A 57,391-nucleotide genomic window follows, 5' to 3' on the forward strand; every position below is an offset into this window, starting at 1 on the left:
GGTGGAAAAAATAGCCTAAATAGGCTGATTCGATGTGTTTGCGGGAAAAAAATCGGCCCAGATCCGCGAAATTTTAATCAGCGAGTCAGCTTGGGAAGAAATGACCTGCTTATTCGCACCTTCCCAAAAAGTACTCTGACCTTTTACATCTCGCCTTACAAGATTCTTATAGTGAGTATGACTCACTCATAAAGGATCTTAAGGAATGTGGTCGGTTACGGAATCTCACTGTACATGCAGATTGGAATAATACGGACCTTGAAGGATATACTTACTTGGGTGTTAAAATTACCAAAGAAGGAATTAACCAAGAATATATTCAGTTTAGCATTGATTCCCTGAACAATATCCTTACTTTGATACATCATACGCGCTTCAAACTAAGTGATTATTGGGAAGCTAGAAATATAATGCACTCCAAAAGATTACAGAAATAAACCAATATATGATGTTAATAAGAGTCTGAGGGGATAGTAATGTCTGGAATGTTAGCTAGCACAGCCGCCGCTGTTGGGATCATTGACAAAGCTGTAGGAATTGCCAAAAAGCTTGCCGATGACGGTGGTGAGCTTGATAAGGCGACTCTCAAACTTGAGCTTGCAAGCCTCATGACTGAACTTGCTAGCGCTAAAATGGAAGTGGTCACTACTCAAATGCTTCTGTTCGATGCTGAACAGAAGAACAAGAAACTTGAAGAGCAGCTTAAAGATAAACACTCTTACACTTTCAATGATGGTCTTTATTGGAAAGAAGGTGATGAAACTGCTTTTTGTCCAAAATGTTATGAAGTAGACAAGGTTCAGACACATATGGTCTATGCTCGTGCGGTTGGCCAATATTCTGCAAGTTGGTATTGTAACAATTGCCGCACTAGTATCTATCCAAACTCTGCTTGAATATTATCTCTCGTTCTCTTCAGTATCGAACGTTTTCGAAAAAGGGCAGGATTGCGAGTGAACCACCAACGTAAACAAATAAATGCTGTTTTGGTAAGTGCAAAACCTCTTCCCGCCCTTTAACTCTTGTTCGTCGGGATTGCTCTAAATCCGAAAAAGTCAAACTTACAAAAAATTGGGGCGGTTTATCCCTTGGAAAGGAAGGGGCAATGAAGCCCCTTCAGTCTACATTAACCAGCGTGACGGTAGGATTCACGCACACCATCACGATAACCATCAGCAAACGCTGCCTGAGGACTTTTGTGGCGAACGGTTCCCGCCTGGCTATCAGGTAAGGCGGCTAAGTCTACCCAAACTTGTCCTGTGCGAGCCAAGCCTGCACGGTAGCCCTGATCGTAAGCGCAGCCGCAACATTTATGGCGACCTTCACCACCTTGATCGTGAGGTAAGCTGATGAAAAGAGTGTTGTAGCGGTGTGATTGTTTACAAATAGTCATGCATTGCTCCTTATGAGCGTCATTTTAAGGTTTACATGATCCTCTTTGCCTGGCACAATCAAGCCGTGAAAAATGAAGGTAAGGCTAAGATTCATACGAGTTTGGCGACTCGTATTGGTCATGCTTTGTAAGCCGGGTTCATGCAAATGAATCCGGTTTTTTTATGCCTAAAATTCAGGCACGGCACTACATGTGGGGGTAGTCAATCAATAGCGGCCCCACATAGTCGATATTCTAGTGATGATTCTTTTCTGCACAAGGGTTGATTCTGACGTTAAATTGAGGTTGCGAAAGGGTAAAAATGCAAAACCCTGCACAGCATAAGGCTTGGAAGACATGTCAATGATTAAGAAAAAAAAATCAAAATTTGATCGAGTGCTGATTTCTTCAACGGGAGGTCAGAATTGCGCAACATGATGTCGCGCAATCTTTATAAGAATAATTAATGTTGCTAGGGGTTTTGATAGTAGCGTGCAACATATATGTGTGCGTGAGGATGGAACTAATGATGTACCCATAACAGTTGGTGATCTGTTAGACCGTCAGCCTAGGCCCTCGGTGAAAAGCGCTTTTCTTCACCAAATATCGCTACGTGCTCGTGACCGACATCTGCCACGATTTTATTGCCGTTACCGGAACACCGGGAACAGGCACCGCAAACGTATTATTCTCAACAACTACAGCACCACAAGTGATGCTGTAGTCTGGGATTTATACATCAATTAAGAAGTTCCGTTGATACGTTGCCAATATCGAAGAACTCTTTAAAGACCCTGACAACAAGATCAAAATCTTTTGTCAGTTGTCGCTCAGGCCAGTAATCCCCATAAATCTGTATTTTTTTCTCCATACCAGATTTCGATTTATCCCAATAGGAACGAACCGTTAAATCAGATTCCGAGCACTCTAGTAACGTCAAGAGATAGAAGCCATCATCTGTAGATACTTCTAAATTCATCGGCCCAATATCAGGTTCGGGGACAATGCGGAGTCTTACACCACCTGTATCCCCCCTCAATTTCATCAGGAATTCTTCTACATCATTCCACTTGGGGCCACGAACCCGTGAAAAAGAGTTTCTGGCGTACAGATAGAAATCGACTTCAAACTCATCTTTCATAAGTTTCTTTCCTGGTGAGTTTTTTCATCCCTTTTTCCCAATACAAAGTATCTCCGCTTTTCTCTTCAAAAATAGTAAGCGATTTCAAGCCAGATTTTTCAGCCATACTTTTTATATCGCTGAGACAGTAACCGCAAACTGGCTTACCAGATACTTTCATTTCCATGCTACGACCCGTTGTCATACCCTGCTCGTAGGCTTGTTGGATAGTACCAACTTCAGCATGAGCGGTAGCATCAGGCAACACAACTGGTCGATGTGTAAGTATCCCGGTAATAGCGCTATAAAAAAGGCTGCATTACGCAGCCTTTTTTGGGGAACCCATTCAGTTCTTCGGGAAAATCCAGACGTGTTTTGCTGGCAGTGATAAATGACAATGCTGCGGGTCGCGAACGTCGTGGCCATAGGCGCGGATCACAAAGTCATCGCCTGCCGTGCGGAACAAGTATTCCCAGCGGTCACCCAGATACATGCTGGTGAGCAGCGGCAGTTCAAGCTGATTTTCACCCGGGCCGTCCACCACCTCGACGCGCTCGACGCGGATCACCGCGGTGGCCTCCTGACCGTTTTGCACGCCTTCACCGGCCTGCCCCCACAATACCCAGTCTTTTCCCTCAATGCGTGCTTTGCCATCGCGCACCTCTGTCACTTTGCCGTGCAGGCGGTTATTGCTGCCCATAAATTCTGCCGTAAACAGGGTCTTTGGCGAACCGTACATCTCCTGCGGTGTGCCTTGCTGCTCAATCTTGCCGTTGTTGAGCAGCAGAATGCGGTCGGAAATGGACATCGCTTCATTCTGGTCGTGCGTCACCATCAGTGCGGATAAGCCCAGCTTGATAATTAACTCCCGCAGGAACACGCGGGCCTCTTCACGCAGCTTGGCGTCGAGGTTAGAGAGTGGTTCATCCAGCAGGATCACCGGTGGGTTGTAAACCAGGGCCCGGCCAATTGCCACGCGCTGCTGTTGTCCACCGGAAAGCTGGTGTGGGTGACGTTTACCAAGATGACCTAACCCAAGTTGATCCAGCACATCCTGTACCCGCTGGTTGATCTCTTTGGTTGCGACTTTACGCAGTTTTAACGGATAGGCCACGTTCTCAAAAACGGTTTTGTGCGGCCACAGCGCGTAGGACTGAAATACCAGCCCCAGATTACGCTCTTCCGCCGGAATTTCGCTGCGCGGCGTGCCGTCGTAAACTTTGTTTTTGCCAATCACAATTGATCCCTGAGTCGGCTTTTCCAGCCCTGCCACCGCGCGCAGCAGGGTGGTTTTCCCGCTGCCCGATGGCCCCAGCAGAGAGACCACTTCACCGCGCTTCAGGTTCATGGAAACGCCTTTCAGCACCGGGTTGTCGCCGTAGGTTAAGTGCAGGTTGTCGACCGCTAATTCAATCATGTAATTTGACTCCGAAACGAAGGGCAATGCCCAGACCTACCACGACCAGCAGGATATTAATAAAGGAGAGCGCTGCCACGATATCAATGGCACCAGCTGCCCACAGTGAAACCAGCATTGAACCAATGGTTTCCGTACCGGGAGAAAGCAGGTACACGCCCGTTGAGTATTCGCGTTCAAAGATCAGGAACATCAGTAGCCAGGAACCGATAAGACCGTAGCGGGACAGCGGAATGGTCACGTGGCGCGTAATTTGCCCGCGCGTTGCTCCTGTACTGCGGGCGGCCTCTTCAAGCTCTGGCCCTACCTGTAACAGCGTGGAGGAGATAAGCCTCAGTCCGTATGCCATCCACACCACGGTGTAGGCCAGCCAGACGCTGAAAATGGTGCTGCGTAATGAGCGCAGCCAGACGATCAGGTTTTCGCGCATCCAGTCAGACCAGACGAACCCGGAAAGCCAGCCTGATTTCAGCGAGTTATCCAGCCACATCGGCAGGAACAGGAAGACCCACAGGAAAGCCAGACCCGCGAGCAGGCCTGGAACCGCGCGCGGCACCAGTACGCTGTAATCAAGAAAGCGCGTGGTATTGTCCGGTTTGCGGTGCATTGCGATGCCAACAAACAGGTAGCACGCCACGGCCAGCGCGCCGCCAATCACGCCGATAGACATTGAGTTGACGATGGCGCGTAACAGGTTCGGTTGTGCCCAGATGGTGCGGAAGGTATCGAGTGAAAGCTCATCCCACAGCGAAACACCCACCCCCCAGTTAGAGATAAACGCGCGCAACACCACGCCAAGCAGGGGGACGCCGATAGTCACGGTCAGCCAGGCGGCCACCACTGCGCCGGCCACCCAGCGCCATTTACCCAGCGGTAAGGCACGCGCCTGCGACGCTTTCCCTTTCATGGTCACGAAGCGGTTGGCGGTACGCATCAGACGACGCTGCAGCATAACCAGTGGAATAGTGATACAAATCAGCACCACGGCAACCGCTGCCATCAGGTGATAGGACGGGGTACCGAGCTTGTTGGTGAGCTGGTACAAATAGGTTGCCAGCACCATGTTGCCTTCCGGATCGCCGAGCACCAGCATCAGGCCGAAGACTTCCAGCCCAAGGAAGAACAACAGCACGATGGCATACAGAATCGACGGGCGCACCATCGGTAAGCTGACGGACATCATCACCTGTAAAGGTGATGCCCCCGCAGTGCGTGCGGCCTCTTCGACATCGGAACCTACGCTGCGCAGCGCGGAAGAGATATAGAGATAGGCGTGTGGAACATGCGTCAGGCCCGCAATGACCACGATGCTCGACATGTCGTAGATATTCCACGGGACAAAGCCAATCAGCGCTTGCGCCCACAGGGATAAGAAACCCACCGGACCTGCCGCCACCACATAGCCAAACCCCAGCACCATCGGTGAAACAAAAATCGGCACCAGGATCAGCGGCTCAATCAGACGACGGCCAGGTAAATCGGTACGTACCATCAGAAAGGCCAGCACGCCGCCCAATGGGATGGCGATGACGACCAGGCCAAAGGCGAGAATAAAACCACTTTTCAGTGCCTTATAAAAATCAGGGTCGGTGAAAATAAAGCCAAATGACTCAAGGCTCCACTCTTTTGCCGGAGAAAAGAACGGGGCGGATAAAAAGCTCTGTATCACGATAAACGACAAAGGCACGTAGATAACCAGTGCGGTTATCAACACGACAATACCGCGCGGCAGGCTTTGCCATTTTCTGTGTAATGTATTCATGGGGATATCCCTGGTGTTGCAGCCCAGAAAAATGAACTCAGGTCGTTGAACAGGAGCGCGGCGACATGCGCCGCGCTCAGATGCTTATTTGGCGGCGGCTGCACGCCACTGTTTGATGTAATCCAGACGTTTTTTCGGCTGCAGATATTCCAGCAGGCTTTCATCAACCGGGATCGGTTTCAGCGCAGTGCCCAGAATTTTGGTCAGACCGTCGATATCATTTTTACCTTCGATATCGTTACGAATGGACGGGATATCCGCCTGGTTTGCCAGAATGCTTTGCCCTTTTTCTGACAGGACATAATCCAGCCACAGCTTAGCGGCATTGCTGTTCTGCGCCTGCTGGCTGATGAAGGAAACGCGCGACAGAACCAGGGTGTAATCTTTCGGGTAGGCGATCCCAAGTGACGGATCGTTCTTCGCCCGGGCTTCAGCGTAGGAGCCCAGAATGTTAAAGCCAATCAGGTTTTCGCCCGATGAGACCCTCTCCATCATGGTACCGGTGGAGGACTGCACCGCTAAGCCGCCTTTGGCGACGTCAGCCAGCGTTTTGAAGTAGTTGGGATCGGCCTTGTGATCCTGCACGGAGAGCATGAAACCCAGACCCGACTTTTCGATGTCGTAGGTGGTGACTTTGCTCTTAAATTTGTCCGTCTGGCTGGCAATCAGTTTCGCCAGGGCTGCATGGGAATCCGGTACGTCACCCGCCGGGATCAACCGTTTGTTGTAGATGAATACGACCGGCTCGTAGGTGGTGCCATAAGCTTTATCATGCCAGACCGCCCATTTTGGCAACTGGCTTTGTTCCGGAGATTTGTACTCCATCGCGTAGTCGGTTGCGAGCTTCAGCCCGGTATCCATTGATGAGCTCCAGACCACATCGCCGCTACCGCCACCGGAGGCCTGTTCGCTGATAAAACGGTTGTACAGCTCGGTGCTGTTCATGTCGTTGTATTCAACTTTAATGCCGGGGTAAGTCTTTTCGAAGCCCTCGATCAGCGGCCCGGCGGCTTTGGTATCGGTGGTGGAATAGATAACCACCTTGCCCTCTTTGGTCGCGGCATCCACGACTTTTTGATACTCAGCAGGGTAGCCCTGCGGCAAAGCAGACATTGCGGAGGTTGAAATCAGTACAGTAGCGGTAAGCAGAGAAATTCGGAAAGTGTTCGACATTATAATTAACCTTTTAGTTACATTTGAGGAACTAATGGTCAACATAGCTTATGGGTTAGGGCAAACAATAGGGTGATGAGGGTTCCGGTTCTGAAGTGTGATTGTCGGCGTTGTTTCGGCAATTAACACCATTAAATCCGCGAACATTCGCCAGCGAACGGTTTCGGTTTATGCCTTATCGGGGGCTTTACGATACAGCCTTCTGGGGTGACCAATGTTGCCATACAGCATCTCGATGCTGATAAACCCGCTTTCCACACAATATTCCAGATAGCGACGCCCCGTGGTTTTACTGATCCCAACGCTCTCCACCACCTCTTCCACCGACATCGTGCTTTCGGGGTTATCGGCGAAAAATCGCTTAATACGTTCCAGCGTGTTGGGTTCAATTCCCTTGGTGGAGGGGGCAAGGGAAGACTCTGCGGCGGGCAGATTAAACAGGCGATCCAGCGCATGCTGGTCGACAACCTTAACCTGTTGCACGGTGTGGATGAAGCGCATAAACCGCTCCAGAGAGGCGTGCAGGCGCTGGAAAAAGACGGGTTTAATCAGATAGTCAAACGCGCCGCTGCGCATGGCATGGCTACAGGTTTGCATGTCGCTGGCGGCGGTGATGAAAATGACTGAGCATTCAAAACTTTTCAGCAGCGGATGGTCGATTAACTCCACGCCCTTACCGTCCGGGAGATAGTTATCCAGCAGGATAAGCCGCGGCTGATGTTGGCGGATCAGGCTATGCGCCTGTTCAATCGACGTGGCTATGCCGACCACGCGCAGGTGAAAATTCTGCTCGATATACTCACGATGCAGTTCTGCAAGGTGCGGTTCATCCTCAACAATCACAACATCTAGTGGTCGGGTCGTGGTCATACGTTAGCCCTGCCGAACGGGTTGAGAGTAGGGAATAAACACAGAGAAAACGGTGCCCTGCGGGGTGTTATCGGTGATTTCTATACTGCCGCCCGCCTTATCGACATATCCTGCCACCAGAAACAGACCGATACCATGCTCTGCGCCCACTAATTCGTTACTGCTTTCCGGTTTACTGCTGAATCCCTGCCTGAAGATATGGGGCTTCATGGCGTCATCCACTCCACAACCCCGATCGGCCACCTCTATCAGCAACTCCTGGTTCCTGTCGGAAATATAGAGTTCGACGGGGGCGGGAACCGGGGCTTTCAGGGTCGCATCCACGGCGTTATCCAGCAGGTTGCCAATCACGGACACCAGTTCCGTTTCGGTGAGGGTACCGGGCATTCGGGTGAGATGGCAGGCGGGGTCAAACAGCAGCTCAATGCCTTTTTCCCGTGCGCTGACGTATTTTCCCAGCAGCAGCCCGCACAACGTCGGGGAGGCGAAATGGGCAGAGACGAAGTCCAGCACTCTTTGTGCCCCTTCCGATTGTACCTGGATGTAACGGATCGCTTCGTCATAATGTTTCATCTGCAACAACCCGACGAGTGTTGCCGTCCAGTTCAGCTGTTCATGGCGCATGATGCGCAGGTTATCCGCATAGCGTTTGATCTGGCTTAGCTGACTACTGAGGGTGTTAATGTCGTTTTTGTCGCGAAAGCTATAGACCCAACCACTTTCGACACCCGGCTCCACCTCAATCGCCACGCGGTTGACGATCACCTCACGCTGGTTAAATACCGCAACCTGGTCGTGGCTGCCGCGGCTTACTGAGGCATAGCGTTGAGATAAAAAGCCCGGTGGCGTTTGCAGAACATCCTCCAGCGGTTTGCCAATAAGCTCTTCCTCGCTTTGATGAATGTCCAGCAGCTCTCTGGCAGCACGGTTAATTAACATCAGCTGCTTTTCATTGTTGACCGCAAATACCCCTTCATACATAGCCTCAAGCAACGCTTTTTGCTGCAACACCAGCTGGGCGATATCTTTCGGCTCAAGCCGGAACATCTGCTTTTTAAGATTACGGGTGAACAGCCAGGAGAAAATAAACAGTAACAATAAAAGACCAATACCATATAACCCGGACTGCCAGAGAATATGGGCATTAATATTGGCAATATACGAGGTCAGATAACCGACCGAGACAATTCCAATCACCTGATGTTGGGCATTAAAAATAGGGGCCTTGCTGCGTAATGAAACCCCAATGCCTCCCTGGCGCACGGATATAATCGTTTTTCCCTTTAATACCTCGGCATTATCCCCACCAATCATGGGTAAATTCAGGCGTTCCGGCGATTCTGAGTGATACAGATGCTGCTCCTGGGTATCGCCAATGACAATATAACTGGCATCACTTTCAGCACGCAGCGGCTGAATTAAACGGGCAATACCGGGTATATCTCTGGCTGTGACTTTTTCAGCAAGACCTGGCATTAACGCTATTTCACTGGCCTGCACGCGGGCGCGCTGACCCAGATCGTGGTGCAACTGCCGGTCAATAAAATGAAACAGGATGGTTCCCAGCAAAGCCAATAGCAGGCAGGAAAAGCACACCAGCGCTAAAAAGAGCTTCACCTGAAAAGAGAATCTGCGTTTCATTACAACCTGCAAAAGCCATAGAAAAGGACAACGTTTATGGAGCCTAACATGCAGCCATGTCAGGCGTAATCGGGCAAAAGCAGAGTTGTGAGCTGGCTTTTCGTTTTCGGTGTTATAGCCATCGGGATCCCGTAAGGCTATGCTTCATTCAGCACGATAATAACGACAGAGGCAATGTTATGGATAAAGATTTACTGGAAGCAGGATACCGGGCCTATACCGGGGAGAAAATCGACGTCTATTTTAATACCGGGATCTGCAAACATTCAGGAAACTGCGTACGCGGCAGCGCGGCGTTGTTCAACCTGAAGCGTAAACCGTGGATTGTGCCTGATGAAGTGGATGTGGCAACCGTCATCCGCGTGATTGATACCTGCCCGAGTGGTGCGCTGAAGTACCGTCAAAAATAAGCGAGGAACCATGAATATTCTGGAAGGCCATAACAAGTTTTATGTGAACGATGCAGAAGGAAATCAGGTCGCGGAGATTGTCTTCGTACCGACCGGTGAGCACCTGAGTATCATCGAACATACCGATGTTGACCCGAGCCTGAAGGGGCAGGGAGTCGGTAAGCAACTGGTGGCGAAAGTGGTGGAAAAAATGCGCGGTGAGAACCGTAAAATCATCCCGCTGTGCCCGTTTGCTAAGCATGAGTTTGATAACACCCGGGAATATGACGATATTCGTGCGTAAAGCACGCGCCCGGCATGACGCCGGGCACAATGACGATTAACCCACAAACATCACCGACACGCACAATACGCCAACGATCAGCGTCAGCAGGTTGCCGATGGAGCGATACTGTCTCAGGGACGGGATCAGGTATGTCGACAACGTCGGCATGATAAACAGGATCAAGGCGATAAGCGGGCCGCTGATGGCGTAAATCATTGAGATGGCATTCGGGTTGATGCAACACACCGTAAAGGTGATCACCGATACGCCAAGAATCGACACGGCGCGGTTAAAGGCGCGGCTCTTCTTCACACCCACCTGATGTAGCGACGATTTCACTATCTCCGTTGCCCCTTCAATCACCCCAAAATAGGTGCCGAGGAATGATTTTGACATCGCAATAATCGCCACAATCACCCCGGAAATGCCCAGCCAGGCTGGAGAAGAGGGCATCATAGACAGCGCCGACAGGATCGTCACGCCTTCCTCTTTTGCTGCCACGATGTATGACGGCGGAATAGACAGCAGGCAGCTAAATACAAAGAACAGCACGCTCAGACAGATGATCAGGTATGCCACCTTCATGATTTTCTTGCATTTGCTGATGGCATCTTCGCCGTACTTCTCGCGACGGTCGACGACGAACGTCGAGATAATCGGGGTATGGCTAAAAGCGAAAACCATCACCGGGATCGAAATCCATACCTGATGCAGCGTATGTTGGTTGAACGCCATCTGGCTGGTGAGCAGCGAGGGTTGCCAGCTTCCCGTCAGGTACAGCGAAACAAACAGGAAATAGGCGATCAGCGGAAATACCAGGAACCCCATCACTTTTATCGTGATATGTCGTCCCATCAGGAAGATCAGGTTCAGAACCAGCACCACGCCAAAGCTGACCAGCACCCGCACGGGGGTATCCACCGTCATCCGTTTTGCCAGTTGCTCGGTTAGCGAGTTGGTTATTGCCACGGCGTAAATCAACACCACCACAAAGAAGGCGATGAAATAGAGTGTCGTGATCAGATTGCCGATTTTCTTGCCGTAGTAATGGGAAACGGCTCCGGTGATCCCTTCATTCCCTTTTGTTTTCGACGACAGGATAAATTGTGCCAGCGCTCTGTGTGGCCAGTAGGTTAATGGGTAGGCCACAAGGGCAGTGATAAGCAGGACAATCGCGCCTGCGGAGCCAAGCTGAATGGGCAAGAACAGCGTTCCCGCGCCCACGGCTGTACCATAGAGGGCGAAACTCCAGAGAGTCTCTTCTTTTGACCAAATTTTAGACATTAGAGCAACGCATCAACCAGAAAACCAACACAAAGGAGTGCAATTTACCATAATTATGAGCTGAGAGCGCAGTTGCTTCGAAGGTGTCTGGCCGGAGCGGGCGTCCGGCCAGAGAGGGATTAGCCTGCGAGGGCGCGTCGTTGCTGGCGACGCTTGAGAAATTTCTCGCGCAGGGTGTCGTAGGCCCAGTTATAGAACATGGTGTACGGCAGGAAGAACAGGAAGAAACCTATTTCCAGTGTGAATGCCTGAAGCAACGTGACGCCCAGAACGGCGGCAACAATGGACACACCGATCACAATAAACCCGCACTCAAACCCCAGCGCATGCAATGCGCGAACTTTTGCCGTACGTTTTACCCGCTGTACTGGCCAGAAACGGTCAAAACCGAAGTTATAGATAATGTTCCAGAGCATCGCCGTGGTTGCCAGAATAATGGTCAACCCTCCCATTTCGACAACGGAACGTTGCATTAACCACGCTGCCGTTGGGGCAAGGATCGCCGTGGCAATGCCTTCGAAACAGACGGCATGAAAGATCCGCTCTGGCAATTTACGTTGGAGTGCATCCTGATGCTGCATAGTGACCTCATTAATTCGCCAGTATGGGCGGTGTTGAGGTCTATTTTTATCGTTAAAGATGATATATAAAAGATAGTATCCATCGATAAAATAGATACATCATGCGCTATTCTCCCGAAGCCCTCATTGCGTTTGTCGAAACGGTTTCTGCTGGCTCTTTTTCCGCCGCCGCGCGCCGCCTGCGAAAAAGCCAGTCCACTATCAGTACCTCAATTGCGAACCTGGAAGCTGACCTGGGGTTTGAGCTGTTTGACCGCTCGGCGCGCCAGCCAGTCTTAACCGCTCAGGGTGAACAGGTGCTGGGCTATGTACAGTCGATCCTTGCCGCCAGTGCGCGGCTTGATGAGCTGGCGGTGTCGCTCACGGCACAAACGGAGGCTCGCCTGACGTTTGTGCTTTCCGATACGCTCAACCCGGACGTGCTGGAAGATCTCATGAACCAGTTCGATCGACGTTTTCCACATACGGAATTCGAATGCCTGATTGGCGAGGAAGAGGATGTTATCGATCTGCTGCAGAAGGAGAGGGCGCAGATTGGGCTGACGGAAGCACGAGACAGCTACCCTCCCGGGATTGGGGTCACACGGCTTGCAATGCAGACCCGGATGGCCATTTATGTCTCTGCCACTCATCCCCTGGCAGAACAACACGAAACTCAGGCCGGTGAGCTGCACGGCTGGCGTGAACTGCGACTGAATACCTACCTGGAGCGCGAACCCTCACTGGCGAGAGGACCTGTCTGGTCAGCACCGAATTACCTGTTACTCCTGGGTATGGCGGTGCAAGGATTTGGCTGGTGCGCGTTGCCGTGTGCGCTGGTGGATGAATTTGCCGCCGCGAAATCACTGGTGCAACTGAATGTTCCCGGCTGGCCGAGAACCATTGCCATCGATCTGCTGTGGAACAAGCGATCCCCGCCAGGCGTCGCCGGAAGCTGGTTGCGCCAGTATTTGCAGGATGCACGCTAATCCTGTGACTAAACTCACTTTTTATAAACAATTGCGTCAACTATCGATAACAATACTCTACTATCGTCATGTCATTTAACACAGAGGTCGTGATGAAAGATGTCGTTATAGTGGGTGCGCTGCGTACAGCTATCGGCTGTTTTCAGGGGTCGCTTGCGCGCCACTCGGCTGTTGATCTGGGTAGCGTGGTGGTTAAAGCGCTGGTGGAACGCAGTGGGATCGCAGCACATGAAATTGATGAGGTGATCCTGGGCCAGGTTCTGACTGCCGGAGCCGGGCAAAACCCTGCCCGACAGGCGGCGCTGAAAGGCGGCCTGCCCAATACCGTATCCGCGATTACCATCAACGACGTCTGTGGCTCTGGTTTAAAAGCGCTGCATCTTGCCACGCAGGCCATTCAGTGTGGCGAGGCAGATGTCGTGATTGCGGGCGGGCAGGAGAACATGAGCCGCGCACCGCACGTATTGACCGACAGCCGTACTGGCGCACAGCTGGGAAACAGCCAGCTACTCGACAGCCTGGTACATGACGGCCTGTGGGATGCATTCAATGACTACCATATGGGCGTGACGGCAGAAAACCTGGCGCGTGAGTACGGCATCAGCCGTGAACTCCAGGACGCCTGGGCGCTGAGTTCACAGCAAAAAGCCCGTGCCGCGATTGATTCCGGGCGTTTTCGCGATGAGATTGTCCCTGTCAGCACCCTGCGTCAGAATGGCGAAGCCGTTACGGTAGATACCGACGAGCAGCCGCGCACCGACGCCAGTGCCGAAGGACTGGCAAGGCTTAACCCGGCATTTGAAACGCTCGGTTCGGTTACGGCGGGCAATGCCTCTTCCATTAATGACGGTGCAGCGGCCGTGATGATGATGAGCGAAAGTAAAGCCCTGGAATTGGATCTTCCTGTGCTGGCGCGCATTAAAGCGTTTGCCAGCGTGGGCGTTGATCCTGCGTTAATGGGGATCGCACCCGTTTATGCTACCCGCCGCTGTCTGGAGCGCGCAGGCTGGCAGCTTGAGGATGTGGATCTGCTGGAAGTCAACGAAGCCTTTGCCGCTCAGGCGATTTCGGTTGGCAAAATGCTGGAGTGGGATCCGCTGCGGGTGAATGTTAACGGTGGTGCGATCGCACTGGGTCACCCTATCGGCGCGTCTGGCTGCCGGATCCTGGTATCATTGGTTCACGAAATGAAAAAGCGTAACGCCCGCAAGGGGCTGGCGACGCTGTGTATCGGTGGCGGACAAGGCGTCGCGTTAGCCATCGAGCGTTAATTCCTCGCAACATCACTCTTCATGCCGGGTCAGCGTGAGCATCACCCGGCAAAAGCATGCCCAAAAACCAACAGCATCCTCCTTAATAACCGTGATCAAAATGTTATTTTCAGCATGTTTAAATGAAAAAATGAAACATTGTTTTAAATTGAGTTGAAAACATATTTTGCTGTGGATACTATGTGTTCACCAACAAAATGGAACGCTGTTTCGTTAATTTTTCTTTTGGCTACGATCGACTGGCGCTGAAAGAGTAAGGAGCCAACATGATTCTCGATGCATTTTCTCTGCACGGTAAAGTGGCGGTGGTTTCCGGTTGTGATACCGGCCTGGGTCAGGGGATGGCATTAGGTCTGGCGGAAGCGGGTTGCGATATCGTGGGTATCAACATTGTTGAGCCAACTGAAACCATCGGGCGCGTGATCGCGCTGGGTCGCCGTTTCCTGAGCCTGACCGCCGACCTGCGTAACATCGACGTGATCCCGGCACTGCTGGAACGTGCTGTCGCGGAATTCGGTCATATCGACATTCTGGTGAACAACGCCGGTTTAATTCGTCGTGAAGATGCGATCGACTTCAGCGAACGCGACTGGGACGACGTGATGAACCTGAACATCAAGAGCGTGTTCTTTTTGTCTCAGGCGGCAGCGAAGCACTTCATCGCTCAGGGGGCAGGTGGCAAGATCATTAACATTGCTTCCATGCTCTCCTTCCAGGGCGGGATCCGTGTATCGTCTTACACCGCGTCAAAAAGCGCCGTCATGGGCGTGACCCGTTTGCTGGCGAATGAGTGGGCGAAGCACAACATTAACGTCAACGCGATTGCTCCGGGCTACATGGCAACCAACAACACCCGGCAGCTGCGGGCTGATGAGCAGCGTAACGCGGAAATCCTCGACCGTATTCCGGCTGGTCGCTGGGGTTTACCGGGCGATCTGATGGGGCCGGTTGTGTTCCTGGCATCTCCGGCATCTGACTATATCAACGGCTACACCGTGGCGGTTGACGGTGGATGGCTGGCACGCTAATTCCGTTTTCAGACAGAACCTCTGCCTCCGCGTGGAGGTTTTTTTTGCTCAAAAATCGTCATAGTCCATATCTGTAAAGATGAAAAATCCATACCAAAAAATCATATATGACGTAAATCACAAATTTAATGCTTAAAAATAAACACGTTAATAAAAACAGGTGAATATTCATCATTAGTTGAAATTGTAATGTCCATCACAGAACGCTACATGGCAGTCAAATAATCCATGTTTTCACGAATTACGGCCTGACACTTTTTCTCGCTATCTCGTAATTTCAGTGGACAAATTTCGCTGTTCAGGCAGGAAACTATGACCTCTATAAATGACTCTACCCTCATGCCCGGCGTACTGCGTGATACCCGCCGCATGAATCAATTTGTCTCTATTGCGGCAGCCGTGGCCGGTTTACTGTTCGGTCTGGATATCGGCGTCATTGCCGGGGCGCTGCCGTTTATTACCGACCACTTTACGCTGAGCAGTCGCCTGCAGGAGTGGGTGGTGAGCAGTATGATGCTCGGTGCGGCTATTGGGGCGCTGTTTAACGGCTGGCTCTCGTTCCGTCTGGGGCGTAAATACAGCCTGATGGTAGGGGCGATCCTGTTTGTGGCTGGCTCTGTTGGCTCCGCGTTTGCGGCAAGTATTGAAATATTGTTGCTTTCCCGCGTGTTGCTCGGCGTGGCGGTGGGGATTGCCTCCTATACCGCTCCTCTGTATCTCTCTGAAATGGCGAGTGAGAACGTGCGCGGCAAGATGATCAGTATGTATCAGCTGATGGTGACGCTTGGTATTGTGCTGGCATTTTTGTCCGACACCTACTTCAGCTACAGCGGTAACTGGCGTGCGATGCTGGGTGTGCTGGCGCTGCCTGCACTGTTGCTGATTGTGTTAGTGGTTTTCTTGCCGAACAGCCCGCGCTGGCTGGCGCAAAAGGGCCGTCACGTGGAGGCAGAGGAGGTGCTGCGTATGTTGCGTGATACCTCTGAAAAAGCACGTGAAGAGCTGAATGAAATCCGCGAAAGCCTGAAGCTGAAACAGGGTGGCTGGGCGCTGTTTAAGATCAACCGCAATGTACGCCGTGCGGTGTTTCTCGGTATGTTGCTGCAGGCGATGCAGCAGTTTACCGGGATGAATATCATCATGTACTACGCGCCGCGTATTTTCAAAATGGCCGGTTTTACGACCACGGAACAGCAGATGATCGCCACGCTGGTGGTGGGGCTGACCTTTATGTTCGCGACTTTTATTGCGGTGTTCACCGTCGATAAGGCCGGGCGTAAACCGGCACTGAAAATTGGTTTCAGCGTGATGGCGATCGGCACGCTGATCCTCGGCTACTGCCTGATGCAGTTTGATAATGGCACTGCATCCAGCGGGCTTTCCTGGCTCTCCGTTGGTATGACCATGATGTGTATTGCCGGTTATGCAATGAGCGCCGCGCCGGTGGTGTGGATCCTGTGCTCTGAAATTCAGCCGCTGAAATGCCGTGACTTCGGCATCACGTGTTCCACCACCACTAACTGGGTGTCGAACATGATCATAGGTGCGACGTTCCTGACGCTGCTGGATGCAATTGGCGCGGCGGGTACCTTCTGGCTCTACACGGTGCTGAACGTGGCGTTTATCGGAATTACGTTCTGGCTGATCCCGGAAACCAAAGGCGTCACGCTGGAACATATCGAACGTAAGCTGATGGCAGGGGAAAGGTTGAGGAATATCGGCGTGTAATTTTATTGCCCGGCGAAGCAGCGCTCGCCGGGTTTTTTTTATCTCTGCGGCAGATGCCGTGCCCGTTTATTCTCCGCTGAACGTCAGTGTTACTTCATTTAACTTTATTTAATGACGTTATTTTTCCGTTATCCTGACGACATGCCATCAAGGGATTTACTACAAATTCTGATAGGTGGCACATAGTTAGACTTATCCGGCATTCAGATAATTCTTATTATCTTGTATTATTCTGACTCCACGAACCAGTCAGGCAGAAATTTACTGCACCCTCAAAAGTAGAACAGTTATGTCAGCTATGGATTTCAAAAAAAACACGGACCTCGATTTTCCCCACTATGCCACCCCGGCAGCCAGTACTAAAGAGATAGATCTTCTGGGATTGTTGCACGTCCTGCTGGCGGCAAAAAAACGTATTATCGCCATTGCCTTTACCTTCGCGCTGGTAGGTCTGGTCATCACGTTTCTGATGCCGCAAAAATGGACCAGTAAAGCCGTGATCACCCCGGCAGAACAGACCCAGTGGAACCCGCTGCGCCAGATGATGGTTGAGCTACAGGTGCTCGGTGTAGACGCAAAAATTTCACGCCCGGATGTGTTTAATCTGTTCATCAAAAGGTTTCAGTCGCAGTCGCTGCTGGAAGAGTACATGAAGAACTCACCGTACGTGATGTCTCAGTTAAAAGGCACTGATATTGATCCGCTGGAGCTGCACCGTGCGGTGGTGAACATCGCAGAAAAAATGACAGCAACGGATAACGTCCAGGCAAAAGATGCTGATAAAGCACCTTATGTCTCCTGGACGCTGAGTTTCTCCGCACCGACGGCGGGTGATGCTCAGACGGTTCTTGACGGCTACATTGACTATATCTCCCGCATGGTAGAGCAGGAGACGATGCAGAACATTCGTAATCAGATCGTGTTGAAAACGAAAGAGGTACAGCAGCAGCTGGAACTGGATCGTGTGCGCCTGACGAATATTCATAATACTAACCTGCAGCGTCTTAACTACTCGCTGGAAGTGGCCAACGCGGCGGGTATCAAGAAGCCGGTCTACAGCAATGGCCAGGCAGTCAAAGACGACCCGGATTACTCTGTTGCGCTCGGTGCTGACGGTATTGCGCAAAAACTGCAGATTGAAAAAAATCTGAAGGATATCTCTGAACTGAATGCAGACTTCCAGAACCGTGAATACTATCTGACTCAGCTGCAAAAGCTCTCCTTTAAAGACATCACGCTTGAGCCGTTTAAATACCAGCTCTCTCCTTCCATGCCGGTGAAGAAAGATGGCCCGGGTAAGGCCTTAATTGTGCTGCTGGCGGGGATTCTGGGCGGTTTTTTTGCCTGTGGCAGCGTGCTGTTACGTGACGCCATGCGCTCACGCGATGCACTTCTGGAGCCAGTGGCAGAATAATTCTGTGGTGATGAAAAAGGGGCGCTGAATACAGCGCCTTTTTTTATCCGGGGAAGCGCCAGCCGGATAAATCAGGCGGGTTGCAAAAGCGGTGACGGGACAAAGAGCTGGAAACGCGATCGCAAGTTTGCTTCACTGGGATAAACGCATAAGGAGGGATGATGAAAACGATCGGCCTGTTAGGTGGGATGAGCTGGGAATCAACAATCCCTTATTACCGCCTGATTAATGAAGGGGTGAAGCAGCGTCTTGGCGGCCTGCACTCCGCCAGCCTGTTGCTGCACAGCGTGGATTTCCACGAAATTGAAGCCTGCCAGTCGAGTGGCGAGTGGGAAAAAGCCGGGGAGATCCTGGCGCAGGCGGCGCTTGGGCTGGAACGTGCCGGAGCCGAAGGCATTCTGCTCTGCACTAACACCATGCATAAAGTGGCGTCACAGATAGAAAACCGCTGCTCGCTGCCGTTCCTGCATATTGCCGATGCGACGGGACGCGCGATAAGCGCATCAGGGATATCACGCGTGGCGTTGTTGGGTACGCGCTACACGATGGAGCAGGATTTCTATCGTGGGCGGTTGAGCAGCCAGTTTGGTATCGAAAGCCTGATCCCGGAAGAAGCCGACAGAGAACGCATTAATCAGATTATTTTTGACGAACTTTGTCTGGGCACTTTCAGCGGATCTTCCCGTGCCTGTTATGTCCGCGTGATTGAGAAACTCGCACAACAGGGTGCAGAAGGGGTCATTTTCGGCTGTACGGAAATTGGTTTGCTCGTACCGGCTGAGCAAAGCCCGATTCCGGTATTTGATACCGCTGCTATTCATGCTGCCGACGCCGTCGAATTTATGCTCTCCTGAGCGGGCTTGCGCCGGGTATGTCCCGGCTCAGGCCTGCGCGTTGGCGGCGTCGTAAGCTGATTGCGCCGCGACAATCGCATCCATATTACTTTCCACCCAGTGCGCCAGTACGGTGACCGTTTCGGTTAAGGCCTGCCCGAGCGGTGTCAGGCTGTATTCCACTGTCACCGGCACCGTCGCGAAAACTTCCCGCGCAACCAGCCCGTCACGTTCCAGCTTGCGCAGAGACTGGGTCAGCACCTTCTTGGTGATCCGCTGAATATCGCGTTGCAGCTGATTAAAGCGCATCGGCCCGTTCTGGAGACGCGCAAGGATCAACAGCGCCCACTTATCGGCAATACGCGCCAGCACATCGCGTGTCGGGCAGCGTTCATCGAACACGTTATAAGGAGGCATCTCCTTTTTCAGTATTGCAGTATCAGTCATGGTGGTTCCCTCAAGGTAACCAGGTGAGGTAAAGGTGCCTTCTTACACCCGCGTTTGTTTGCGTGTATAAAACGACTTAAGGTTTCTATTTGATACCAGGGAACCGAAAATGGCAACTGACTCGCAGAGCAATGTCCGGAAAGATTTAATCGTTTGATTAACAAAGTAATATTGCATCAGGAGAGATACGATGAGCGTTGTAGTTATCTATTATTCTGGCTACGGCCACACCAAACGCGTTGCTGAAACGGTCGCAGAGGGTGCGCAGGCTGAACTGATCGCGATTGACAGCAATGGCGATATTCAGGAAAGCGACTGGCAAAAACTGAATGATGCGAAGGCAATCATTTTTGGCGCGCCAACCTACATGGGGAGCGTACCGTGGCAGTTTAAAAAGTTTGCTGATGCGACCTCTAAAGCCTGGTTCGTACGTAGCTGGCAGGACAAAGTCTTTGCTGGCTTCAGCAACAGCGCAAGCCTGAACGGTGATAAGCAAGTCTCGCTGCAATACCTGCAAACGCTGGCTTCTCAGCACGGCGGGATTTGGGTGAGCCTGGGTCTGCCACCGTCGAACACTCAGGCGGCAACCCGCCAGGATATCAATAACCTGGGCGGTTCTGTTGGACTGCTGGTACAGTCTCCGTCAGATGCAGACGCAGGTGCCATTGCGTCAGGCGATCTGGATACTGCAGTGAAATTCGGTGCGCGTGTGGCTGCGGTCGCAAAACGTTTTAACTGAGTCTTATGATGCCCGCCGTTTAGTCGGGCGTCTTTTCAAGCACCTTCTCCAGCTGTCCGGTCAGCGCAGATACTCCCCCTTGCAGATGCTCACTGAACGCGTCCACCAGCGCGGAAGCCGGGCGATGCAGCGGGCGGATCAGGCTCACGGTAAAAGGTACTGAAACGCTAAAACGGCGAACCACAATTCCGCTACCCGCGTAATCCAGCGCCGTGAGCGGATTGACCACCGCGACCCCAACCCCGGCGCGCACCATTGCGCAAATTGAGGCGGCACTGTGCGTTTCCACCACCATCCGCCGTTTCACCTGATGCTCGGCAAAGAGCGTGTCCAGCAGCTGTCGGTAGCTGTCGGTCTGGGAGAGGCTAATGTAGTTTTCACCGTGGAAATCAGCCGGTGTCAAAACGCGTTTGCGGGCAAGTGGATGCCCGGCAGGCAGTACGCAGACCTCATCTAACGCGAGCAGTTCTGCACGCTGTGTTCCCGCTGGTGTGGCGAGGGTCTCGGTCAGACCCAGATCGTGGCGCTGAGCGGAGAGCCACTCTTCAAGCAGCGGCGACTCCTGCGGCACGATGGTGAGGTTTACCTCAGGATAACGGGTCAGAAAAGGCTGTATCAGCATCGGCAAAAACGACTGCGAAAAGACGGGCAGGCAGACAATGGACAGCTCGCCCTGGCGAAACTCGCGCAGGCTTTCTGCCGCGCTGACGATCCGATCCAGCCCGTACCAGGATCGCTGAACTTCCTCGAACAAACGCAACCCTTGTACCGTCGGGTGCAGCCTGCCGCGCGTGCGTTCAAACAGCTTCAGCCCCAGCACCTTTTCGAAACGCGCCAGCTCGCGGCTGACTGTCGGCTGCGAAGTGTGCAGCATCTGTGCGGCCTCGGTGAGATTGCCGGTAGTCATCACGGCGTGAAAAATCTCGATATGGCGTAAGTTGACGGCTGGCATGGCGCACCTGAGGGTTGAGGGCTATCCATATCATTTTTGCATAGACTCACGATAAAACGATATTTTTTATTCTCTTTGTGCTGTGGCGTAATCAGTAAAAATTGTGACGACCCGGAGAAGACCATGCCACGCCCGCTTAACCAGACCGATACCGATTTGAACGCCGACAACCTGCTGCGTCTGCCTGCCGAATTTGGCTGCCCGGTGTGGGTCTATGACGCGCAGATCGTGCGCGAGAAGATTGCCGCGCTACATCAGTTTGACGTAGTGCGTTTTGCTCAGAAGGCATGTTCCAATATTCATATTCTGCGCCTGATGCGCGAGCAGGGTGTGAAGGTTGACTCCGTTTCGCTGGGAGAAATCGAGCGTGCGCTGGCGGCCGGGTTTGATCCGAAGACCGACAGCGATGCGATTGTCTTTACCGCCGACCTGATCGACGATGCAACGCTTGCGCGCGTACATGAGCTGCAGATCCCGGTTAACGCGGGTTCTGTGGATATGCTGGAACAGCTCGGACAGGTTTCGCCTGGCCATCGCGTCTGGCTGCGTGTCAACCCGGGTTTTGGTCACGGCCATAGTCAAAAAACCAATACCGGTGGCGAAAACAGCAAGCACGGGATCTGGTACAGCGATCTGCCAGCCGCCCTTGAGGTGTTGCAGCGTTACAACCTGACGCTGGTGGGTATTCATATGCACATTGGCTCCGGTGTGGATTACGGCCACCTTGAGCAGGTATGTGGCGCAATGGTACGCCAGGTTGTCGACTTTGGTCAGGATCTGGAGGCGATCTCTGCCGGTGGTGGTCTTTCTATTCCTTACCGCGAAGGTGAAGAGGCGATCGATACCGATCACTACTACGGCCTGTGGAACACCGCGCGTGACAAAATTGCTGCGCATCTGGGTCATGCAGTGAAGCTGGAGATTGAACCGGGCCGTTTCCTGGTGGCAGAGGCCGGTGTGCTGGTGGCGCAGGTACGCAGCGTGAAAGAGATGGGATCGCGCCATTTCGTTCTGATTGACGCAGGCTTCAATGATCTGATGCGTCCGTCCATGTACGGCAGCTATCACCACATTACAGCGCTGGCTGCCGATGGCCGTGATTTAACCCACGCGCCGCGCGTTGAGACGGTCGTCGCTGGCCCGCTGTGTGAATCTGGTGACGTGTTTACCCAGCAGGAAGGGGGCAAAGTGGAAACCCGCGCGCTGCCAGAAGTGAAGACGGGTGATTACCTGGTGCTGCACGATACAGGAGCTTACGGGGCGTCTATGTCGTCTAACTACAATAGCCGCCCGCTGCTGCCGGAAGTGCTGTTTGATAACGGTGTGGCGCGACTGATCCGTCGTCGCCAGACCATTCAGGAGTTGCTGGCGCTGGAACTCGTCTGATCAAAATACGGCCCCGTTGTGACCGAGTCGCGTAATACCAGCGTGCCGGTAAACGGTGGGATCGCTTCAACCGGCTGGTTTTTTGCCAGCCGGATAGCCTGATCGATGGCCGTGACAATCATATTGTCGATGGGCAGATAAACCGACGAGAGCGCAGGCTCCAGCCATTTGGCGCAAGGCGCATCGTCGAAACCAAACAGCGAAATATCCTGTGGGATCCGCCGCCCGGCCTGGTGTAAGGCTTTGGACGCACCCAGCGCCATATCATCGTTACAGGCAAACAGGGCGCTAAACGGAACATTTTCGGCAATAAGCTCCTTGCACAGCTCATACCCCTGGGTCATACCCGCATCGCCATATTTGATCAGCCGCTCGTCCAGACGAATGCCGTGCTTCTCCAGCGCTTTACGGTAGCCCATCAGACGCGCTTTCCCGGTTGGCGTGTGAATAGGAACGGTGATACAGGCGATCTCACGGTGGCCCTGGTTTATCAGATAATCCACGGCTTTAAAGGCCGCATCCTGCTGTTCGAAGAAGACGCAGCGATCGGCTGCCTGGCTGACTTCGCGGTTAATGACCACCAGCGGCGTCTGCACGGAATTCATCAGCTTCATGATCGTCTTTTCGCTCATGTACCGCGTGTAGAGCACTATGGCATCGCACTTGCGATCGGCCAGCATCTGCACCGCCTGTTCTTCCTGCTCGGGGGCGTCGTGACCGTCGGTGACGATCAACTGCTTTCCGTGCGTCTCGGTCTGCCGCGAAGCCTGCTGCAGCAGGCGACCAAAGTAAAAACCGTCGAAGGTGGAGACCACCAGACCAATGCTGTTGCTGGTCTGGTTGGCAAGCGACTGCGCGAGAAAGTTCGGGCGGTAGCCCAGCTCTTCCATCGCCGCGAACACCTGCTGACGCGTACTCTCTTTAACCTGACCTGTGCCGTTCAGTACGCGCGATACCGTGGCTTTAGACACGCCCGCCCGTAGTGAGACATCCAGCATTGTTGCCATTAGAAATTCCTGCTTCCACGTAATGGTCTGCAGTTTAACACAGACCATCCGGCGCATAAGCGATGCGGGAAGGGCAAAATCCCCATCACGATCACGCTTTTCGGTAACGATCCGTCAGCCGGGAATAAATGACGGAATGTGGCATGCCAAAATGCTATAACTCATCGCCTGTAATCTCTCTGGCGGCGTTGGGTTCGTCGTCACAGAATCGCGCCTCTCTGAGGCCACCTTTTCAAACCAGCACCTGGTTTTCGGGGAAAAATGAAGTGAATATTATGCCGTTGTACGCCGCACCACAGTATGCGGAACAGGTTATCGACTGGATCTGGCACGCCTTTGGTGACGGGCTGCCCCGGGAATTTTTCCAGAGTATTGTTGAGCACAGTCAGACGCCGGGCGCATTACCACTGACCTTTATTGCCGTTGAGGGCGAACAGCTTCTCGGTACCGTGGGGCTCTGGCGCTGCGATCTCATTACCCGTCAGGATCTTTATCCCTGGCTGGCGGCACTGTATGTGGATGAAACGGCGCGAGGAAAAGGGCTGGCGGGGCAACTTCAGCAGCATGTCATCGCCTGTGCCGCGCGTATCGGGTATACCGAGCTACACCTTTGGTCTGCCTGCCGTGACTTCTACGAACGTTACGGCTGGCAGTACATCGGCGATGGGCTGGAATACCCGGATAAAATGGTACACCTTTATCGCTATTCGTTAGATGTCTCAGCGGGTTGTACCACGGAGTGACGGCGTACTAAGGTTGGACTGAACAGATGCGTAATATCCGGTGGCTGGCGTTTTTCCGCCAGTGCCAGCGCCAGCTCCGCAGCCTGCGTTGCCATCGTGACAATCGGGTAGCGGACGGTGGTCAGGCGAGGGCGTACGTAGCGTGAAACCAGCACATCATCGAAGCCAATAAGGGAAATTTCCGCCGGAACCTCAATCCCGTTGTCATTTAACACCCCCATTGCGCCAGCGGCCATCGAGTCGTTATAGCTGGCAACTGCGGTAAAATTCCGCCCGCGCCCCAGCAGCTCCGTCATTGCCTGTTCGCCACCGCTTTCGTCTGGTTCACCATACGCGACCAGGCGGTCATTGCACGGCAGACCGTTTTCACGCAGGGCATCGTAGTAGCCCCGCAGACGGTCTTCCGCGTCGGAAATAGAATGGTTAGAGCAGAGATAGCCGATACGGGTATGGCCTTGTTGAATCAGATGGCGGGTGGCAAGCCAGGCACCGTAGTGGTCGTCGAGTGCCACGCAGCGTTTCTCAAACCCGGGAATAATACGGTTGATTAATACCATACCGGGGATTTGTTTCATCAGATGAATCAGTTCGTCATCGGGGAGCATTTTGGCGTGGACAACCAGCGCAGCGCAGCGGTGGCGGATCAACTGCTCAATGGCCTGACGTTCTTTTTGTTCATTATGGTAGCCATTGCCGATCAGCAAAAAATTGCCTGTCTGATAAGAAACCTGTTCAACGGCCTTAACCATTGCGCCGAAAAAAGGGTCAGAGACATCGCCCACTACCAGCCCGATGGTGTCTGTCGACTGCTGAGCAAGCGCACGGGCGTTAGCATTGGGGTGGTAGTTCAGGGTTTCCATCGCGTTCTGTACTGCCTGGCGTGATGCGTCACTGGCTTTTGGGGAGTCGTTTATCACGCGTGAAACAGTCGCAACGGAAACACCAGCCAGACGAGCTACATCCTTAATTGTCGCCATTTAATACCTTCTTAGTAGGGGTAAGCGTTTACACACTCGCTAGTGTTGCGGAAAAGTAATGTGCATTCAAGGGGAGTGGGTTTTCACAATCGACAAACGTGACGCAGAACACCCCCGGCAGTGTAAGCGTTACACGGGTAACCATGTCAAAATAATGTCAATCCGAACCTTTAGTTACACTTTGCCTCAGGCTGTTGCGATTGTCTGATAGCGAGAATGACGATGGGATTGATAGAGTCGAGATCCCAGAGGTATTGATTGGTGAGAATTCTTAGTACGCATCTCGTACTCATCTCTTGCACCAACCTGCGCGGATGCGCAGGTTTTTTTTCGTCCTGTTTTAGCTATCGCTCCTGCTGCACTTCTCGTGTAATCTGCCACCATTTAACGTAGCCCTTCACACTGGTTGGCAAAGGGAGTTGAGATGCTTTTTGGGTTCTTCCGTATACTTTTCCGTATTCTCTTTCGTATCCGTGTCACTGGCGATGCTCAGACGCTTCGCGGCGAACGCATACTCATCACACCTAACCATGTTTCTTTTATCGACGGCATTTTACTGGCGCTGTTTCTGCCCGTGCGCCCGGTGTTTGTGGTCTATACCTCAATCAGCCAGCGGTGGTTTATGCGCTGGCTGGCACCGTTGATTGATTTTGTGCCGCTCGACCCGACAAAACCGATGATGATCAAACATCTTGTGCGCCTGGTTGAGCAGGGGCGTCCGGTGGTGATTTTCCCGGAAGGGCGTATTTCGGTAAGCGGTTCGCTGATGAAAATCTACGACGGCGCGGGGTTTGTCGCGGCGAAGTCAAAAGCAACCGTCGTGCCGCTGCGTATTGAAGGTGCGGAGCTTAGCCATTTCGGTCGCCTGAAAGGGCTGGTGAAACAGCGCCTGTTCCCGAAAATTACCCTGCATATTCTGCCGCCAACGTCACTGCCGATGCCTGAAGCGCCGCGTGCGCGCGATCGCCGTAAAATCGCCGGTGAAATGCTGCATCAGATTATGATGGAAGCGCGTATGGCCGTTCGCCCGCGTGAAACGCTGTATGAATCTCTGCTGTCGGCACAATATCGCTATGGCGCGAAGAAAAACTGTATTGAAGACATCAACTTTACGCCAGATACCTATCGCAAGCTGCTGACCAAAACACTGTTTGTGGGCCGTATTCTTGAGAAATACAGCAAGAAGGGCGAAAAGATTGGCCTGATGCTGCCTAATGCGGGGATCAGCGCGGCAGTGATTTTCGGCGCGGTTTCTCGTGGCCGTATTCCGGCGATGATGAACTACACGGCAGGTGTTAAAGGGCTGACCAGCGCCATCACTGCGGCACAAATCAACACTGTCTTCACCTCCCGCCAGTTCCTGGACAAAGGCAAGCTGTGGCACTTGCCGGAGCAACTGACCCAGGTTCGCTGGGTCTTCCTTGAAGATCTGAAAGCGGACGTTACGACGGGTGACAAGCTGTGGATTTTTGCTCATCTGATGATGCCTCGTCTGGCACAGGTTAAACAGCAGCCGGAAGATGACGCGATTATCCTCTTTACCTCCGGCTCTGAAGGCAACCCAAAAGGGGTTGTTCACAGCCATAAGAGCATTCTGGCAAACGTAGAGCAGATCAAAACCATTGCTGACTTTACGGCGAATGACCGTTTTATGTCGGCGCTGCCGTTGTTCCACTCCTTTGGCCTGACGGTCGGTCTCTTTACTCCGCTCCTGACTGGCGCAGAAGTGTTCCTGTATCCAAGCCCGCTGCATTACCGCATTGTGCCGGAGCTGGTGTATGACCGTAACTGCACCGTGTTGTTCGGGACGTCAACCTTCCTCGGTAACTATGCTCGTTTTGCCAATCCGTATGACTTCTACCGCGTGCGGTATGTGGTGGCCGGAGCGGAAAAACTGCAGGACAGCACGCGTCAGATTTGGCAGGACAAGTTTGGCCTGCGTATTCTGGAAGGTTATGGCGTCACAGAGTGCGCACCCGTGGTATCCATTAACGTGCCGATGGCGGCGAAACCGGGCACGGTTGGCCGCATTCTGCCGGGGATGGACGCGCGCCTGCTGGCGGTACCGGGCATTGAGGATGGCGGGCGTCTGCAGTTGAAAGGGCCAAACGTGATGAACGGTTATCTGCGGGTGGAAAACCCGGGCGTGCTGGAAGCGCCGACGGCAGAAAACGTTAACGGGGAAATTGAGACAGGCTGGTATGACACGGGCGATATTGTTCGCTTCGACGAGCAGGGCTTCGTGCAAATCCAGGGGCGGGCAAAACGCTTCGCCAAAATTGCCGGTGAAATGGTTTCTCTGGAGATGGTTGAACTGCTGGCGACGGCGGTATCCGCCGACAAACTGCATGCGACGGTTGTGAAGAGCGATGCCAGCAAAGGTGAGGCACTGGTGCTTTTCACCACCGACAGCGAGCTTAAACGTGACAAGTTGCTGCAATATGCGCGCGAGCACGGCATCCCTGAGCTGGCGGTGCCGCGTGATATTCGCTACCTCAAACAGCTTCCGGTGTTGGGTAGCGGTAAGCCCGACTTTGTGACCCTGAAAGGCATGGTTGAACAGGCGGAACAGCAAAATGCGTGAGTCAGTACACACTAACACTTCACTCTGGTCAAAGGGCATGATGGCGGTGATTGCCGCCCAGTTTCTCTCTGCTTTTGGTGACAACGCCCTGCTGTTTGCTACCCTGGCGCTGTTGAAAGCCGAGTTTTACCCCGACTGGAGCCAGCCGATCCTCCAGATGGTGTTTGTGGGTGCTTACATTATTTTTGCGCCGTTTGTGGGGCAGGTGGCGGACAGCTTCCCGAAAGGCCGGGTGATGATGTTTGCTAACGGCCTGAAGCTGCTGGGCGCGGCCAGTATCTGTTTTGGCTTCAACCCGTTTATCGGCTACACGCTGGTGGGCGTTGGCGCTGCGGCTTACTCCCCGGCGAAGTATGGCATCCTGGGGGAGCTGACGACCGGTGATAAGCTGGTGAAAGCTAACGGTCTGATGGAGTCTTCCACTATCGCGGCGATCCTGCTCGGCTCTGTCGCGGGGGGCGTGCTGGCTGACTGGCACGTGCTGGTGGCGCTGGGCGTTTGTGCGGTGGTGTATGGCGGGGCGGTCATTGCCAACCTGTTTATCCCGAAACTACCGGTAGCACGTCCTGGTCAGTCCTGGCGTTTTACGCCGATGACCGGCAGCTTTTTCAACGCCTGCCGTGTATTGTGGCGTAACGGTGAAACGCGTTTCTCGCTGATGGGCACCAGTATGTTCTGGGGGGCGGGTGTCACGCTGCGCTTCCTGCTGGTACTGTGGGTACCGGTGGCGCTGGGCATCACCGACAATGCCACACCGACCTATCTTAATGCGATGGTGGCTATTGGGATCGTCGTTGGTGCGGTAGCGGCGGCAAGGCTGGTGACGCTGGATACCGTTGCCCGCTGCATGCCGGCGGGGATCCTTATTGGAGTGGTGGTACTTCTTTTCTCGCTGCAACACGCGCTACTGCCCACGTACGCACTGTTGATCCTGATTGGTATCCTGGGCGGTTTCTTCGTGGTGCCGCTGAATGCGCTGTTACAGGAGCGTGGAAAGCAGACCGTCGGGGCGGGTAATGCCATTGCTGTGCAGAACCTCGGCGAAAACATGGCCATGCTGTTGATGCTGGGGCTTTATTCTCTGGCAGTGAAAGTGGGTGTGCCAGTGGTAGGCATTGGCGTCGGGTTCGGGGCGCTGTTTGCGCTGGCGATTGCCGGATTGTGGGTCTGGCAGCGTCGCCGTTGATATGTGCGGCCTGATGCCCTCACCCTAACCCTCTCCCCAAAGGGGCGAGGGAATGATGCGCTGCCCACATTAATTTGTGGGGAACCCTCAGCAAAAACGGCAACAGAGTTGCCGTTTTGCGTTTATTACGGGGCCGGATAGGTATAAACCTGATGCACCGCTTCAATCTCCGCTAACACCTCTTCGCTCAGGTTCAGATGGAAACTCTCGATGTTGGTTTTCAACTGTTCCATTGTTGTCGCACCCAGCAGGGTGCTGGCAACAAACGGCTGACGGCGCACGAAGGCCAGTGCCATCTGTGCGGGATCAAGACCGTGACGCTTCGCGATATCAACGTAGGCTGCAACGGCTTTCTGGGTCTGCTCACCACTGTATCGGGTGAAGCGGCTGAAGAGGGTGTTACGCGCACCGGCAGGTTTCGCGCCGTTCAGGTATTTCCCCGTGAGTGTACCAAAGCCCAGGCATGAGTAAGCGAGCAACGGCACTTCTTCATACTGTGTCACTTCGGCCAGACCCACTTCGTAGCTGCGGTTCAGCAGACTATAGGGGTTCTGGATAGTGGCGATGCGCGGCAGATCGTGCTTATCTGCCAGGTGCAGATAACGCATCACGCCAAAGGCCGTTTCGTTAGAGACACCAATGTAGCGGATCTTACCCGCACGCTGGCACTCCGTCAGCGCTTCCAGTGTTTCCAGCAGGGTCACGACCGGTGCGCTCTCATTCCAGCTGTAGCCGAGCTTACCGAAGCAGTTGGTTGGACGCTGCGGCCAGTGAACCTGGTAGAGATCGAGATAATCGGTTTGCAGGCGCTTCAGGCTGGCATCCAGCGCGGCGCGGATATTCTTGCGATCGAGGATCTGATTTGGACGGATCCCGGCATCGTTGTTGCGCGCGGGGCCGCTGACTTTCGAGGCCACAATCAGCTTTTCGCGGTTACCGCGTTTTGCCAGCCAGTTACCCACGTAGGTTTCGGTTAACCCCTGCGTCTCCGGGCGTGGAGGTACGGGATACATCTCTGCAACATCAATCAGGTTAATCCCCTGGCTGACGGCATAATCGAGTTGTGCATGGGCATCGGCTTCGCTGTTTTGTTCACCAAATGTCATCGTGCCCAACCCCAGTTGACTTATCTCCAGAGCGCTGTGGGGGATACGGTGATAAAGCATAGTCGACTTCCTTCAATAGACATGTAGATACGTCATCCATCAAGCTGACTTGCTGTCCTGATGCAACTTGAATGATTTTGTGTACAGACCGCGTCAGGAACCTCCCGACAAAGGAATATAAACATGGCAGAGGGGAAGCAAAAGGGGAAGGAAAAAATCAAAAAGGCCAGCAAGCCACTGACCTTTATCTGTTTATCGCTCGATAATTTGCGAAACTTCGTCACGGTTGATTTGCATTTTATTGCCTTCCTGGTCGCGGTAGCTCACCAGTCCGGTATCATCGTCGACTTCGGGTTTGCCGTCGGTCAGGATCATCCTGCCATCCTTCGTCGCCATAACGTAATCGCTGCTACAGCCCGATACTGCAAACGCTAAACCGACTGCTGAAATTAACACTGCCCATTTTTTCATCGTTATCGTCCTCACCTGGCTTGTATCACATCATAGTGTAGTAATAACCCGATATTCCGACAGGAGGAAGCAGTAAAATCTTAAAAACCAGCTAATTGTGTTTAATAGCTCTCAAACTTCGTTAAAAACTATGTTTTTAGTAAAAAATGGCGTGCGAGCAGCGCACCGGTGAAATTCTTTTTAAGATAAAAGCCGCGTGGCAAGGTCAGTATCGGTTCTCCCTGTGCGCCTATCGCCTCGGTGAGCGCTTTACTGTTGGCCGCTTTCGGACGCAGCTGTAACACTTCACCGTGTCGGGCGGTGATGCGCTCTACATGACCCAGCACGATCATATCCATCAGCTCTTCCCAGTCCTGGCATAGCTGTCTCTCTTCGCTCTCATCCGGGCTCCAGAGCAGCGGTGTGCCCACGCGACGTTCAGCCAGTGGGATCTGGCGTTCACCTTCTACCGGTACCCATAGCACTCGCTTCAGCTTATGGCGAACGTGGCTGGTTTCCCACGTTACGCCGGTATTGCCGGTTAACGGTGCGACACAAACAAAGGTGGTTTCCAGCGGTTTCCCCTGGCTGTCGACAGGAATGGTTTTCAGCTCGACACCCAGAGCGGCAAAATCTTGCTCTGGCTTACTCCCCGCACTTGCACCCAGCCACAGCTCCAGCAACATGCCGATCCAGCCTTTATCCCGCTTCAGATCGTTAGGGATCGGCAAACCTGCCAGTGCCGCCAGGTCGCCGAGCGAAAAGCCAGCGAGACGCTGTGCCTGGTCCAGCAGTTGGGTTTCGCTGGAAGGGGGAGAAAGTAAGGGTGCAAGCGGGTGCATGAAGGTAACCTTTTGATTAAAAAATGAACTAAGAAATTATCCCCTGTGGATAGAGTTTAACTTTTTCTGTACGAATATGCCATGTGCATGATTTATAGGTTGTTTTGGATGACGAAAATTCTTCCTGTACAGCCAGAAAACAGGTTGTCCAAATCTGGTCACTGACAATAAACAGGATCTTACACCATGTTATCCACAGAAAAGTGGGATAACTGGGAATAACCCGTACTACTGTTTCAATTTACAGCCTTGACGTGCGATGAAAATCGAATTTTCAGACAATTTGTGCCTAACTTATTGGCACAATCTGTGGATAAAACCGACGCTGTTCGATCTTTCATCAGTATGACGATCGCTGATGTGATGATCATCACGTTATTACGTTTTATGGCGATGGGATTAAGGTTAACGTGATGAAAATAATAATATTATTTTTATGGGGATACGCGGCGTTCTGAACGGGGATTCAGGTTGTTCATCGGTAATTCCATACTTCTTCACAACTATATCCACAGAAAAGGTGAATAAAATTGCCCTTACGGCAACTCATCTGTTTATAACTCAGCGTATATTTGTGAGTTATTCAAATGTTATTAGGTTGCAGGCCTGTAAGAGAGTGGTTTACCGCCTCTCTGTAGTGTGAAACAATCGTTCATATATAAGGTTTAGTTTGGGGTAGTCCGGTGATTGATGACGATGGCTACCGCCCGAACGTAGGAATAGTAATTTGTAATCGTCAGGGCCAGGTCATGTGGGCCCGACGATATGGTCAGCACTCCTGGCAGTTCCCGCAAGGCGGGATCAACCCGGGAGAGTCCCCAGAACAAGCGATGTACCGGGAGCTGTTTGAAGAGGTCGGTTTAAGCCGAAAAGATGTTCGCATTCTGGCTTCGACCCGCAACTGGTTGCGTTACAAGTTACCGAAACGTTTGGTGCGTTGGGACACAAAGCCGGTTTGTATCGGCCAGAAACAAAAGTGGTTTCTATTGCAGTTGGTGGGCAACGATTCAGATATCAATATGCAAACCAGCAGTACGCCGGAGTTTGATGGCTGGCGTTGGGTGAGCTATTGGTATCCTGTTCGTCAGGTCGTGTCATTTAAGCGCGATGTTTACCGTAGGGTGATGAAAGAGTTCGCAAGTGTTGTTATGCAGCTTCAGGAGATCCCACCTAAGCCGCAAAGCGCACCTGCCTGGCGACGTAAAAGAGGTTAAGCTACGCAAATCATGCTCACCCGCTTGCGAGAAATAGTCGAGAAGGTGGCCAGTGCGCCTCGTTTGAACGAGGCGTTGAATATTCTGGTCACTGACATCTGTCTTGCGATGGAGACCGAAGTCTGTTCGGTGTATCTGGCCGACCATGACCGGCGCTGTTATTATCTGATGGCGACCCGTGGTTTGAAAAAACCTCGGGGCCGTACCGTTACGCTCGCGTTTGATGAAGGTATCGTGGGTCTGGTGGGGCGGCTTGCAGAGCCCATCAACCTTGCGGACGCGCAAAAACACCCCAGCTTTAAATACATCCCTTCCGTAAAAGAAGAGCGTTTCCGCGCATTCCTGGGCGTGCCGATCATTCAGCGTCGTCAGTTGCTGGGTGTTCTCGTTGTTCAGCAGCGAGAACTGCGTCAGTACGACGAAAGCGAAGAGTCTTTCCTCGTGACGCTGGCCACGCAGATGGCCGCGATCCTCTCCCAGTCTCAGTTGGCTGCACTCTTTGGTCAGTATCGTCATACGCGCATTCGTGCACTTCCGGCGTCTCCGGGCGTGGCGATTGCCGAAGGCTGGATGGATGCCACGCTGCCATTGATGGAGCAGGTTTACGAAGCCTCCACGCTTGATGAAGCGCTTGAGCGCGAGCGCCTTACTACCGCGCTGGAAGAGGCGGCGAACGAGTTTCGTCGTTACAGCAAGCGTTTTGCGGCGGGAGCGCAAAAAGAGACGGCGGCCATTTTTGACCTCTACTCGCACCTGCTTTCCGACGCGCGTCTGCGCCGTGAGCTTTTTGCTGAAGTTGATAAAGGCTTCGTAGCGGAATGGGCCGTTAAAAAGGTCATCGAAAAGTTTGCTGAGCAATTTGCCGCACTGACCGATGGTTACCTGAAAGAGCGTGCCGGGGATTTACGCACCCTGGGGCAGCGTCTGCTGTTCCACCTCGATGATACCATTCAGGGGGCGAATGCCTGGCCAAAACGGTTTATCCTGGTTGCCGATGAACTCTCGGCGACAACGCTGGCTGAGCTACCGCAGGATCGGCTGGCGGGCGTAGTGGTGCGTGATGGCGCAGCCAACTCCCATGCGGCCATTATGGTACGTGCTCTCGGTATTCCTACCGTGATGGGCGCTGATATCCAGCCGTCGGTGCTGCACCGACGCACCCTGGTGGTGGACGGGTATCGCGGTGAGCTGTTGGTCGATCCTGAGCCGGCTCTGCTCCAGGAATACCAGCGCCTGATCAGTGAAGAAAATGAATTAAGTAAGCTGGCGGAAGATGACGTCAACCTGCCCGCGCAGCTCAAAAGCGGCGAGCGGATCAAAGTTATGCTTAACGCCGGTTTAAGCCCCGAGCACGAAGAAAAACTCGGTAGCCGCATCGACGGTATCGGTTTATATCGCACAGAAATCCCGTTCATGCTGCAAAGCGGCTTCCCGTCAGAAGAAGAGCAGGTTGCGCAGTATCAGGGGATGCTGCAGATGTTTAACGACAAACCTGTCACGCTGCGTACTCTGGATGTCGGAGCCGATAAACAGCTGCCGTACATGCCTATCAGCGAAGAAAACCCGTGCCTGGGCTGGCGTGGGATCCGCATTACGCTCGATCAACCGGAGATCTTCCTGGTTCAGGTGCGTGCCATGATGCGCGCGAATGCGGCGACGGGCAATCTGAGCATCCTGCTGCCGATGGTCACCAGTATTGATGAGATCGATGAGGCTCGGCGGTTGATCGAACGTGCAGGGCGCGAAGTTGAAGAGATGATTGGCTATGCGATCCCTAAACCACGGATCGGCGTCATGCTCGAAGTGCCTTCAATGGTCTTTATGTTGCCGCAGCTGGCGAGCCGGGTCGATTTTATCTCTGTCGGGACTAACGACCTGACGCAGTATATGCTGGCTGTTGATCGTAACAACACACGCGTTGCCAGTATCTATGACAGCCTGCACCCGGCGATGCTTCGGGCATTAGCGATGATCGCTCGTGAAGCGGAACAGTGCGGTCTCGACCTGCGCCTGTGCGGTGAAATGGCCGGAGATTCAATGTGCGTTGCGATCCTGATTGGTCTGGGGTTCCGCCATTTATCCATGAACGGCCGTTCTGTTGCGCGAGTGAAATACCTGTTACGTCATATCGAATTTGACGATGCCCGCGAGCTGGCGGAGCGCAGTCTTGAAGCCCAGCTGGCTACTGAGGTTCGCCACCAGGTCGCTGCTTTTATGGAGCGACGCGGCATGGGTGGTTTGATCCGTGGCGGTCGTTAGTCTGTCCGTCTCCCTCTCGCTGTGGGAGAGGCAACACGCAGCACCATCCTCTATACACATCTTTTACATCTCAGGCGCATCCTCAGCGCCTGCCTTATGCTATGATTCGCAACTTTGGAGCTTCTGCTAACAACAGAAGCGCATGTCTACCGCTGTCCACTTTCAGCGGAATAACAACATCTTGTGGTGACAGATGAACAGTGGTTATCTGCATTTTCCGGAATTCGATCCGGTCATTTTTTCTGTTGGACCTGTAGCGCTTCACTGGTACGGCCTGATGTACCTGGTGGGTTTCATTTTTGCTATGTGGCTGGCTGGCCGTCGCGCTGGTCGTCCGGGTAGCGGCTGGACGAAAAACGAAGTAGAAAACCTGCTGTATGCGGGCTTCCTCGGCGTATTCCTCGGTGGCCGTATTGGGTACGTTTTGTTCTATAACTTCCCGGTGTTCCTGAGCGATCCGCTCTATCTGTTCCGCGTCTGGGATGGCGGTATGTCCTTCCACGGCGGCCTGATTGGCGTGATCCTGGTCATGGTGATTTTTGCCAAACGTACCAAACGCAACTTCTTCCAGGTCTCTGATTTTATTGCTCCGCTGATCCCATTTGGTCTTGGTGCGGGTCGTCTGGGCAACTTCATTAATGGCGAACTGTGGGGGCGTGTCGATCCGAGCGTTTCCTTCACTATGCTGTTCCCTGGCTCCCGCGCAGAGGACATGGCACTGTTACCATCTCACCCTGAGTGGCAATCCATCTTCGATACCTACGGCGTTCTGCCGCGCCATATGTCCCAGCTTTATGAGCTGGTACTGGAAGGCGTGGTGCTGTTTATCATCCTGAATCTGTTTATCCGCAAACCGCGTCCAATGGGGGCTGTCTCCGGCCTGTTCCTGATTGGCTACGGTGCGTTCCGTATCATCGTCGAGTTCTTCCGCCAGCCGGATGCGCAGTTTACTGGCGAGTGGGTTCAGTACATCAGTATGGGGCAGATCCTCTCCATTCCGATGATCGTAGCGGGTGTCATTATGATGATTTGGGCGTATCGTCGTCGCTCACAGCAACAACTTTCCTGAGGAACCATGAAACAGTATCTTGAATTGATGAAAAAAGTGCTCGATGAGGGCACGCCGAAAAATGACCGTACCGGCACCGGCACGCTCTCCATTTTTGGCCACCAGATGCGCTTCAATCTGCAAGAAGGCTTCCCACTGGTGACGACAAAGCGCTGCCACCTGCGCTCGATCATTCATGAACTGCTCTGGTTCCTGCAAGGCGATACCAACGTTGCTTATCTGCATGAAAACAATGTCTCTATCTGGGACGAATGGGCAGATGAAAACGGTAACCTGGGCCCGGTTTACGGTAAGCAATGGCGTGCATGGCCAACGCCTGATGGCCGCCATATTGACCAGATCACCACCGTGATGAACCAGCTGAAAAACGACCCGGACTCGCGCCGTATTATCGTTTCTGCCTGGAACGTGGGTGAACTGGATAAAATGGCGCTGGCACCGTGCCATGCGTTCTTCCAGTTTTATGTGGCTGACGGCAAACTCTCTTGCCAGCTCTATCAGCGCTCCTGCGACGTGTTCCTCGGCTTGCCGTTTAACATTGCCAGCTATGCGTTGCTGGTTCATATGATGGCACAGCAGTGTGACCTGGAAGTGGGTGATTTTGTCTGGACGGGTGGCGATACCCACCTGTACAGCAACCACATGGAACAGACGCATCTTCAGCTGACCCGCGAACCGCGCGCACTGCCGAAGCTGGTTATCAAACGTAAGCCGGAATCGATCTTCGATTACCGCTTTGATGATTTTGAAATTGAAGGATACGACCCGCATCCTGGCATCAAAGCGCCCGTTGCTATCTGATACGGCAAATACTCACACAACCGGTGCTTTTTAGCGCCGGTTTTTTTTCGCCTCTGCTTTGTTTTTCGGGGCTGCATCCAGAAATAATGCAACGTCCTGCAACCGATAACATTCTCTGGATAACGGCTCGTAAAGCCCTGATTTACAACTCGTCACGTTTCCCGTCCTTCGCCACACTTCCGGCATGAAAAAAGAGAACGGCTTTACGCTTATCGAAACCCTGGTCGCCATCTCGCTGGTCGTTATTCTTAGTGCCTCAGGGCTGTATGGCTGGGACCGCTGGCAACGGCAGCAGCGGCTGTGGCAAACAGCCGGACAGGTACGTGATTACCTGGTATTCCTGCGCAACGATGCAAACCGGCATAACCGCGATCACCTGATCACACTTCAACAGGATGGGGAACGTATCTGTTTAATGAGTTCTGTCGTGCAGGGTTGCGAGAAAAGTAGCCCTTTTGTGTTCAGAATGCTCTGGCCTGATATCACGGTAAGCGAGATAACACCCTCATTAGGATTTTATGGGTTAAGGGATACGGCCTGGGCGGGACGAGTACGGGTACAAAGCCGGGCGGGGGAATGGTTGATTACCGTCTCAAATGGGGGGCGTATCAGGATGTGCAGTAGTGCAGGAGAACGTTTATGTCGATGAGCCAACACGGTTTCTCGCTTACAGAAGTCCTGATTGCCACTGCAATCAGTAGCCTTTTGTTGTTAAGTGCATCGCGCTTTTTACCCGGATTACAGCGGGCTACATTACTGCAATCAGGCCAGCGGGATCTTGAAGAGGAGGTCTGGCAACGCCTTTTTTCCATCGGCAAACAGCTCCAGCGTGCGGGATATTGTGCGGGAAGCTGTGAGGGGCAAGCTCTGGTGATTGGAGAGCAGGGAAGTTGCGTGATTGTGCAGTGGGATGCAAACAGCAACGGTCACTGGGATACCTCTTCGTCGGAACCCGAGAGTACGGGGTTTCGTCTGGGATCCGGAGCGCTGGAAACTTTGCGTGGGGCAACCTCTTGCGAGGGGAAAGGATGGGAAAAATTGACGGATCCTGGCAGCGTTGTGATCCAGCAGTTTGCGGTGAGTCGCGTTGAACACTCCGGTTTTGCGCCGCAGCTGAATATTGAACTGGCCGCCATCCGCACAGGTAAGCAGGGTGTACCTTACCAGGTTAACTATAGCGTTACGGGGTTTAACTTATGAACCGTCAGCGTGGGATGTCGTCACTGGCGCTGGTTCTGCTTTTGCTGGTACCTGGCACGTTGATCCTCTCCGGCTTTAATCAGCAACTGACATCCTTTAGCGCGCTGGTTGGCGGCGAAAGCCGCTCGATTCAACAGCAGGCTTCTGTGCAGTCAGCGCTGGAGTGGGGGCGCGTTCAACGCTGGGCGTTACAGCCAGAGGTCCAGTGCAAGCAGGTACAGACGTGGCGTGTCTGCCTGCGTTTGCTGAGCGAGGCGCGAGTTTTGCTTATTGCCGGAAGCAATGGCCTGCTGTTGTGGCGTGGAGGGGAGGTTGCTGAAGGACGTATACGTTTTGCAGTTCACGGCTGGAGTGATTTTTGCCCGCTCAAGGAAAAGGCGCTATGTCAGTTACCCTGAACAAAGAAAAGGGATTTAGCATGGTAGAAGTATTGCTGGCGATGATGCTGCTGGTGACGATTGTGACGGCACTGTCTGGTTATCACCGGGCGCTGGCAGCCCGGTTCACCATGTTTAATCAATATCGCCAGCTCTGGCACCACGCCTGGAACCAGACACAGTTGGGTACCACTGTTCTGCCAGGCGGCTGGCAGATAAACCGGGTGCAGACAATACAGTCCGGATGTGTCAGCATCACAGTTACACTTATTTCTCCTCTGGGACGACGCGGTGAGATGACGCGTCTGCATTGCCCGGTCAGCCAGTAGTCGGGAGCGTCTATGTTAAGGGTCTACCACTCAAATCGTCTGGATGTGCTGGAAGCGCTGATGGAATTTATCGTTGAGCGCGAGCGGCTTGACGATCCTTTTGAGCCAGAAATGGTGCTGGTGCAGAGCACCGGTATGGCGCAGTGGCTGCAGATGTCGCTTTCCCGGAAATTTGGCATTGCGGCGAACATTGATTTTCCGCTGCCAGCAAGCTTTATCTGGGAGATGTTCGTCCGTGTACTGCCGGACATTCCTGAGCAGAGTGCGTTCAACAAGCAAAGTATGAGCTGGAAGCTGATGGCTCTGCTGCCAGGTATGCTGACACGCGATGAATTCACCATGTTGCGCCACTATCTCAATGACGATACCGATAAGCGCAAGCTGTTCCAGCTGGCATCGCGTACCGCTGATCTCTATGACCAGTATTTAGTGTACCGCCCGGAATGGCTGACAAGCTGGGAAACGGGGGCGCTGGTGGAAGGATTACCAGACGCGCAAATCTGGCAGGCACCGTTGTGGAAAGCGCTGGTGGAATATACGGAGACGCTCGGCCAGCCAAAGTGGCACCGTGCCAACCTGTATCAACGGTTTATCTCAATACTGGAAAACGCATCTGAGCGGCCTGACAATCTCCCGTCACGCGTGTTTATCTGTGGTATTTCGGCTTTACCTCCGGTCTATCTGGACGCGCTAAAAGCGCTGGGTAAACATATTGATATCCATATTCTCTTTACCAATCCCTGCCGCCACTACTGGGGTGATATTCAGGATCAGCGCTGGTTTTCGCGGCTGGTGACCCGGCAGCGTCGACGGCTCTTTGAAGAACGTTCCGTCCCGCTGTTTAAAGACAGTGCGACCGCCGCGCAGCTTTTCGATGAAAACGGCATTCAGAACTTGCCGAACCCGCTGCTTGCCTCGTGGGGCAAACTGGGGCGCGACTATATTCATATGCTCTCTGACATTACCTCGTCAGGCGAAGGTGATGTGGACGCGTTTGTTGAGATCCCCCCGGACAGCCTGCTGCACAATATTCAGTTGGACATTCTGGATCTGGAAAACCGTGCGGTCATGGGCGTGACGGTCAAAGAATTTGAACACAGTGACGGTAAGCGGAAGCTGGATCCTGACGATCGCAGTATCACTGTGCATGTTTGCCATAGCCCGCAGCGTGAGGTTGAGATCCTGCACGACCAGTTGCTGGCCATGCTGCAGGACGATCCTGAGCTGACGCCGCGTGACATTGTGGTCATGGTGGCAGACATCGATAGCTACAGCCCCTTTATTCAGGCTGTTTTTGGCAGTGCGACAGGCGAGCGATATCTGCCTTACGCCATTTCTGACCGTCGTGCGCGTCAGTCTCACCCGGTACTGCAGGCATTTGTCAGCCTGCTGTCACTGCCGGACAGCCGGTTTATCTCTGAAGATGTGCTGGCTCTGCTGGATGTGCCTGTGCTGGCCGCACGCTTCAACATCAACGAAGAGGGGTTACGCTACCTTCGCCAGTGGGTGAATGAGTCTGGTGTACGCTGGGGGATAGATGACGATAACGTGCAGGAGTTTGAGCTTCCACCAACGGGTCAGCACACCTGGCACTTTGGTTTGACGCGAATGCTGCTGGGCTATGCGATGGAAAGCAGCCAGGGAGAGTGGAATGAAGTACTGCCATACGATGAGTCCAGCGGGTTAATCGCTGATCTGGTCGGCCATCTGGCGTCGTTGCTGATGCAGCTAAACCGTTGGCGGCGTGAGTTGATGCAGCCTCGTCAGCTTGAGGAGTGGCTCCCGGTTTGCAGGGATTTGCTCAATGATTTCTTCCTGCCGGACAGTGAAACTGAAGCGGCGATGGCGCTTATTGAAAAGCAGTGGCAGGCGATTGTTGATGAAGGTGTCAGTTCGTACTATACCGGGACCGTGCCTTTGTCACTGCTGCGCGACGAGCTGACCCAACGCCTCGACCAGGAGCGTATCAGCCAGCGTTTCCTTGCCGGGCCTGTCAATATTTGCACCCTGATGCCCATGCGTTCTATTCCGTTCAAAGTGGTGTGTTTGCTCGGTATGAATGACGGTGTTTATCCGCGAGCATTACCTCCGCTGGGCTTTGACCTGATGAGTCCAACACCAAAACGAGGTGACCGTAGCCGTCGTGATGATGACCGCTATCTCTTCCTTGAGGCGCTCATTTCCGCTCAGAACAAGCTGTATATCAGCTATATTGGCCGTTCGATTCAGGACAACAGCGAACGTTTTCCGTCTGTTCTGGTACAGGAGCTGGTGGACTATATCGGGCAGAGCCACTATTTACCGGGCGATGAACAGCGTAACTGTGATGAAAGTGAGCAGCGGGTGAAAGCGCACATCACCTGTTGTCATACTCGTATGCCGTTTGATCCGGCGAACTATGTAGCCAGTGAATATCAGAGCTATGCCAGCGAGTGGCTCCCGGCGGCGAAGAATGAGGGGAGGGCGCATAGCGATTTTATTCAGGAGCTTGAACCTCTCGTCATTGAAACGCTGACCTTTGAGCAACTGCAGCGTTTTTGGGCACACCCGGTACGTGCCTTCTTCCAGCAACGATTACAGGTCAGCTTCCGTTCTGAAGAGAGCGAAATTCCTGATGCAGAACCCTTCACCCTTGAAGGGCTGGAGCGTTATCAGTTAAACCTCCAGCTGCTGAATGCACTGGTTGAACAGGAAGATGCCGACAGGCTGTTTCGTCGCTATCGGGCAGCGGGGCAGCTGCCTTACGGCGCGTTCGGGGAAATTGCCTGGGATGTACAGTGGCAGGAGATGAAGGCGCTTGCTGACCGCGTGATTGAATGCCGACAGCCTGGAAAAAGCATTGAAATCGATCTCGACTGTAACGGTGTGCAGCTAACGGGCTGGCTGAGTCAGGTTCAGCCGGATGGGCTTTTGCGCTGGCGGCCCTCTATGCTCAGCGTTTCACAAGGTTTGCAACTCTGGCTCGAACATCTTGTCTACAGCGCTGGCGGCCATAAAGGTGAAAGCCGGATTTTTGTGCGTAAAGAGGGCGAATGGCGTTTCCCGCCGATGGAGCCTGAGCAGGCGTTACGCTATTTGTCACTGTATATAGAAGGTTACCGTCAGGGGATGAACAAACCTCTGCTGTTGCTGCCGGAAAGTGGTGGCGCGTGGATAAAAAACTGTTATGACGTGCAGAATGATGCCATGTTAACGGATGACGCTTCGCTGCAAAAAGCACGGAGTAAATTTGTGCAGGCCTATGAAGGCAACATGATGGTACGTGGTGAGGGGGAAGATGTCTGGTATCAACGTTTATGGCGAACGCTTGAGCCGGGATCCTTCAGAGCCATCACAGAAGAGGCACAACGTTACCTGTTACCGTTGTTTAAATTTAATCAGTCCTGAGTGCTGTATAAAAATTGCACAGTATGGGGTGTTCATTTATTATGCACTTCTTATCACGGACTGATGTACCCAAAGAAAGAGATGCTGGCGCGTCCAGCACGCAGTTTGTTAATGATGTAGCCGTGATAAAGAGGTCGTAATGCCAGGCAGCACCTTGTTGAAAGCGTTTGTTTTGTTTGTCGCCCTTTGGGCTCCCATCACTCAGGCAGACTCCGGTTGGCAACCCGTCCAGGAAACTATCCGTAAGAGCGAAAAAGATACCCGCCAGTATCAGGCTATTCGCCTTGATAACGGGATGACTGTGCTGTTGGTTTCCGATCCGCAGGCGGTAAAATCGCTCTCGGCGTTAGTTGTGCCGATTGGGTCCCTGGAAGATCCGGAAACCCATCCTGGGCTGGCGCACTATCTCGAACATATGACGCTGATGGGGTCAAAAAAATACCCACAGCCGGATAGCCTGTCCGAATTTCTGAAAATGCATGGCGGTAGCCACAACGCCAGTACGGCACCGTATCGCACGGCGTTTTACCTCGAAGTTGAAAATGATGCGCTGGAAGGTGCGGTTGACCGTCTGGCGGATTCTATTGCTGCGCCACTGCTGGATAAAAAATATGCTGACCGTGAACGCAATGCCGTCAATGCCGAGCTGACCCTGGCCCGCACGCGAGACGGTATGCGCATGGCGCAGGTCAGCGCTGAAACCATCAACCCGGCACACCCAGGCTCACGTTTTTCCGGTGGTAACCTCGATACCCTGAGCGATAAACCAAACAGCCCTGTGCTTGATGCTCTGCACGCATTCCGCGACAAATACTATTCCGCCAACCTGATGAAAGCGGTTATTTACAGCAACAAACCGTTGCCTGAGCTGGCCAGCATGGCGGCGCAGACATTTGGCCGGGTACCGAATAAAAACATAGACCAGCCGCAGATTATCGTGCCGGTGGTGACTGACGCGCAAAAAGGGATCGTTATCCACTACGTTCCGGCATTGCCGCGTAAAGTGTTGCGCGTTGAATTCCGCATTGATAACAACACGGCGAAATTTCGCAGTAAAACCGATGAACTGGTGACTTACCTTATTGGTAACCGGAGCCCGGGTACACTTTCTGACTGGCTGCAAAAACAGGGGCTGGTGGAAGGAATTCGTGCTGACTCCGATCCTGTCGTGAACGGCAACAGTGGTGTGCTGGCGATTTCCGCAACCCTGACGGATAAAGGGCTGGCGCACCGTGATGACGTGGTCGCGGCGATCTTCAGCTACCTCTCTTTGCTGCGCGATAAAGGTGTCGATAAACGTTATTTTGACGAGCTGGCACATGTGCTGGATCTCGATTTCCGTTACCCGTCTATCACGCGTGATATGGACTACGTGGAATGGCTGGCGGATACCATGATCCGTGTGCCGGTGGAACACACGCTGGACGCAGTTAATATTGCCGATCAGTATGACGCCGAGGCGGTGAAAGCGCGTCTGGCAATGATGACTCCACAGAACGCCCGTATCTGGTACATCAGTCCGAACGAGCCGCATAACAAAACGGCTTATTTCGTGGATGCTCCTTATCAGGTTGATAAAATCAGCCCACAAACCTTCGCGGACTGGCAGAAAAAAGCCGGAGAGATCGCGCTGAAGTTGCCGGAACTGAACCCCTACATCCCGGATGATTTCTCGCTGATCAAAACGACGAAAGACTATCCGCACCCGGAACTTATCATTGATGAGCCGACGCTGCGTGTGGTCTACACCCCAAGCCGTTATTTTGCGAGTGAGCCAAAGGCTGATGTCAGCGTCGTTCTGCGTAATCCAAAAGCGATGGACAGTGCCAAAAATCAGGTGATGTTTGCACTTAATGACTATCTGGCGGGTATCGCGCTCGATCAGCTCAGCAATCAGGCCTCCGTGGGGGGAATTAGTTTCTCGACCAACGCGAACAACGGTCTGATGGTCAATGCAAACGGTTATACCCAGCGTTTGCCGCAGCTCTTCCAGGCGTTGTTGAAAGGCTATTTTAGCTATACGCCGACAGAAGAGCAGCTTGAGCAGGCCAAGTCCTGGTATGCGCAGATGATGGACTCTGCGGAGAAGGGTAAAGCTTACGATCAGGCGATAATGCCGGTACAGATGCTGTCCCAAATTCCGTATTTCCAGCGCGAAGAACGCCGCGCGCTTCTGCCATCCATCTCGTTAAAAGATGTGCTGGATTACCGTGACTCGCTGAAAATCAATACCCGTCCTGAGTTCCTGATTGTCGGGAACATGAGTGAGGAACAGGCCAAAACGCTGGCGCAGAACGTGCGTGCACAGCTGGGTTCAAAAGGTAAAGAGTGGTGCCGCAACCAGGACGTGCTGGTTGAGAAAAAACAGAATGTGATTTTTGAAAAAGCGGGAAACAGCACGGATTCGGCACTGGCGGCGGTGTTTGTGCCTAAAGGTTATGGTGAATTTGCCAGTTCAGCCCAGAGCGCTGTGCTGGGACAAATTGTTCAACCGTGGTTCTACAACCAGCTGCGCACGGAAGAGCAGCTTGGCTACGCGGTCTTTGCATTCTCTATAAACGTGGGTCGTCAGTGGGGGCTTGGTTTCCTGTTGCAAAGTAGCGATAAGCAGCCTGCTTATCTCTGGCAGCGTTACCAGGCTTTCTTCCCGAAAGCGGAGGAAAAACTGCGTGCCATGAAGCCAGAAGAGTTTGCTCAGATCCAGCAGGCCGTTATCGCACAGGTGATGCAGCCGCCACAGACGCTGGGTGAAGAAGCGTCCCAACTGAGCAAAGATTTTGATCGCGGTAATCTGAATTTTGATTCGCGTGATAAAGTAGTGGCCGAGATAAAACAGCTGACGCCTCAGAAGGTTGCCGATTTCTTCCATCAGGCGGTGGTTAAACCGCAGGGAATGGCCATACTGTCTCAGGTTTCCGGTAGCCAGAGTGGGAAAACGGAATACGTTAACCCGAAAGGCTGGAAGATCTGGAAGAGCGTCAGTGCCTTGCAGCAATCTATGCCCTGGAGTAAGAAAGAATGACCGATACCGCTGAGTCCCTTGATCCCTTACGTTTACCTCTGCAGGGTGAACGATTGATTGAAGCCTCAGCGGGAACAGGAAAAACCTTCACCATTGCCGCGCTCTATCTGCGTCTGCTGTTAGGGCTCGGCGGTAATGCAGCGTTTCCGCGCCCGTTAAGCGTGGAAGAGCTGCTGGTGGTGACCTTTACCGAGGCCGCCACCGCCGAGCTACGCGGCCGTATTCGTACCAATATTCATGAGCTGCGCATCGCCTGTCTGCGCCAGAGTACGGATAACCCTCTTTACGCGAGCCTTCTGGAAGAGATTGCCGATAAGCAACAGGCAGCCCACTGGCTGCTACTGGCTGAGCGGCAAATGGACGAAGCGTCGGTCTTCACTATCCACGGCTTTTGTCAGCGCATGCTGAGCCTGAATGCGTTTGAATCCGGCATGCTGTTCGAACAACAGCTCATTGAAGATGAGTCTGAGCTTCGCTATCAGGCCTGCGCAGATTTCTGGCGTCGTCATTGCTATCCATTGCCTCGCGATATTGCCGAAGCGGTTCACGCGTTGTGGAAAGGCCCGGAAGATCTTTTACGCGCCATTGACCGTTATCTGCAGGGGGAAGCACCGGTTATTAAATCCCCGCCACCAGCGGATGAAACGCTGGCCTCACGCCATGAAAAGATCGTCGCGCAAATTGCCGCCTTAAAGCAAAAATGGAATGAGTCAGCCGGCGAGGTTGAGGCGATCATCGAAAATTCCGGGATCGACAGGCGCAAATTTAACCGCGGTAACCAGGGCAAATGGATCGACAAGATCAGCGCCTGGGCGCAGGAGGAGACGCGCGGCTATCAGCTCCCGGATGCACTGGAAAAATTCTCTCAGCGTTTTCTTCTTGAGCGTACCAAAACCGATGGCGTTGTCCCGGAGCATCCTCTGTTTGTTGCCATCGAGGCCTTGTTGTCAGCGCCATTAACCCTCAACGACCTGATGATCACTCGCGCCATGACGGAGATCCGCGAGGCTGTAGCGCGTGAGAAACGTCGCCGGGGAGAACTGGGCTTTGACGATATGCTGAGCCGTCTGGATACGGCGCTGTGCAGTGAAAATGGCGAAGCGCTTGCCGCCGCTATCCGTGCCCGTTTCCCGGTGGCGATGATTGACGAATTTCAGGACACCGATCCCCAACAGTACCGTATTTTCCGCCGTATCTGGCGGCAACAGCCCGACACCGCACTGTTGCTGATTGGCGATCCTAAGCAGGCCATCTATGCCTTCCGTGGTGCCGATATTTTCACCTATATGAAAGCCCGCAGTGAAGTTGATGCCCACTACACGCTGGACACTAACTGGCGCTCATCCCCGGGTATGGTTGAGAGCGTCAATGCGTTATTCAGCCGTATGGATGCGGCATTTATGTTCCGGGAGATTCCTTTTCAGCCCGTGAAATCCGCCGCGAAAAATACCGCCCTGCGCTTTGAATTCAATGGAGTCGTGCAGCCTGCGATGAACTTCTGGTTGCTGGATGGCGAAGGTTTCGGTGTTGCTGACTATCAAAATGCGATGGCGCAGCACTGTGCCGCGCAAATCCGCGACTGGCTCAGTGCTGGCGCACGTGGCGATGCGGTTTTGTGGAAAGGGGATGACCCGACTCCTGTGAAAGCATCGGATATCACGGTGCTGGTGCGTAGCCGCCAGGAGGCAGCGCTGATCCGCGATGCACTGACGTTGCTGAACATCCCATCTGTTTATCTCTCAAACCGGGATAGCGTCTTTGAAACGCTGGAGGCCCAGGAGATGCTGTGGCTGCTCCAGGCCGTGCTGGCTCCTGAGCGTGAAAGTACACTTCGTAGCGCGCTGGCCAGCTCTGTGCTGGGGTTGAACGCGCGTGACATTGATGCGCTCAATAGCAATGAAACCGCCTGGGATGCCGTGGTGGAAGAGTTTGTCCACTACAGGGAGTGCTGGCAAAAACGTGGCGTAATGGCGATGCTACGCGAGCTGATAGCGCAGCGGCACATCGCGGAAAATATGCTCGCGACGGCAGGTGGTGAACGTCGTCTTACCGATATTTTGCATATCAGCGAACTGTTGCAGGAAGCGGGTACGCAGCTGGAGAGTGAACACGCTCTGGTGCGCTGGCTGTCGCAGCAAATCGCCGATCCAAACAGCAACGCGTCCAGCCAGCAGATGCGCCTGGAGAGCGATAAACACCTGGTGCAAATCGTCACAATTCACAAATCGAAAGGGCTGGAATATCCGCTGGTCTGGTTGCCGTTCATCGCCAATTATCGCGTACAGGATCAGGCGTTTTACCACGATCGTGATTCGTTTGAAGCGGTGCTCGATCTCAGTCAAGCCGACTCCAGCGTCGAACTGGCAGAAGCCGAACGCCTGGCAGAAGATTTACGCCTGCTCTATGTGGCGCTGACCCGCTCCGTCTGGCACTGCAGCCTGGGTATTGCGCCGTTGTTCCGCCGTCGTGGCGAGAAAACAGGGGAGAGCGATTTTCATTTGAGTGCGTTGGGGCGGCTTATCCAGCTCGGCGAGCCAAAAGATGCCGCAGGGCTGCGTTTGTGCATTGAATCGCTTTGTGGCGACCATATTGCCCTGCAAATTCCATCGTCGCCAGATAATAGCCGCTGGCAGATGCCAGAGCAGTGTGGATCTGAGCTCAGCGCCCGGCAGATTGTGCGAACCATTGCTGATGACTGGCGCGTCACCAGCTACTCCGGTTTACAACAGCACGGACAGAGCATCGCGCAGGATCTGATGCCAAAACTGGATGTGGATGCCGCAGGTACCGGTAGCGTGCCTGATGAACCGGCACTGACACCCCATCAATTTCCGCGCGGTGCGTCGCCGGGAACATTTTTGCACAGCCTGTTTGAAGAACTGGATTTCACCCAGCCTCTCTCTGAGGAGTGGGTGCTGAAGATGCTGCAAAGTGGCGGTTATGATGCGCAATGGCAACCGGTTCTTACCGACTGGGTAAAGGCTATTTTGCAGGCACCGCTCACGGAGCAGGGCTTCTCTCTGAACCAACTGACGGCCAAAAATAAGCAGGTTGAGATGGAGTTTTATCTTCCTATAGCCAGTCCTCTTAAGGCCGATGTGCTTGATGAGCTGATCCGCGAACACGATCCGTTGTCAGCGGGTTGCCCGCCGCTCAATTTCCGCCAGGTTCAGGGAATGCTGAAAGGGTTTATCGACCTGGTGTTCCGCCACGAAGGGCGTTACTACCTGCTGGATTACAAATCGAACTGGCTTGGTGAAAACAGCGAGGCCTATACCCAACAGGCGATGGCATCAGCCATGCAAATGCATCGTTACGACCTGCAATACCAGTTATACACCCTGGCGCTGCATCGCTACCTGCGCCATCGCATTGCCGATTACCGCTACGAAGCGCATTTTGGTGGGGTGATCTACCTGTTCCTGCGCGGGGTAGATGCTGCTGATCCGGGTTCGGGTATTTTTCGTACGCGTCCGGATGTGGCATTGATTGAAAAGATGGATAGCGTATTTGCGGCAAACACGGAGGTGGTGGCATGACGATGCCGGAATTATTGCTGGAAGCAGTAGAGCAACGATTACTGCGTCCTCTTGACGCGCAGTTCGCCATGATGGTTGCAGGCGCGCAGCCTGCCGTGATGCTCGCAGCCGCAATCCTCAGTAAAGACGCGGGTGAGGGGCACGTTTGCCTGCCGCTTTCGCGTCTGGACATTGATGAAAAAACGCCTCCGGTGCTGCAATCCTGCTTCGCCCTGCTCGGTAATACGCTGGACTGGCAGGCGGTATTGCTGAGTTCACCTGCCGTGAGCAGGGGAGATACCCAGACGCCGCTCGTCCTGATTGATGAGCGTTTATACCTTAACCGGATGTGGCAATATGAACTGACGGTTGCCCGCTTCTTCAGCGAGAGCAATGCTCCACTTCCTTGTGATGAGGCGCATCTCCGGCAAACGCTGGATACTCTGTTTACTTCGCAGGAAGCCACTGACTGGCAGAAAGTGGCGGCCGCCGTGGCATTAACGCGGCGGATCTCGGTGATTTCTGGCGGCCCGGGGACGGGTAAAACGACCACTGTGGCAAAACTGCTCGCCGCACTGATTCAGCTATCTGGTGAGCAAAAGTGTCGTATTCGTCTGGCCGCACCGACCGGAAAAGCCGCAGCTCGTCTGACGGAGTCATTAGGTGGTGCGCTGCAAAAACTGCCGCTCACTGAGGCTCAGCTGGCGCTTTTCCCTGGTGAAGCCAGCACGTTGCATCGGTTGCTCGGCGCGCAGCCCGGTAGCCAGCGCCTGCGTTACCATGCCGGAAACCCGCTGCATCTGGATGTGCTGGTGGTGGATGAAGCCTCAATGATCGACTTGACAATGATGTCGCGATTGATTGACGCCCTGCCACCTCACGCTCGTGTCATTTTCCTCGGCGACCGCGACCAGCTTGCCTCCGTAGAGGCCGGTGCGGTGCTGGGGGATATCTGCACTTACGCAAGCCAGGGTTATACCGCTGAGCGGGCAAAAGAGTTATCGCGGTTAACAGGATGCGTGCTGGAAGGCGAGCGCAGCCCACAGGCTGGCGCGCTACGTGACAGCCTGTGCCTGCTACAAAAAAGCTACCGCTTCGGGAGTGACTCCGGGATTGGTCAACTGGCGGCGGCGGTAAACCGCGGCGATCGCCATGCCACGCGTGCGGTGTTTGACGGCACCTTCACCGATATCGAGAAAAAAGCGCTGCAAACCGGGGAAGAGTATCAGGCGATGCTGGATGATGCCCTGCAGGGGTATCAGCATTTCCTGACGTGTGTCCAAAAGCACAATACACCTGAGCAGGTTATTGCCGCATTTGGTGAATACCAGCTTCTGTGCGCGCTAAGGGAAGGACCGTTTGGCGTAAGCGGCCTGAACGACAGGCTGGAGCAGCTGCTTACGCAGAAACGTAAAATCACCCGGGTGCCACACTCTCGCTGGTATGAAGGGCGGCCAGTAATGATTTCCCGCAACGACAGTGCACTGGGGTTGTTTAACGGGGATATCGGGATTGCGCTTGACCGTGGACAGGGGCTGCGCGTCTGGTTCCTGATGCCGGATGGCAGCGTGAAATCCGTTCAGCCAAGCCGCCTGCCTGAGCATGAAACAGCATGGGCGATGACGGTACACAAATCTCAGGGCTCTGAATTCAACCACGCGGCGCTGATCCTGCCGACCCAGCTCTCGCCGGTGATCACGCGTGAGCTGATTTATACCGCCATAACCCGCGCACGCCAGCGGTTATCGTTGTATACCGATGAACGCGTGCTGGTACAGGCGATTGCCACCCGGACGGAGCGCCGAAGCGGCTTAAGCGCGATATTCGAAGCGGTTTAAGGGTAGACCCTCACCGGACGGTGAGGGCGTCGTATTATCCCAGGTCCGCCATCAGCACTTTGGAGCGGCGCTGGTAGTTGTACATCTCTTTCTTACTTTCCGGCAGTGAATCAATATCCACCGGCGTGAAGCCGCGCTCCTGGAACCAGTGAATACTGCGAGTGGTCAGCACGAACAGCTTACTCAGGCCAATCTGGCGCGCCTGGGCTGCGACTCGCTCCAGCAGCATTTCACCGCGTGAAGAGCTGCGGTAGTCAGGGTGTACGGCAACACAGGCCATTTCACCAATCTTCTCTTCCGGGAATGGGTAGAGCGCAGCACAGGCAATAGTCAGGTTATCGCGCTGGATGATGGTAAATTTGTCGATCTCCATTTCGAGCTGTTCACGGGAGCGGCGAACCAGAATACCTTGTTGTTCCAGCGGGCGGATCAGCTCCAGAATGCCACCGATATCGTTGATGGTGGCACGGCGGATCTGTTCGGCACTCTCCATGACGATCTGCGTACCGATACCATCACGGGAGAACAGTTCCTGTAACAGAGCGCCATCTTCCTGATAGCTAATCAGGTGGCTACGACGCACGCCGCTGCGACAGGCTTTTACTGCGCCACGCAAAAAACGGACGGTACCTGAGTGATAATCACCTTCTGTCTCCAGTTCTTCCACGCGGGCCTGGGCTTCATTGGGGAAGAGTTCCGGCACAATCACCCCTTCGTCGTTCACGACCCCTTGCGAAGAGCAGAAGCCAATCATTTTTTCGGCCTTTAGCTTGATAGCCAACTGGGTGGCGATCTCTTCTGACGTGAGGTTGAAGCTTTCACCCGTTACGGAAACGGCCACTGGCCCCATCAGGACAATGGCTCCGCTGTCCAGCTGACGGTGGATCGCCTCTTCATCGATACGACGAATGCGACCACTGTGGCAATAGTCCACACCATCATCCACACCGAGTGGCTGAGCGATGATGAAGTTGCCGCTTACAACGTTAATATGTGCGCCCTGCAGCGGTGTATTGTTCAGGCTCATCGACAGGCGGGCAGTAATATCCAGCTGCAGCAGACCCGCAGCCTGTTTCACCAGCTCAAGGGTTTTGGTATCCGTGACGCGGGTATGCTTATGGTAAATCGGCTCATGGTGATGGGCCGCCAGGTTGGCATCAATTTGCGGGCGAGCACCATACACCACAACCAACCGGATGCCGAGGCTGTGCAGCAGGCCGATGTCATTGACAATGCTGGAAAAGTTTTCATGTTCTATCGCTTCGCCACCGAGCATGATGACAAACGTTTTTCCCCGATGGGCATTGATATAGGGAACAGAATGGCGAAATCCCTGAACCAGCTCGGTTCTACGTTCCTTTACCATGAGACAACCCTTAGTGAATGTTTATTCGTAATTTGTGTATTTTTATTCGATTGTGTTCGTGTGTGCAAGTCTAAATTTTCGGCGAAGCACAGAAATTTATAAGTAAAGCGTGCGTTAACGTATGAATGTTTACCCTTTTATAGATGACAGTTTATGCGCCATTCGTTAAAGTTTTCGGTCAATTTGGGCGTTTTGTGTATTTATAAGATTTCTTGCTCGGGAGAAGCATGTCGGGATCCAATTCAGCAATAAGCCGTCGCCGCCTGTTAAAAGGGGCAGGGGCGATGTGGTTGCTTAGCGTCAGCCAGGTAGGTCTTGCTGCCACAAGTCAGGTGGTGGCGGTGCGTGTCTGGCCGTCGTCAACCTATACGCGCGTAACGGTAGAATCTAATCGGGTGCTGAAATATAAGCAGTTTGCGCTCAGCAATCCGGAACGGATCGTGGTGGATCTCGAAGGCGTAAACCTGAATTCCGTCCTGAAAGGGATGGCGGCGCAGATCCGTGGTGATGATCCGTTTATCAAATCAGCGCGCGTTGGGCAGTTTGATCCGCAAACGGTGCGGATGGTGTTTGAGCTGAAGCAGAATGTGAAACCGCAGCTGTTTGCACTTGCGCCTGTCGCGGCGTTTAAAGAGCGGCTGGTGATGGATCTCTACCCGGCGAATGCAACGGATATTCAGGATCCGCTCCTCGCATTGCTGGAAGACTACAACAAAGGCGATCTTGAGAGTCAGGTTCCGCCAGCACAAAGCGGCCCGAAGCCGGGCAAAGCAGGGCGCGATCGCCCCATCGTGATCATGCTTGATCCTGGACACGGAGGGGAAGACTCCGGAGCGATCGGCAAATATCGTACCCGGGAAAAAGACGTAGTACTGCAAATTGCGCGTCGTCTGAAGGCGTTAATTGAGAAAGAAGGCAACATGCGGGCCTATATGACGCGCAATGAAGATATCTTTATTCCGCTGAAGGTTCGCGTGGCGAAAGCACAAAAGCAGCGTGCGGATCTGTTCGTCTCTATCCACGCAGATGCGTTTACCAGCCGTCAGCCAAGCGGCTCCTCGGTGTTTGCGCTCTCCACAAAAGGGGCGACCAGTACCGCAGCGAGATACCTGGCGGATACGCAGAACGCCTCGGATTTGATAGGTGGCGTGGGCAAAAGTGGTGACCGCTATGTTGATCACACCATGTTTGATATGGTTCAGTCGCTGACCATCAACGACAGCCTGAAGTTTGGTAAGGCGGTACTGGGTAAGCTTGGCAATATTAATAAGCTGCACAAAAACAGCGTCGAGCAGGCCGGGTTTGCGGTGCTCAAAGCCCCGGATATTCCGTCCATTCTGGTCGAGACTGCATTTATCAGTAACGTGGAAGAGGAGCGTAAGCTCAAGACCGCGACATTCCAGCAGGAAGTGGCAGAGTCAATACTGGCAGGGATACGGGCGTATTTCTCAGATGGGGCAACGCTGGCGCGACGCGGGTAGTTTCCTGGCCGGGTGGAATGCCCGGCAGATCCACAAACTGCAGATACAAAAAAACACCCTTGAGGGTGTTTATTGTTTTAAGAAGTGTTGGTTGCGGGGGCCGGATTTGAACCGACGACCTTCGGGTTATGAGCCCGACGAGCTACCAGGCTGCTCCACCCCGCGTCCGTCTTTCTGCTTTTGCAGAAACTTCTTCTTCAAATTTGATTGGTTGCGGGGGCCGGATTTGAACCGACGACCTTCGGGTTATGAGCCCGACGAGCTACCAGGCTGCTCCACCCCGCGTCACCGTACTGCTTGTACTTCATCAAATTTTAATTGGTTGCGGGGGCCGGATTTGAACCGACGACCTTCGGGTTATGAGCCCGACGAGCTACCAGGCTGCTCCACCCCGCGTCCGTGGATGCGCACTATACTCGGTTAGGTTTGTGATGCAACCCCTTTTTTACATAATTCATTAACTTTGTATGTAAATTGAACGACATCGATACGTGTGGACTATTTTTTGCGCAAAATTTGCCAAAGGGCATGTGATTCCATTCCTTTAGAACGGGGGGTTTGTTATCTTCATCACGCGGAAATGGGCAACTTAAAGACGAGATATAATGAAAGGATGTTGGGCGAAGTATCTGATGACGGGCGCAATGGTAGCCATTCTGGCGGCCTGTTCTTCCAAACCGACCGATCGCGGTCAACAGTATAAAGACGGGAAGTTATCCCAGCCTTTCTCTTTAGTTAACCAACCTGATGCCGTCGGCGCGCCGATCAACGCCGGAGATTTCTCCGAGCAGGTCTACCAGATCCGCAATGCGTCACCGCGTCTGTATGGCTCGCAGAATAATGTTTACAGCGCGGTACAGGAGTGGCTGCGCGCGGGGGGCGATACGCGTAATATGCGCCAGTTTGGTATTGATGCCTGGCAGATGGAAGGGGCTGATAACTATGGCAACGTCCAGTTTACCGGCTATTACACCCCCGTGATTCAGGCACGACACTCCCGTCAGGGTGAGTTCCAGTACCCGATTTACCGTATGCCGCCAAAACGCGGCCGCCTGCCGTCTCGTGCCGATATCTACTCGGGGGCGCTTAGCGAAAATTACGTTCTGGCCTACAGCAACTCGCTGATGGATAACTTCATCATGGATGTTCAGGGCAGTGGCTACATCGATTTTGGTGACGGTACACCGCTTAACTTCTTCAGCTATTCCGGTAAAAACGGTCATGCCTACCGCAGTATTGGTAAGGTGCTTATCGACAGAGGTGAAGTGAAGAAAGAAGATATGTCGATGCAGGCGATCCGCGAATGGGGTGAAAAACACAGTGAAGCCGAGGTGCGAGAGCTGCTGGAGCAAAACCCGTCGTTTGTCTTCTTCAAACCACAGAACTTTGCGCCGGTAAAAGGGGCAAGTGCCGTACCGCTGATTGGCCGTGCGTCGGTGGCGTCGGATCGTTCGATTATTCCGGCGGGCACTACGTTACTTGCGGAAGTTCCGTTGCTGGATCATAACGGCAAATTCAACGGCCAGTACGAGTTACGCCTGATGGTGGCACTGGATGTGGGCGGCGCAATCAAAGGCCAGCACTTCGATATTTATCAGGGTATTGGCCCGGATGCTGGTCACCGTGCAGGCTGGTATAACCATTACGGACGTGTATGGGTGCTGAAGACAACCGCTGGCGGTGGCAACGTATTCAGCGGCTGATTATGGTATTCTGAGCCGTATAGAGATTATTGAGCAGGGGTGAGGGAGAACCTCACCCTTTTTACATCTGAGGTCTTATGTCTGTGGTAATCAGCGACGCATGGCGTCAGCGTTTTGGCGGCACGGCTCGTTTATATGGTGAAAAAGCCCTGCAGCTGTTTGCGGATGCGCATGTCTGCGTTGTGGGTATTGGCGGCGTTGGTTCCTGGGCTGCAGAAGCGCTGGCGAGAACCGGTATTGGTGCGATCACGCTGATTGATATGGATGATGTCTGCGTGACCAATACTAACCGTCAAATCCACGCTCTGCGTGATAACGTTGGGCTGGCAAAATCTGAGGTGATGGCGGAGCGTATTCGTTTGATCAACCCAGAATGCCGCGTGACGGTGATTGATGACTTTGTAACGGCGGATAATGTTGCGGAGTACATGAGCAAAGGCTACAGCTACGTGATTGATGCCATCGACAGTGTACGTCCAAAAGCGGCGCTGATCGCGTACTGCCGTCGCTACAAAGTTCCGCTGATCACCACCGGCGGTGCGGGTGGGCAAATCGATCCGACGCAGATCCAGGTGGCCGACCTGGCAAAAACCATCCAGGATCCCCTGGCAGCCAGGCTGCGCGAGCGCTTAAAAAGCGACTTTAACGTTGTGAAGAATAGCAAAGGCAAGCTGGGCGTAGACTGTGTGTTCTCCACCGAGGCGCTGGTCTACCCACAGGCGGATGGTTCGGCGTGTGCTATGAAAAGCACGGCAGAAGGACCAAAACGAATGGACTGCGCCTCAGGCTTTGGTGCGGCCACGATGGTGACCGCGTCCTTCGGTTTTGTCGCGGTTTCCCATGCCCTGAAGAAGATGATGGCGAAGGCGGAACGTCAGGCCTGAGCCTGACGTGCGGCATCCAGCACCGCTTCGCTGAGCGCGGTCAGCCCCTGGCTGCGTGAGGCGCTCAGCTGCGTGCGAAGCCCCAGTTCATCGAACAGCGCCAGCGGCGAACGCGCCTGCAGTTCTGCCGCGCTTTTACCTTCCACGGCAGTTAAGAGCACTGCCAGCAGGCCACGCACGATACGACCTTCGCTGTCGCCGAAGAAATGCAATTTCTCGCCAGATACGCTAAACCCCAACCAGACACGGTTCTCACAGCCTGCTATCTCTTTTGCCTGCGCTTTAAGCTCCTCAGACAGGGCGGGCAGCTGTTTACCCAGCAGGATCAGCTGACGGTACTTGTCTTCCCACTGTGTGAGCGGGGCGAAGGTCTGTTTTAACGTCTCTTCTGTGATGACGGAGCCAAACGGGTGTCCGGCTAAAGCAGAGCTAGTCATTAATCCACCAGTAATTCAAGGGCGCGGTCAACGGCCGCAACCAGCGCGTCTACATCGCTTTGTGTATTGTATGGCGCAAAGGAGGCGCGCAGCGTACCGCTGACGCCAAGTGCCGCCAGCAGCGGCTGTGCGCAGTGCTGCCCGGCGCGCAGGGCAATGCCATATCCGGCCAGCAGCGTTACCATGTCGCTATGATGAACGCCCGCAAAATCAAAGGCCAGCAGGCTGGAATCCTGCACGCGGAATGAACGGAAACCTGGACGTTTTTTTAGCGCTTCTTCTGCCAGCGTCGCCAGTCCCCGGCTCCAGCTTTCGGCCTGAACGACGTCCGTTTCAGCCAGCCACTCCAGTGCAGCGCTTAGGCCAATGACGCCTGCCACGTTTGGCGTACCGGCTTCCAGACGATAAGGCACGTCCTGCGTTCTGAAGCCGTCGAAGGTTACCTCGGTAATCATCTTGCCGCCACCGAGCCACGGCGTCATTTGCGCCAGCAGTTCAGGCTTGCCATACAACGCCCCGATACCGGTTGGCCCGTACAGCTTGTGGCCTGAGAAGGCGTAGAAATCAATATCCAGCGCGTTAACATCGGCCGGAAAATGCACAATTCCTTGTGCACCGTCGACCATGACCACCATACCGCTGGCGTGGGCGATTTCGATAGCCAGTGCCAGATCCGGACAGCCTCCGGTAACGTTGGACATTTGCCCCAGGGCCAATATCCGACTGCGGGACGTAATCAGCTCAGGTAAACGCGCCACGTCGGGCAGAAAATCTGACCCCAGCGGGAGCTTTACAATGCGTGCGCTTGTTTGCTCCGCAACCATCAGCCACGGTACCAGGTTCGCGTGATGTTCTGCCTCGCTGACAATGATCTCGTCCCCCGGTTGCAGCCGCGGGCGCGCATAGCACTGCGCCACCATATTGATGGCCTCGGTTGTACCTCGCGTCCA

Annotated in this window: 49 protein-coding genes and 3 tRNA genes (1 of these 52 cut by a window edge); 29 read left to right on the plus strand and 23 right to left on the minus strand. The window is 53.6% G+C overall.

Going from position 1 to position 57,391, the window contains the following annotated elements:
• Positions 1-476: 476 nt before the first annotated feature.
• A complete protein-coding gene (locus ACHHZ6_RS17055) occupies positions 477-896 on the plus strand; it encodes a hypothetical protein (RefSeq protein WP_063418243.1) in 420 nt (139 codons plus the stop codon).
• A 230-nt stretch (positions 897-1,126) separates the two neighbouring features.
• On the opposite strand, the gene ACHHZ6_RS17060 is transcribed toward ACHHZ6_RS17055, so the two are convergent.
• The 8 genes from ACHHZ6_RS17060 to ACHHZ6_RS17095 form a co-directional block, all read right to left on the minus strand.
• Positions 1,127-1,393: a hypothetical protein gene (locus ACHHZ6_RS17060; RefSeq protein ID WP_061354404.1), complete on the minus strand. Its 267-nt coding sequence runs from the start codon at positions 1,391-1,393 to the stop codon at positions 1,127-1,129.
• A gap of 718 nt (positions 1,394-2,111) precedes the next feature.
• A complete protein-coding gene (locus ACHHZ6_RS17065) occupies positions 2,112-2,513 on the minus strand; it encodes a DUF6911 family protein (RefSeq protein WP_395122773.1) in 402 nt (133 codons plus the stop codon).
• Positions 2,503-2,679 (minus strand): hypothetical protein, encoded by a 177-nt coding sequence (locus ACHHZ6_RS17070; protein WP_230857820.1) that lies wholly within the window; start codon positions 2,677-2,679, stop codon positions 2,503-2,505. The genes ACHHZ6_RS17065 and ACHHZ6_RS17070 overlap by 11 nt, the downstream gene beginning before the upstream one ends.
• A 159-nt stretch (positions 2,680-2,838) precedes the next feature.
• A complete protein-coding gene (locus tag ACHHZ6_RS17075) occupies positions 2,839-3,909 on the minus strand; it encodes an ABC transporter ATP-binding protein (protein WP_182272532.1) in 1,071 nt (356 codons plus the stop codon).
• Positions 3,902-5,671, minus strand: a complete 1,770-nt coding sequence (locus tag ACHHZ6_RS17080; RefSeq protein WP_182272531.1) for an iron ABC transporter permease — start codon at positions 5,669-5,671, stop codon at positions 3,902-3,904. Before ACHHZ6_RS17080 ends, ACHHZ6_RS17075 begins: the two co-directional genes overlap by 8 nt.
• Positions 5,672-5,755: 84 nt before the next feature.
• Positions 5,756-6,844, minus strand: coding sequence for an ABC transporter substrate-binding protein (locus ACHHZ6_RS17085; protein WP_182272530.1), 1,089 nt, complete (start codon positions 6,842-6,844; stop codon positions 5,756-5,758).
• Between the two features lie 168 nt (positions 6,845-7,012).
• On the minus strand, positions 7,013-7,714 hold the full coding sequence (locus ACHHZ6_RS17090) for a response regulator (protein ID WP_182272529.1): 702 nt from the start codon (positions 7,712-7,714) through the stop codon (positions 7,013-7,015).
• Positions 7,715-7,717: 3 nt separating this feature from the next.
• Entirely contained in the window at positions 7,718-9,355 is a 1,638-nt protein-coding gene (locus ACHHZ6_RS17095) for an ATP-binding protein (RefSeq protein ID WP_395122774.1), read from the minus strand.
• 179 nt (positions 9,356-9,534) lie between these two features.
• On the opposite strand from ACHHZ6_RS17095, the gene yjdI reads away from it, so the two are divergent.
• Together yjdI and ACHHZ6_RS17105 are read left to right on the plus strand one after the other, a co-directional pair.
• Positions 9,535-9,765 (plus strand): 4Fe-4S mono-cluster protein YjdI, encoded by a 231-nt coding sequence (gene yjdI, locus ACHHZ6_RS17100; RefSeq protein ID WP_182272527.1) that lies wholly within the window; start codon positions 9,535-9,537, stop codon positions 9,763-9,765.
• 10 nt (positions 9,766-9,775) lie between these two features.
• The gene (locus tag ACHHZ6_RS17105; RefSeq protein ID WP_108367787.1) at positions 9,776-10,048 is read left to right on the plus strand and encodes a GNAT family N-acetyltransferase; all 273 of its coding nucleotides are present in this window, start codon (positions 9,776-9,778) and stop codon (positions 10,046-10,048) included.
• A gap of 36 nt (positions 10,049-10,084) precedes the next feature.
• Here ACHHZ6_RS17105 and ACHHZ6_RS17110 read toward each other — a convergent pair whose 3' ends face one another.
• Both ACHHZ6_RS17110 and ACHHZ6_RS17115 read right to left on the minus strand, forming a co-directional pair.
• The gene (locus tag ACHHZ6_RS17110; protein ID WP_182272526.1) at positions 10,085-11,314 is read right to left on the minus strand and encodes an amino acid permease; all 1,230 of its coding nucleotides are present in this window, start codon (positions 11,312-11,314) and stop codon (positions 10,085-10,087) included.
• Between the two features lie 119 nt (positions 11,315-11,433).
• Complete coding sequence (locus ACHHZ6_RS17115; protein ID WP_020687112.1) at positions 11,434-11,895, minus strand: multidrug/biocide efflux PACE transporter; 462 nt, start codon at positions 11,893-11,895, stop codon at positions 11,434-11,436.
• A 101-nt stretch (positions 11,896-11,996) separates the two neighbouring features.
• Between ACHHZ6_RS17115 and ACHHZ6_RS17120 the strand changes: the two genes are divergently transcribed.
• From ACHHZ6_RS17120 to ACHHZ6_RS17145, 6 genes are all read left to right on the plus strand, one after another.
• Positions 11,997-12,863 (plus strand): LysR family transcriptional regulator, encoded by an 867-nt coding sequence (locus ACHHZ6_RS17120; protein ID WP_182918895.1) that lies wholly within the window; start codon positions 11,997-11,999, stop codon positions 12,861-12,863.
• A gap of 92 nt (positions 12,864-12,955) precedes the next feature.
• Positions 12,956-14,134 carry an acetyl-CoA C-acetyltransferase gene (locus ACHHZ6_RS17125; RefSeq protein ID WP_182272524.1) on the plus strand — a complete coding sequence of 393 codons (1,179 nt, stop codon included), beginning with the start codon at positions 12,956-12,958 and terminating at the stop codon, positions 14,132-14,134.
• 266 nt (positions 14,135-14,400) lie between these two features.
• Positions 14,401-15,162, plus strand: coding sequence for a 2-dehydro-3-deoxy-D-gluconate 5-dehydrogenase KduD (gene kduD / locus ACHHZ6_RS17130; protein ID WP_395122775.1), 762 nt, complete (start codon positions 14,401-14,403; stop codon positions 15,160-15,162).
• A gap of 294 nt (positions 15,163-15,456) precedes the next feature.
• A complete protein-coding gene (locus ACHHZ6_RS17135) occupies positions 15,457-16,890 on the plus strand; it encodes a sugar porter family MFS transporter (RefSeq protein ID WP_395122795.1) in 1,434 nt (477 codons plus the stop codon).
• 289 nt (positions 16,891-17,179) lie between these two features.
• Positions 17,180-18,304 carry an LPS O-antigen length regulator Wzz(fepE) gene (wzz(fepE), locus tag ACHHZ6_RS17140; RefSeq protein ID WP_182918893.1) on the plus strand — a complete coding sequence of 375 codons (1,125 nt, stop codon included), beginning with the start codon at positions 17,180-17,182 and terminating at the stop codon, positions 18,302-18,304.
• A gap of 161 nt (positions 18,305-18,465) precedes the next feature.
• Complete coding sequence (locus ACHHZ6_RS17145; RefSeq protein ID WP_182274567.1) at positions 18,466-19,158, plus strand: aspartate/glutamate racemase; 693 nt, start codon at positions 18,466-18,468, stop codon at positions 19,156-19,158.
• Positions 19,159-19,185: 27 nt separating this feature from the next.
• On the opposite strand, the gene ACHHZ6_RS17150 is transcribed toward ACHHZ6_RS17145, so the two are convergent.
• On the minus strand, positions 19,186-19,584 hold the full coding sequence (locus ACHHZ6_RS17150; protein WP_182272520.1) for a helix-turn-helix domain-containing protein: 399 nt from the start codon (positions 19,582-19,584) through the stop codon (positions 19,186-19,188).
• A gap of 190 nt (positions 19,585-19,774) precedes the next feature.
• Between ACHHZ6_RS17150 and ACHHZ6_RS17155 the strand changes: the two genes are divergently transcribed.
• The gene (locus ACHHZ6_RS17155) at positions 19,775-20,323 is read left to right on the plus strand and encodes a flavodoxin family protein (RefSeq protein WP_182272519.1); all 549 of its coding nucleotides are present in this window, start codon (positions 19,775-19,777) and stop codon (positions 20,321-20,323) included.
• A gap of 19 nt (positions 20,324-20,342) precedes the next feature.
• On the opposite strand, the gene ACHHZ6_RS17160 is transcribed toward ACHHZ6_RS17155, so the two are convergent.
• Entirely contained in the window at positions 20,343-21,275 is a 933-nt protein-coding gene (locus ACHHZ6_RS17160) for a LysR family transcriptional regulator (protein WP_182272518.1), read from the minus strand.
• A gap of 123 nt (positions 21,276-21,398) precedes the next feature.
• On the opposite strand from ACHHZ6_RS17160, the gene lysA reads away from it, so the two are divergent.
• Positions 21,399-22,661 (plus strand): diaminopimelate decarboxylase, encoded by a 1,263-nt coding sequence (gene lysA / locus ACHHZ6_RS17165; protein WP_395122776.1) that lies wholly within the window; start codon positions 21,399-21,401, stop codon positions 22,659-22,661.
• On the opposite strand, the gene ACHHZ6_RS17170 is transcribed toward lysA, so the two are convergent.
• On the minus strand, positions 22,631-23,668 hold the full coding sequence (locus ACHHZ6_RS17170; RefSeq protein ID WP_182272516.1) for a LacI family DNA-binding transcriptional regulator: 1,038 nt from the start codon (positions 23,666-23,668) through the stop codon (positions 22,631-22,633). The genes lysA and ACHHZ6_RS17170 overlap by 31 nt on opposite strands.
• A gap of 266 nt (positions 23,669-23,934) precedes the next feature.
• Here ACHHZ6_RS17170 and ACHHZ6_RS17175 point away from each other — a divergent pair, with 266 nt between their 5' ends.
• The gene (locus ACHHZ6_RS17175) at positions 23,935-24,411 is read left to right on the plus strand and encodes a GNAT family N-acetyltransferase (protein ID WP_395122796.1); all 477 of its coding nucleotides are present in this window, start codon (positions 23,935-23,937) and stop codon (positions 24,409-24,411) included.
• On the opposite strand, the gene galR is transcribed toward ACHHZ6_RS17175, so the two are convergent.
• Entirely contained in the window at positions 24,372-25,388 is a 1,017-nt protein-coding gene (gene galR / locus ACHHZ6_RS17180; RefSeq protein WP_182272515.1) for an HTH-type transcriptional regulator GalR, read from the minus strand. The two genes, ACHHZ6_RS17175 and galR, sit on opposite strands and share 40 nt — an antisense overlap.
• A 424-nt stretch (positions 25,389-25,812) precedes the next feature.
• Here galR and aas point away from each other — a divergent pair, with 424 nt between their 5' ends.
• Both aas and lplT read left to right on the plus strand, forming a co-directional pair.
• Positions 25,813-27,972 carry a bifunctional acyl-ACP--phospholipid O-acyltransferase/long-chain-fatty-acid--ACP ligase gene (gene aas / locus ACHHZ6_RS17185; RefSeq protein WP_395122777.1) on the plus strand — a complete coding sequence of 720 codons (2,160 nt, stop codon included), beginning with the start codon at positions 25,813-25,815 and terminating at the stop codon, positions 27,970-27,972.
• The gene (lplT, locus tag ACHHZ6_RS17190; protein WP_182918888.1) at positions 27,965-29,158 is read left to right on the plus strand and encodes a lysophospholipid transporter LplT; all 1,194 of its coding nucleotides are present in this window, start codon (positions 27,965-27,967) and stop codon (positions 29,156-29,158) included. The genes aas and lplT overlap by 8 nt, the downstream gene beginning before the upstream one ends.
• Positions 29,159-29,283: 125 nt before the next feature.
• Here the strand turns inward: lplT and ACHHZ6_RS17195 are convergent, their stop codons facing one another.
• From ACHHZ6_RS17195 to mutH, 3 genes are all read right to left on the minus strand, one after another.
• The gene (locus ACHHZ6_RS17195; RefSeq protein WP_395122778.1) at positions 29,284-30,324 is read right to left on the minus strand and encodes an NADP(H)-dependent aldo-keto reductase; all 1,041 of its coding nucleotides are present in this window, start codon (positions 30,322-30,324) and stop codon (positions 29,284-29,286) included.
• 192 nt (positions 30,325-30,516) lie between these two features.
• Positions 30,517-30,735: a YgdI/YgdR family lipoprotein gene (locus ACHHZ6_RS17200; protein WP_114978579.1), complete on the minus strand. Its 219-nt coding sequence runs from the start codon at positions 30,733-30,735 to the stop codon at positions 30,517-30,519.
• 128 nt (positions 30,736-30,863) lie between these two features.
• Complete coding sequence (mutH, locus tag ACHHZ6_RS17205; protein WP_182272511.1) at positions 30,864-31,556, minus strand: DNA mismatch repair endonuclease MutH; 693 nt, start codon at positions 31,554-31,556, stop codon at positions 30,864-30,866.
• A 683-nt stretch (positions 31,557-32,239) separates the two neighbouring features.
• Between mutH and rppH the strand changes: the two genes are divergently transcribed.
• The 12 genes from rppH to recD all read left to right on the plus strand — a co-directional run bounded on the left by rppH (position 32,240) and on the right by recD (position 50,570).
• The gene (rppH, locus tag ACHHZ6_RS17210) at positions 32,240-32,770 is read left to right on the plus strand and encodes an RNA pyrophosphohydrolase (RefSeq protein ID WP_013098553.1); all 531 of its coding nucleotides are present in this window, start codon (positions 32,240-32,242) and stop codon (positions 32,768-32,770) included.
• 12 nt (positions 32,771-32,782) lie between these two features.
• Positions 32,783-35,029: a phosphoenolpyruvate--protein phosphotransferase gene (gene ptsP, locus ACHHZ6_RS17215; RefSeq protein ID WP_182272510.1), complete on the plus strand. Its 2,247-nt coding sequence runs from the start codon at positions 32,783-32,785 to the stop codon at positions 35,027-35,029.
• Positions 35,030-35,222: 193 nt separating this feature from the next.
• Positions 35,223-36,098, plus strand: a complete 876-nt coding sequence (lgt, locus tag ACHHZ6_RS17220; RefSeq protein ID WP_182272509.1) for a prolipoprotein diacylglyceryl transferase — start codon at positions 35,223-35,225, stop codon at positions 36,096-36,098.
• A 6-nt stretch (positions 36,099-36,104) separates the two neighbouring features.
• Positions 36,105-36,899 carry a thymidylate synthase gene (gene thyA / locus ACHHZ6_RS17225; protein ID WP_061097204.1) on the plus strand — a complete coding sequence of 265 codons (795 nt, stop codon included), beginning with the start codon at positions 36,105-36,107 and terminating at the stop codon, positions 36,897-36,899.
• Positions 36,900-37,083: 184 nt separating this feature from the next.
• On the plus strand, positions 37,084-37,548 hold the full coding sequence (locus ACHHZ6_RS17230; RefSeq protein WP_395122779.1) for a prepilin peptidase-dependent protein: 465 nt from the start codon (positions 37,084-37,086) through the stop codon (positions 37,546-37,548).
• The gene (locus tag ACHHZ6_RS17235) at positions 37,539-38,099 is read left to right on the plus strand and encodes a prepilin peptidase-dependent protein (RefSeq protein WP_182272507.1); all 561 of its coding nucleotides are present in this window, start codon (positions 37,539-37,541) and stop codon (positions 38,097-38,099) included. The genes ACHHZ6_RS17230 and ACHHZ6_RS17235 overlap by 10 nt, the downstream gene beginning before the upstream one ends.
• Positions 38,096-38,497, plus strand: a complete 402-nt coding sequence (locus tag ACHHZ6_RS17240) for a DUF2509 family protein (protein WP_182272506.1) — start codon at positions 38,096-38,098, stop codon at positions 38,495-38,497. The genes ACHHZ6_RS17235 and ACHHZ6_RS17240 overlap by 4 nt, the downstream gene beginning before the upstream one ends.
• Positions 38,482-38,805 carry a prepilin-type N-terminal cleavage/methylation domain-containing protein gene (locus ACHHZ6_RS17245; protein WP_182272505.1) on the plus strand — a complete coding sequence of 108 codons (324 nt, stop codon included), beginning with the start codon at positions 38,482-38,484 and terminating at the stop codon, positions 38,803-38,805. The genes ACHHZ6_RS17240 and ACHHZ6_RS17245 overlap by 16 nt, the downstream gene beginning before the upstream one ends.
• Before the next feature lie 12 nt (positions 38,806-38,817).
• Positions 38,818-42,192 carry an exodeoxyribonuclease V subunit gamma gene (gene recC / locus ACHHZ6_RS17250; RefSeq protein ID WP_395122780.1) on the plus strand — a complete coding sequence of 1,125 codons (3,375 nt, stop codon included), beginning with the start codon at positions 38,818-38,820 and terminating at the stop codon, positions 42,190-42,192.
• Positions 42,193-42,331: 139 nt separating this feature from the next.
• Positions 42,332-45,214: a pitrilysin gene (gene ptrA / locus ACHHZ6_RS17255; RefSeq protein WP_395122781.1), complete on the plus strand. Its 2,883-nt coding sequence runs from the start codon at positions 42,332-42,334 to the stop codon at positions 45,212-45,214.
• Positions 45,211-48,753: an exodeoxyribonuclease V subunit beta gene (gene recB / locus ACHHZ6_RS17260; protein ID WP_395122782.1), complete on the plus strand. Its 3,543-nt coding sequence runs from the start codon at positions 45,211-45,213 to the stop codon at positions 48,751-48,753. The genes ptrA and recB overlap by 4 nt, the downstream gene beginning before the upstream one ends.
• Positions 48,750-50,570 (plus strand): exodeoxyribonuclease V subunit alpha, encoded by a 1,821-nt coding sequence (gene recD, locus ACHHZ6_RS17265; RefSeq protein ID WP_395122783.1) that lies wholly within the window; start codon positions 48,750-48,752, stop codon positions 50,568-50,570. Before recB ends, recD begins: the two co-directional genes overlap by 4 nt.
• A gap of 34 nt (positions 50,571-50,604) precedes the next feature.
• Here the strand turns inward: recD and argA are convergent, their stop codons facing one another.
• Positions 50,605-51,936, minus strand: a complete 1,332-nt coding sequence (argA, locus tag ACHHZ6_RS17270) for an amino-acid N-acetyltransferase (protein WP_182272500.1) — start codon at positions 51,934-51,936, stop codon at positions 50,605-50,607.
• 227 nt (positions 51,937-52,163) lie between these two features.
• Between argA and amiC the strand changes: the two genes are divergently transcribed.
• On the plus strand, positions 52,164-53,417 hold the full coding sequence (amiC, locus tag ACHHZ6_RS17275) for an N-acetylmuramoyl-L-alanine amidase AmiC (RefSeq protein ID WP_182918880.1): 1,254 nt from the start codon (positions 52,164-52,166) through the stop codon (positions 53,415-53,417).
• An 88-nt stretch (positions 53,418-53,505) separates the two neighbouring features.
• Here the strand turns inward: amiC and ACHHZ6_RS17280 are convergent.
• The 3 genes from ACHHZ6_RS17280 to ACHHZ6_RS17290 all read right to left on the minus strand — a co-directional run bounded on the left by ACHHZ6_RS17280 (position 53,506) and on the right by ACHHZ6_RS17290 (position 53,813).
• Positions 53,506-53,582 (minus strand) — tRNA-Met (locus tag ACHHZ6_RS17280).
• A gap of 43 nt (positions 53,583-53,625) precedes the next feature.
• Positions 53,626-53,702: transfer RNA gene (locus ACHHZ6_RS17285), tRNA-Met, on the minus strand.
• Positions 53,703-53,736: 34 nt separating this feature from the next.
• Positions 53,737-53,813 (minus strand) — tRNA-Met (locus ACHHZ6_RS17290).
• A 209-nt stretch (positions 53,814-54,022) separates the two neighbouring features.
• Between ACHHZ6_RS17290 and mltA the strand changes: the two genes are divergently transcribed.
• Both mltA and tcdA read left to right on the plus strand, forming a co-directional pair.
• Positions 54,023-55,120, plus strand: a complete 1,098-nt coding sequence (gene mltA, locus ACHHZ6_RS17295) for a murein transglycosylase A (protein ID WP_182272498.1) — start codon at positions 54,023-54,025, stop codon at positions 55,118-55,120.
• Between the two features lie 77 nt (positions 55,121-55,197).
• Complete coding sequence (tcdA, locus tag ACHHZ6_RS17300) at positions 55,198-56,004, plus strand: tRNA cyclic N6-threonylcarbamoyladenosine(37) synthase TcdA (RefSeq protein ID WP_182272497.1); 807 nt, start codon at positions 55,198-55,200, stop codon at positions 56,002-56,004.
• Here the strand turns inward: tcdA and csdE are convergent.
• Positions 55,995-56,441, minus strand: coding sequence for a cysteine desulfurase sulfur acceptor subunit CsdE (csdE, locus tag ACHHZ6_RS17305; protein WP_182272496.1), 447 nt, complete (start codon positions 56,439-56,441; stop codon positions 55,995-55,997). The two genes, tcdA and csdE, sit on opposite strands and share 10 nt — an antisense overlap.
• Positions 56,441-57,391 carry the 3' portion of a cysteine desulfurase CsdA gene (gene csdA, locus ACHHZ6_RS17310; protein ID WP_182918878.1) on the minus strand. The gene runs 255 nt beyond the window's last position, so 951 of the gene's 1,206 nt are visible here — the last part of the coding sequence; the start codon falls outside the window, past its right edge; the stop codon is at positions 56,441-56,443. Before csdA ends, csdE begins: the two co-directional genes overlap by 1 nt.

Origin of the sequence: Enterobacter cloacae complex sp. 2024EL-00214 (genome assembly GCF_043945575.1) — a bacterium.
Classification (GTDB): Bacteria; Pseudomonadota; Gammaproteobacteria; order Enterobacterales; family Enterobacteriaceae; genus Enterobacter; species Enterobacter cloacae_P.

What these genes read in the sequence shown, in the direction of transcription:
- ACHHZ6_RS17245 (WP_182272505.1), top strand. Translation starts at nt 38,482, where the DNA reads ATGTCAGTTACCCTGAACAAAGAAAAGGGATTTAGCATGGTAGAAGTA.
- ACHHZ6_RS17170 (WP_182272516.1), bottom strand. Translation starts at nt 23,668, where the DNA reads ATGGCAACAATGCTGGATGTCTCACTACGGGCGGGCGTGTCTAAAGCC.
- amiC (WP_182918880.1), top strand. Translation starts at nt 52,164, where the DNA reads ATGTCGGGATCCAATTCAGCAATAAGCCGTCGCCGCCTGTTAAAAGGG.
- lgt (WP_182272509.1), top strand. Translation starts at nt 35,223, where the DNA reads ATGAACAGTGGTTATCTGCATTTTCCGGAATTCGATCCGGTCATTTTT.
- lysA (WP_395122776.1), top strand. Translation starts at nt 21,399, where the DNA reads ATGCCACGCCCGCTTAACCAGACCGATACCGATTTGAACGCCGACAAC.
- ACHHZ6_RS17240 (WP_182272506.1), top strand. Translation starts at nt 38,096, where the DNA reads ATGAACCGTCAGCGTGGGATGTCGTCACTGGCGCTGGTTCTGCTTTTG.
- mutH (WP_182272511.1), bottom strand. Translation starts at nt 31,556, where the DNA reads ATGCACCCGCTTGCACCCTTACTTTCTCCCCCTTCCAGCGAAACCCAA.
- ACHHZ6_RS17110 (WP_182272526.1), bottom strand. Translation starts at nt 11,314, where the DNA reads ATGTCTAAAATTTGGTCAAAAGAAGAGACTCTCTGGAGTTTCGCCCTC.
- ACHHZ6_RS17235 (WP_182272507.1), top strand. Translation starts at nt 37,539, where the DNA reads ATGTCGATGAGCCAACACGGTTTCTCGCTTACAGAAGTCCTGATTGCC.
- ACHHZ6_RS17085 (WP_182272530.1), bottom strand. Translation starts at nt 6,844, where the DNA reads ATGTCGAACACTTTCCGAATTTCTCTGCTTACCGCTACTGTACTGATT.
- ACHHZ6_RS17230 (WP_395122779.1), top strand. Translation starts at nt 37,084, where the DNA reads ATGAAAAAAGAGAACGGCTTTACGCTTATCGAAACCCTGGTCGCCATC.
- csdE (WP_182272496.1), bottom strand. Translation starts at nt 56,441, where the DNA reads ATGACTAGCTCTGCTTTAGCCGGACACCCGTTTGGCTCCGTCATCACA.
- ACHHZ6_RS17160 (WP_182272518.1), bottom strand. Translation starts at nt 21,275, where the DNA reads ATGCCAGCCGTCAACTTACGCCATATCGAGATTTTTCACGCCGTGATG.
- ACHHZ6_RS17090 (WP_182272529.1), bottom strand. Translation starts at nt 7,714, where the DNA reads ATGACCACGACCCGACCACTAGATGTTGTGATTGTTGAGGATGAACCG.
- ACHHZ6_RS17080 (WP_182272531.1), bottom strand. Translation starts at nt 5,671, where the DNA reads ATGAATACATTACACAGAAAATGGCAAAGCCTGCCGCGCGGTATTGTC.
- galR (WP_182272515.1), bottom strand. Translation starts at nt 25,388, where the DNA reads ATGGCGACAATTAAGGATGTAGCTCGTCTGGCTGGTGTTTCCGTTGCG.
- ptrA (WP_395122781.1), top strand. Translation starts at nt 42,332, where the DNA reads ATGCCAGGCAGCACCTTGTTGAAAGCGTTTGTTTTGTTTGTCGCCCTT.
- ACHHZ6_RS17150 (WP_182272520.1), bottom strand. Translation starts at nt 19,584, where the DNA reads ATGACTGATACTGCAATACTGAAAAAGGAGATGCCTCCTTATAACGTG.
- ACHHZ6_RS17195 (WP_395122778.1), bottom strand. Translation starts at nt 30,324, where the DNA reads ATGCTTTATCACCGTATCCCCCACAGCGCTCTGGAGATAAGTCAACTG.
- ACHHZ6_RS17065 (WP_395122773.1), bottom strand. Translation starts at nt 2,513, where the DNA reads ATGAAAGATGAGTTTGAAGTCGATTTCTATCTGTACGCCAGAAACTCT.
- mltA (WP_182272498.1), top strand. Translation starts at nt 54,023, where the DNA reads ATGAAAGGATGTTGGGCGAAGTATCTGATGACGGGCGCAATGGTAGCC.
- ACHHZ6_RS17115 (WP_020687112.1), bottom strand. Translation starts at nt 11,895, where the DNA reads ATGCAGCATCAGGATGCACTCCAACGTAAATTGCCAGAGCGGATCTTT.
- ACHHZ6_RS17060 (WP_061354404.1), bottom strand. Translation starts at nt 1,393, where the DNA reads ATGACTATTTGTAAACAATCACACCGCTACAACACTCTTTTCATCAGC.
- ACHHZ6_RS17155 (WP_182272519.1), top strand. Translation starts at nt 19,775, where the DNA reads ATGAGCGTTGTAGTTATCTATTATTCTGGCTACGGCCACACCAAACGC.
- ACHHZ6_RS17125 (WP_182272524.1), top strand. Translation starts at nt 12,956, where the DNA reads ATGAAAGATGTCGTTATAGTGGGTGCGCTGCGTACAGCTATCGGCTGT.
- recC (WP_395122780.1), top strand. Translation starts at nt 38,818, where the DNA reads ATGTTAAGGGTCTACCACTCAAATCGTCTGGATGTGCTGGAAGCGCTG.
- thyA (WP_061097204.1), top strand. Translation starts at nt 36,105, where the DNA reads ATGAAACAGTATCTTGAATTGATGAAAAAAGTGCTCGATGAGGGCACG.
- ACHHZ6_RS17200 (WP_114978579.1), bottom strand. Translation starts at nt 30,735, where the DNA reads ATGAAAAAATGGGCAGTGTTAATTTCAGCAGTCGGTTTAGCGTTTGCA.
- ACHHZ6_RS17145 (WP_182274567.1), top strand. Translation starts at nt 18,466, where the DNA reads ATGAAAACGATCGGCCTGTTAGGTGGGATGAGCTGGGAATCAACAATC.
- tcdA (WP_182272497.1), top strand. Translation starts at nt 55,198, where the DNA reads ATGTCTGTGGTAATCAGCGACGCATGGCGTCAGCGTTTTGGCGGCACG.
- ptsP (WP_182272510.1), top strand. Translation starts at nt 32,783, where the DNA reads ATGCTCACCCGCTTGCGAGAAATAGTCGAGAAGGTGGCCAGTGCGCCT.
- ACHHZ6_RS17075 (WP_182272532.1), bottom strand. Translation starts at nt 3,909, where the DNA reads ATGATTGAATTAGCGGTCGACAACCTGCACTTAACCTACGGCGACAAC.
- ACHHZ6_RS17095 (WP_395122774.1), bottom strand. Translation starts at nt 9,355, where the DNA reads ATGAAACGCAGATTCTCTTTTCAGGTGAAGCTCTTTTTAGCGCTGGTG.
- recD (WP_395122783.1), top strand. Translation starts at nt 48,750, where the DNA reads ATGACGATGCCGGAATTATTGCTGGAAGCAGTAGAGCAACGATTACTG.
- ACHHZ6_RS17070 (WP_230857820.1), bottom strand. Translation starts at nt 2,679, where the DNA reads ATGGAAATGAAAGTATCTGGTAAGCCAGTTTGCGGTTACTGTCTCAGC.
- lplT (WP_182918888.1), top strand. Translation starts at nt 27,965, where the DNA reads ATGCGTGAGTCAGTACACACTAACACTTCACTCTGGTCAAAGGGCATG.
- kduD (WP_395122775.1), top strand. Translation starts at nt 14,401, where the DNA reads ATGATTCTCGATGCATTTTCTCTGCACGGTAAAGTGGCGGTGGTTTCC.
- recB (WP_395122782.1), top strand. Translation starts at nt 45,211, where the DNA reads ATGACCGATACCGCTGAGTCCCTTGATCCCTTACGTTTACCTCTGCAG.
- ACHHZ6_RS17055 (WP_063418243.1), top strand. Translation starts at nt 477, where the DNA reads ATGTCTGGAATGTTAGCTAGCACAGCCGCCGCTGTTGGGATCATTGAC.
- argA (WP_182272500.1), bottom strand. Translation starts at nt 51,936, where the DNA reads ATGGTAAAGGAACGTAGAACCGAGCTGGTTCAGGGATTTCGCCATTCT.
- ACHHZ6_RS17120 (WP_182918895.1), top strand. Translation starts at nt 11,997, where the DNA reads ATGCGCTATTCTCCCGAAGCCCTCATTGCGTTTGTCGAAACGGTTTCT.
- ACHHZ6_RS17105 (WP_108367787.1), top strand. Translation starts at nt 9,776, where the DNA reads ATGAATATTCTGGAAGGCCATAACAAGTTTTATGTGAACGATGCAGAA.
- aas (WP_395122777.1), top strand. Translation starts at nt 25,813, where the DNA reads ATGCTTTTTGGGTTCTTCCGTATACTTTTCCGTATTCTCTTTCGTATC.
- yjdI (WP_182272527.1), top strand. Translation starts at nt 9,535, where the DNA reads ATGGATAAAGATTTACTGGAAGCAGGATACCGGGCCTATACCGGGGAG.